Annotated in this window: 28 protein-coding genes and 1 pseudogene (2 of these 29 cut by a window edge); 10 read left to right on the top strand and 19 right to left on the bottom strand. The window is 68.8% G+C overall.

The features are described 5' to 3' along the window. Positions 1 to 28674, top strand: a pseudogene (locus tag ASD42_RS35835) (non-ribosomal peptide synthase/polyketide synthase) (it extends 15095 nt beyond the left edge of the window). A gap of 55 nt (positions 28675 to 28729) precedes the next feature. After that, entirely contained in the window at positions 28730 to 29860 is a 1131-nt protein-coding gene (locus tag ASD42_RS12110) for an ATP-grasp domain-containing protein (protein WP_327152889.1), read from the top strand. Between the two features lie 25 nt (positions 29861 to 29885). Here the strand turns inward: ASD42_RS12110 and ASD42_RS12105 are convergent, their stop codons facing one another. The 3 genes from ASD42_RS12105 to ASD42_RS12095 are packed head-to-tail and all read right to left on the bottom strand — an operon-like array spanning position 29886 to position 33806. After that, positions 29886 to 30521, bottom strand: coding sequence for a response regulator (locus ASD42_RS12105; protein WP_200950403.1), 636 nt, complete (start codon positions 30519 to 30521; stop codon positions 29886 to 29888). Position 30522: 1 nt separating this feature from the next. Further along, entirely contained in the window at positions 30523 to 31668 is a 1146-nt protein-coding gene (locus ASD42_RS12100) for a sensor histidine kinase (RefSeq protein ID WP_056814107.1), read from the bottom strand. 5 nt (positions 31669 to 31673) lie between these two features. Continuing rightward, complete coding sequence (locus ASD42_RS12095) at positions 31674 to 33806, bottom strand: MMPL family transporter (RefSeq protein ID WP_082843557.1); 2133 nt, start codon at positions 33804 to 33806, stop codon at positions 31674 to 31676. A 649-nt stretch (positions 33807 to 34455) separates the two neighbouring features. On the opposite strand from ASD42_RS12095, the gene ASD42_RS34350 reads away from it, so the two are divergent. Further along, entirely contained in the window at positions 34456 to 34620 is a 165-nt protein-coding gene (locus ASD42_RS34350) for a hypothetical protein (protein WP_156677429.1), read from the top strand. A gap of 100 nt (positions 34621 to 34720) precedes the next feature. Here the strand turns inward: ASD42_RS34350 and ASD42_RS12090 are convergent, their stop codons facing one another. Further along, positions 34721 to 35362 (bottom strand): TetR/AcrR family transcriptional regulator C-terminal domain-containing protein, encoded by a 642-nt coding sequence (locus tag ASD42_RS12090; RefSeq protein ID WP_082843556.1) that lies wholly within the window; start codon positions 35360 to 35362, stop codon positions 34721 to 34723. Positions 35363 to 35458: 96 nt separating this feature from the next. Here ASD42_RS12090 and ASD42_RS12085 point away from each other — a divergent pair, with 96 nt between their 5' ends. Then, positions 35459 to 36454: an NAD(P)-dependent alcohol dehydrogenase gene (locus ASD42_RS12085; RefSeq protein WP_235569387.1), complete on the top strand. Its 996-nt coding sequence runs from the start codon at positions 35459 to 35461 to the stop codon at positions 36452 to 36454. Between the two features lie 15 nt (positions 36455 to 36469). On the opposite strand, the gene ASD42_RS12080 is transcribed toward ASD42_RS12085, so the two are convergent. From ASD42_RS12080 to ASD42_RS12065, 4 genes are all read right to left on the bottom strand, one after another. Next, on the bottom strand, positions 36470 to 38581 hold the full coding sequence (locus ASD42_RS12080) for a 5-oxoprolinase/urea amidolyase family protein (RefSeq protein WP_084465423.1): 2112 nt from the start codon (positions 38579 to 38581) through the stop codon (positions 36470 to 36472). Then, the gene (locus tag ASD42_RS12075; RefSeq protein WP_056814104.1) at positions 38578 to 39192 is read right to left on the bottom strand and encodes an urea amidolyase associated protein UAAP2; all 615 of its coding nucleotides are present in this window, start codon (positions 39190 to 39192) and stop codon (positions 38578 to 38580) included. Before ASD42_RS12075 ends, ASD42_RS12080 begins: the two co-directional genes overlap by 4 nt. Continuing rightward, positions 39189 to 39935, bottom strand: coding sequence for a DUF1989 domain-containing protein (locus tag ASD42_RS12070; RefSeq protein WP_056814100.1), 747 nt, complete (start codon positions 39933 to 39935; stop codon positions 39189 to 39191). The genes ASD42_RS12075 and ASD42_RS12070 overlap by 4 nt, the downstream gene beginning before the upstream one ends. A gap of 114 nt (positions 39936 to 40049) precedes the next feature. Next, a complete protein-coding gene (locus ASD42_RS12065; protein WP_056816141.1) occupies positions 40050 to 41588 on the bottom strand; it encodes an amino acid permease in 1539 nt (512 codons plus the stop codon). A 217-nt stretch (positions 41589 to 41805) separates the two neighbouring features. Between ASD42_RS12065 and ASD42_RS12060 the strand changes: the two genes are divergently transcribed. Next, the gene (locus tag ASD42_RS12060; protein WP_056814096.1) at positions 41806 to 42486 is read left to right on the top strand and encodes a TetR/AcrR family transcriptional regulator; all 681 of its coding nucleotides are present in this window, start codon (positions 41806 to 41808) and stop codon (positions 42484 to 42486) included. Positions 42487 to 42507: 21 nt separating this feature from the next. Here the strand turns inward: ASD42_RS12060 and ASD42_RS12055 are convergent, their stop codons facing one another. The 6 genes from ASD42_RS12055 to ASD42_RS12030 form a co-directional block, all read right to left on the bottom strand. Further along, positions 42508 to 43035 carry a hypothetical protein gene (locus ASD42_RS12055; protein WP_056814094.1) on the bottom strand — a complete coding sequence of 176 codons (528 nt, stop codon included), beginning with the start codon at positions 43033 to 43035 and terminating at the stop codon, positions 42508 to 42510. Between the two features lie 95 nt (positions 43036 to 43130). Next, a complete protein-coding gene (locus tag ASD42_RS12050) occupies positions 43131 to 43928 on the bottom strand; it encodes a family 1 encapsulin nanocompartment shell protein (RefSeq protein WP_056814091.1) in 798 nt (265 codons plus the stop codon). Further along, positions 43929 to 44984, bottom strand: a complete 1056-nt coding sequence (locus tag ASD42_RS12045; protein WP_056814088.1) for a Dyp-type peroxidase — start codon at positions 44982 to 44984, stop codon at positions 43929 to 43931. A 77-nt stretch (positions 44985 to 45061) separates the two neighbouring features. Beyond that, the gene (locus ASD42_RS12040; RefSeq protein WP_056814086.1) at positions 45062 to 45388 is read right to left on the bottom strand and encodes a cupin domain-containing protein; all 327 of its coding nucleotides are present in this window, start codon (positions 45386 to 45388) and stop codon (positions 45062 to 45064) included. A gap of 105 nt (positions 45389 to 45493) precedes the next feature. Beyond that, positions 45494 to 45973, bottom strand: a complete 480-nt coding sequence (locus tag ASD42_RS12035) for a dihydrofolate reductase (RefSeq protein WP_056814083.1) — start codon at positions 45971 to 45973, stop codon at positions 45494 to 45496. A 2-nt stretch (positions 45974 to 45975) separates the two neighbouring features. Next, on the bottom strand, positions 45976 to 46779 hold the full coding sequence (locus ASD42_RS12030) for a thymidylate synthase (protein ID WP_056814079.1): 804 nt from the start codon (positions 46777 to 46779) through the stop codon (positions 45976 to 45978). A 58-nt stretch (positions 46780 to 46837) separates the two neighbouring features. On the opposite strand from ASD42_RS12030, the gene cobF reads away from it, so the two are divergent. Both cobF and ASD42_RS12020 read left to right on the top strand, forming a co-directional pair. Further along, positions 46838 to 47578 (top strand): precorrin-6A synthase (deacetylating), encoded by a 741-nt coding sequence (cobF, locus tag ASD42_RS12025; RefSeq protein WP_056814076.1) that lies wholly within the window; start codon positions 46838 to 46840, stop codon positions 47576 to 47578. Between the two features lie 43 nt (positions 47579 to 47621). Then, a complete protein-coding gene (locus tag ASD42_RS12020; RefSeq protein WP_056814064.1) occupies positions 47622 to 48491 on the top strand; it encodes an Fpg/Nei family DNA glycosylase in 870 nt (289 codons plus the stop codon). On the opposite strand, the gene ASD42_RS12015 is transcribed toward ASD42_RS12020, so the two are convergent. The 3 genes from ASD42_RS12015 to pdxR all read right to left on the bottom strand — a co-directional run bounded on the left by ASD42_RS12015 (position 48484) and on the right by pdxR (position 51619). Further along, the gene (locus ASD42_RS12015) at positions 48484 to 49929 is read right to left on the bottom strand and encodes a dihydrolipoyl dehydrogenase family protein (RefSeq protein ID WP_056814061.1); all 1446 of its coding nucleotides are present in this window, start codon (positions 49927 to 49929) and stop codon (positions 48484 to 48486) included. The genes ASD42_RS12020 and ASD42_RS12015 overlap by 8 nt on opposite strands. Then, positions 49926 to 50171 carry a DUF2630 family protein gene (locus ASD42_RS12010; RefSeq protein ID WP_056814059.1) on the bottom strand — a complete coding sequence of 82 codons (246 nt, stop codon included), beginning with the start codon at positions 50169 to 50171 and terminating at the stop codon, positions 49926 to 49928. Before ASD42_RS12010 ends, ASD42_RS12015 begins: the two co-directional genes overlap by 4 nt. A 71-nt stretch (positions 50172 to 50242) precedes the next feature. Then, a complete protein-coding gene (pdxR, locus tag ASD42_RS12005) occupies positions 50243 to 51619 on the bottom strand; it encodes a MocR-like pyridoxine biosynthesis transcription factor PdxR (protein WP_056814056.1) in 1377 nt (458 codons plus the stop codon). 79 nt (positions 51620 to 51698) lie between these two features. Between pdxR and ASD42_RS12000 the strand changes: the two genes are divergently transcribed. Next, positions 51699 to 52391 carry a pyridoxamine 5'-phosphate oxidase family protein gene (locus ASD42_RS12000; protein WP_056814053.1) on the top strand — a complete coding sequence of 231 codons (693 nt, stop codon included), beginning with the start codon at positions 51699 to 51701 and terminating at the stop codon, positions 52389 to 52391. Here ASD42_RS12000 and ASD42_RS11995 read toward each other — a convergent pair. Continuing rightward, positions 52388 to 54490, bottom strand: a complete 2103-nt coding sequence (locus tag ASD42_RS11995) for a bifunctional lysylphosphatidylglycerol flippase/synthetase MprF (protein ID WP_056814051.1) — start codon at positions 54488 to 54490, stop codon at positions 52388 to 52390. The genes ASD42_RS12000 and ASD42_RS11995 overlap by 4 nt on opposite strands. Positions 54491 to 54622: 132 nt before the next feature. Between ASD42_RS11995 and ASD42_RS11990 the strand changes: the two genes are divergently transcribed. Both ASD42_RS11990 and ASD42_RS11985 read left to right on the top strand, forming a co-directional pair. After that, positions 54623 to 55921: an alpha/beta hydrolase gene (locus ASD42_RS11990; RefSeq protein WP_056814049.1), complete on the top strand. Its 1299-nt coding sequence runs from the start codon at positions 54623 to 54625 to the stop codon at positions 55919 to 55921. Positions 55922 to 55964: 43 nt separating this feature from the next. After that, positions 55965 to 56666 carry a TetR/AcrR family transcriptional regulator gene (locus tag ASD42_RS11985; protein ID WP_056814046.1) on the top strand — a complete coding sequence of 234 codons (702 nt, stop codon included), beginning with the start codon at positions 55965 to 55967 and terminating at the stop codon, positions 56664 to 56666. 31 nt (positions 56667 to 56697) lie between these two features. Here ASD42_RS11985 and ASD42_RS11980 read toward each other — a convergent pair whose 3' ends face one another. Then, positions 56698 to 57671: the 3' portion of a hypothetical protein gene (locus ASD42_RS11980; RefSeq protein ID WP_063893589.1), read on the bottom strand. It continues 364 nt past the right edge of the window; the window shows 974 of its 1338 coding nt (coding positions 365–1338); its start codon lies off the right edge, out of view; its stop codon occupies positions 56698 to 56700.

Raw genomic sequence — 57671 nt, 5'->3', positions numbered from 1 at the left:
GGCCGACCGGAACGCCGGACCCGGCCTGGAACCGCTCGCCCTGCGCTACGTCGTGTTCGGTGGCGAGGCCCTCGAGCTGCGTCGTCTGTCTGATTGGGTCGCCCGCCACGGTGACAGCTCGCCGACGCTGGTCAACATGTACGGCATCACCGAGACCACGGTGCACGTGTCGTTCCGTGCCCTGGACGCGAAAACCATTGCCGCCGCAGCGGGTTCGGTCGTCGGCCGGGCGATCGCCGGGCTCGGCGTGTACGTCCTCGACAACCGGTTGCGTCCCGTGCCGGTGGGTGTCGCGGGCGAAATGTATGTCGCCGGACCGCAGTTGGCGCGCGGCTATCTCGGCCGCCCCGACCTGACCGCCACCCGCTTCGTCGCCAACCCCCTCGCAGGGCCGAATCAGGGCGGCTCGCGTCTGTACCGCTCCGGCGACCTCGCCCGCTGGAACCGCTTCGGCGAACTCGAATACCTGGGCCGCGCCGACGATCAGGTGAAGGTCCGCGGTTTCCGTATCGAGCTCGGTGAGATCGAAGCCGCTGTGCTCGCGCAGCCGGGTATCGCTCAGGCCGCGGTGATCGTGCGCGAGGATCAGCCGGGTGACCAGCGGATCGTCGCCTACGTGGTCGCCGAGGGCGACCTGGAACCCGACCTCGAGGTCATTCGCAGCGGTGCGGCCGAACAGCTGCCCGCCTACATGGTTCCCGCGGCGCTCGTGCGCCTCGAGTGGATCCCGCTGACCGTCAACGGCAAGCTGGACCGCCGCGCGCTGCCCGCCCCCGCGGTGCAGGCGCGGGCCTTCCGCGCACCCGTCACACCGGTGCAGGAAACCGTGGCCGCGGTCTTCGCCGATGTCCTCGGCCTGGACCGGGTCGGTGTCGACGACGACTTCTTCGGCCTCGGCGGCAACTCGCTGATCGCCACCCGCGTCGTGGCCCGCATCGGCGCGGCGCTCGGCGCCACGGTGCCGGTGCGCGCCCTGTTCGAAGCCTCCACCGTGGAAGCCCTTGCCGCACGGGTGGAATCGCACACCGGCGGCACCGCCCGCGCCGCGCTTGTCGCCCGTGAGCGTGCCGAAGGCGAATTGGTTCCGCTGTCGTTCGCCCAGCAGCGCATGTGGTTCCTCAACAAGTACGACACCACCTCGGCCGCCTACAACCTGCCCGTGGCGATCCGCCTCACCGGCGAACTCGACACCGAGGCACTGGCGCTCGCGCTCGCCGACCTGGTCCGCAGGCACGAATCGCTGCGCACCCGCTACCCCGAGCACGGCGGCACCCCGGTGCAGCAGATCGTCGCCGCGGAACGGATCTCGCTGGATCTGCGCCCCGTCGCGATCGATCGCGACGAGCTGTTCGAGACGGTCACCGAGTTCGTGTCCACCGGTTTCGATGTGGCCGAACAGGTTCCGATGCGCGCGCGGTTGTTCCGCGTCGCCCGATCGGCCGAAGGTGCTCCCGATGAGCACGTGTTGGTCGTGGTCGTGCACCACATCGCCGCCGACGGTTTCTCCATCGCGCCGCTGACCCGCGACGTGATGCGCGCCTACACCGCCCGTGCCCAGGGCACCGCCCCCGGCTGGGCGCCGCTGCCGGTGCAATACGCCGATTTCGCGATCTGGCAGCGCGCCGTGCTCGGCACCGAGGACGACGCCGAATCGCTGATGTCGCGCCAGGTCGGCTACTGGCAGACCCAGCTCGCCGGCGTCCCCGACGAACTGACCCTGCCGTTCGACCGCGCCCGCCCGGCGATCGCCTCGCACCACGGCGCCACCGTGCACCGTGAGCTCTCGCCCGAGTTGATCGCGAAGCTCGACGAGGTCGCTCGTCGTCAAGGCGCGTCGCTGTTCATGGTCATGCACACCGCCCTCGCGGTGCTGCTGGCCCGGCTGTCCGGCTCCGACGACATCGCCATCGGCACCCCCATCGCGGGCCGTGGCGAGCAGGCCCTCGACGACCTGGTCGGCATGTTCGTCAACACCCTCGTCCTGCGCACCGGCGTCAGCCCGGCGGAATCGTTCACCGATCTGCTCGAACGCGCACGCAAGGCCGACCTCGACGCCTACGGCAATGCCGACGTCCCGTTCGAGCGCCTGGTCGAACTGCTCGCGCCGGAGCGCTCGCAGTCGCGCAACCCGCTGTTCCAGGTGATGCTGGCCTTCCAGAACCTGGATCGCACCACCCTCGAACTGCCGGGGCTCGCTGTCTCGGCGCTCGATCTCGACGAGAGCGTTGCGCGCTTCGACCTGCAGTTCACCCTGTCCGAACTGGGCGAACCAGGCAGCGGCGGGATGGCGCTGGCACTGAACTACGCCACCGAACTGTTCGACGAGAACACCGTCGCCGCCATCGCGGTGCGCTGGCAGCGCGTACTCGAGGCCGTCGCCGCCGATGCCGCGATCACGGTCGGCGCGATCGATGTCCTCGATGCCGCTGAGCGGTCCGATCTGGTGTTCCGCGTCGGTGAACCGCCGGTGGCCGCCCGCACCCTGCGCAACCTCCTGACCGAGGCCGTCGCCCAGAACCCGACCGGCCCCGCCGTGGTGTTCCAAGGGGCCGGCGTTTCCTACGCCGAGCTCGACGAACGCTCGAACCGGCTGGCGCGCTTGCTGATCGCCGAGGGCATCGGCGCCGAAGATCTCGTTGCCGTCGCGGTTCCGCGCTCGGCCGATTCGGTGCTGGCCGCGTGGGCCGTCGCCAAGACCGGCGCTGCCTTCGTGCCGGTCGACCCGACCTACCCGGCCGACCGCATCGCGCACATGGTCACCGACTCCGGCTCGCCGCTCGGCCTCACCGTCGCCTCCGTGCGTGACGGATTGCCGGATTCGGCGCGCTGGCTGGTGCTCGACGAGCTGGATCCGGCCACCGTCGACGGTGGTCCGATCGCGGACGCGGAACTCGTGCGGATGACCACCCCCGAGCAGCCCGCCTACGTCATCTACACCTCCGGCTCCACCGGCGTGCCCAAGGGCGTCGTAGTCACCCACGCCGGTCTGGCGAACTTCGGCGAGGAGCAGGCCGAGCGCTACGCCCTCGACACCGACACTCGCGCACTGCATTTCGCCTCGCCCTCGTTCGACGCCTCGATCCTCGAACTGCTGCTGGCGCTGGCCCGTGGCGGCGCGCTGGTCGTGGTCCCGCCGGGCGTCTACGGCGGCGACGAGCTGTCCGAGCTGATCCGCACCGAGCGGGTCACCCACGCCTTCATCACCCCCGCCGCCCTGGCGACCTTCGACCCCAGCGGTCTCGACTCGCTGCGCGTCCTGGTCGCCGGTGGCGAAGCGGTGCCCGCCGATCTGGTGTCGAAGTGGGCGGTTCCGTTGGCGGACGGCACGACTCGTGCCTTCCACAACGGCTACGGCCCCACCGAGACCACGATCATGACCAATATCAGCGCCGCGCTGGCGCCGGGCGAGCTGGTCACCATCGGTGGCCCCACCCGCGGCATGCGTTCGCTGATCCTGGACGCCCAGCTCCAGCCCGTTCCGGTGGGTGTGGCGGGTGAGCTCTATCTGTCGGGCATCCAGCTGGCCCGCGGGTACCACGCCCGCGCCGGGCTCACCGCCGACCGGTTCATCGCCGACCCGTTCGTTCCGGGGGAGCGGATGTACCGCACCGGTGACGTGGTGCGCTGGACCGCCGATCGCACCGTCGAGTACGTCGGCCGCTCCGACTTCCAGGTCAAGATCCGCGGCTTCCGTATCGAACTGGGCGAGATCGACTCCGCCCTCGCCTCGCACGAGACCGTCGACTTCGCGACCACCGTCGGCCACAAGAGCACCGCGGGCGCTGTCTCGCTGGTCGCGTATGTGGTTGCCGCACCGGGTCATTCGATCGATGTCGCCGCCCTGACCGCGCATGTCGAGGATCGTCTGCCCGCGTACATGGTGCCGTCGTCGATCATGGTGATCGACCACGTGCCGCTGACCCCGGTCGGCAAGCTCGACCGCAAGGCGCTGCCGGAGCCGGTCTTCGCCACCGAGGTCACCTTCCGCGCCGCGCGCAACCCGATCGAGCAGACCATCGCCGAGGTCTTCGCCGAGGTTCTCGGTGTGGAGCGCGTGGGCGTGGACGATTCGTTCTTCGCCCTCGGCGGCGACTCGATCGTCTCCATCCAGCTCGTCTCCCGGGCCAAGGCCCGTGGCGTGCTGTTCTCCCCGCGCAACGTCTTCGAACAGCGCACCGTCGCGGGGCTGGCCTCGGTCGCCGAAACCGCCGATGTCGCCGCGGCTTCCGCGATCACTCTCGCCGAGCTGCCCGGTGGCGGCGTCGGTGAGATGCCGCTGACCCCGGTCGTGCGGTTCATGGCGGAGCGGTCCGGTTCGTTCGACCGGTTCAACCAGACCATGGCTCTCGAGCTGCCGGTCGGCATCGACCGCGCGGGCATCGCCGCCACCGTCGGCGCGGTGATCGACCGCCACGACATGCTGCGCTCGCGCCTGCACCAGGTCGACGGCCGCTGGGTCGTCGACACCGCCCCCGCAGGCACGGTCGACGCCGCCGCGCGCATCGACCACACCGTCTTCGATCCCACCGTCTCCGACGCCGAGCTCGTCGACATCGCCTCTGCCGCACTGGATGCCAGCCTGGATCGCCTCGATCCCGCCGACGGCGTCGTGGTGCGATTCGTGTGGCTCGAGCCCGCCGCGCCGGACGCCAGTGACTCGGCCACGTCCACCCGGTCCGCCGCACGGGCGGGTCGACTGATCGTCGTCGCGCACCACCTGGTGGTCGACGGCGTGTCCTGGCGCATCCTCGTCCCCGACTTCGTCGCCGCGTGGGGTCAGCTCTCGGCCGGTCAACAGCCGGAGCTGGTGGCCCCCGCGACCTCGATGCGGGCCTGGGCGCACGCCCTCGCCGACGAGGCGAAGAGCACCGAACGCGCCGCCGAGCTCGACTTCTGGCGCGCGGTCGTCGACACCCCGGACCCGCTGCTCACCGAGCGGGCGATGAACCCGGCGGTCGACGTCTCCGGCGTGGTCGAGAAGCTGCCGGTCGAGGTCTCCGCCGAGGTCACCAAGGCACTGCTCACCACGGTCCCCGCCCTGTTCCACGGTGGCGTCAACGACGGCTTGCTCACCGCGCTCGCGCTGGCCGCCGCCAAGTGGCGCTCCACCCGCACCGGCCCCGGCGCACTCGGTAACGGCCGCCGCGCCGACTCGACCAGCGACGCACTGCTCGTGCGCCTCGAAGGCCACGGTCGCGAGGAAGAGGTCGCGCCCGGCGCCGACCTGTCTCGCACCGTCGGCTGGTTCACCGCCATCTTCCCGGTCCGCCTCGACCTGGCCGGCATCGACATCGACGCCGCTCTCGCCGGTGGATCGGCGCTCGGCCAGGCCGTCAAGGCGGTCAAGGAACAGCTGCTCTCGGTGCCCGACAAGGGCATCGGCTACGGCCTGCTGCGGTACATGAACGCCGAGACCGCCGCCGAACTGCCCACGCAGCTCCCCGGCCAGATCAGCTTCAACTACCTCGGCCGCGTCGCCGACAGCGATGTCCCCGATGCCCTGCGCGGCTTCGGCTGGATCCCCGCACCCGAGCTGGCAGCGCTCGGCGGCGCCTATGACGCGGACATGCCCGCGATGGCGCCACTGGACGTGAACGCGATCGTCGTCGGCGACAAGCTCAGCGCCAATATCGGCTACCCGAGCACGCTGCTCGCCGAGGCCGAGGTGCGCGAGTTCGCCGACCTGTGGATCACCGCGCTGGAAGCCGTTGCCCGGCACGCCAATTCGGCCGACGCGGGCGGTCACACACCGTCCGACTTCGCCCTCGTGCGCTCCACCCAGCGCGATATCGACACCTGGGAGAAGCGCTACCCCGAGCTCACCCAGGTGTGGCCGCTGGCCGCGCTGCAAGCGGGTCTGTTCTTCCACGCCCGCCTGGCCGCCACCTCGGTCGACGTCTACACCGCCCAGGCGGTTCTCACGCTCACCGGTCGCGTCGACGCCACCCGTCTGCGCGCCGCCGCCCAGGCACTGCTCGACCGCCACGAAACCCTGCGCACCGCGTTCGTCACCGACCACGACGGCAATGCCGTGCAGGTCGTCCTCGACACCACCCGCGTGGCGTGGACCGAACACGATCGCATCGAGACCGGCGAATACGCCGACCTCGTCGAGGCCGACCGCACCGCCCGCTTCGACCTGGCGAACCCGCCGCTGATCCGCTTCACGCTGATCCAGATCGCCGAGCACGAGTGGCGCTTCGTGGTGTCCAACCACCACATCCTTCTCGACGGCTGGTCGACGCCGCTGGTCATGCGTGACCTGCTCGCCCTCTACGCCCTGCACGGCGACGCGAGCGCGCTGCCCGCCGTCCGCTCCTACCGCCACTTCCTGGAATGGGTGGCCCGCCAGGACCACTCGGTCTCGGTCGAAGCCTGGTCGCACGCGCTGCGCGGCGTCACCGAGCCGACCATGCTGGCCCGCCCCGACGCGAGCCGCGAGATCGCCGCGTTGTCCGACGAGTACCTGTTCGACCTCGACGAGCCCACCACGGCGCGGCTCGTGGCGCTGGCCGCCGACCTCGGCGTCACCCCGAACACCGTCCTGCAGGTGGCCTGGTCGATCGTGCTCGGCCGGATGACCGGCCGCGACGACGTGCTCTTCGGCACCACCGTCTCGGGTCGTCCCGCGCAGCTGTCGGGCGTGGAATCCATGGTCGGTCTGTTCATCAACACCGTCCCGGTGCGCGTGCGCTTCGACGCCGCCGAAACGGTGCGCGACGTGCTGACCCGCACCCAGGGCGAGCAGGCCGACCTGCTCGACCACCACTACATCGGCCTCGCCGAGATCCAGTCCGCGGCCGGAATCGGTGGCCTGTTCGACTCGCTGGTGGTCTTCGAGTCCTACCCGGTCGACGCCGAGGGCATCAAGGCACAGGCCGCCGACATCGACGGGATGGCTGTCACCGGCCTCGACGCCGCCGACGCCACCCACTACCCGCTGTCGCTGATCGCCCAGCTCGACACCCAGCTGCGCGTGCGCGCCGGCTACCTGAGCGACCTGTTCGACGCCGCCACCGTGCATCGCATCGCCGAGCGCCTGATCCGGGTGCTCACCGCGATCACCACGGAACCGACGGTCGCCGTGGGCGATATCGAACTGCTCGACGCCGCCGAACGGGAACTCGTCGTGCGTGAGTGGAACGCCACCGCGCACGAGGTGGACCAGCAGGCCACCCTCGTCTCGATGTTCGAGGCCCAGGTCGCTCGTACGCCGCAGGCCACCGCTCTGTCCTTCGAGGGCACGAGTCTGTCCTACGCCGAGTTCGCCCAGCGGGTCTACCGCCTGTCGCGCTGGCTGATCGACCGCGGTGTCGGCCCGGAAACCTATGTGGCACTCGGCATGCGCCGCTCGATCGACCTGGTCGTCGGCATGTACGCGGTGAGCGTGGCCGGTGGCGCCTATGTGCCGCTGGACCCCGATCATCCGGCCGAGCGCACGGAATACATTCTGGCGACGGCGGATCCGGTCTGCGTGCTCACCTCGGGCACCGATCTGGAGATCGACACCGCACAGGTCCGGATCGACCTGCTCGACCTGGACGGCTACGCCGACACCCGCGTCACCGAGGCCCAGCGCATCGTGCCGCTGCGTCCGGAGAACACGGCGTATGTGATCTTCACGTCGGGTTCGACGGGTCGTCCGAAGGGTGTGGCGGTCAGCCATGGTGCGATCGTCAACCGACGGCCTGACCGAAGTGGACGTCGTTCTGCAGAAGACTCCGGCCACGTTCGACGTGTCGGTGTGGGAGTTCTTCTGGCCCTTGCAGATCGGCGCGAAGCTGGTGGTCGCGAAGCCCGACGGCCATCGCGATCCGGCGTACCTCGCGGAGATCATTCGCGTCGAGGGCGTCACCGTCACGCACTTCGTGCCGTCGATGCTCGCGGTGTTCGTCGCCGACGCCGATGTCGCGCGCTGCGAGTCGCTGCGGATGGTGTTCGCCTCCGGTGAGGCGTTGCCGCCCAAGCCCGCGCACCGTCTGCGCGAGCTGACCGGCGCCGCGCTGCACAACCTGTACGGCCCCACCGAGGCCGCGGTCGACGTCACCTTCCACGAGGTCGTCGACACCGATCTGGACACCGTCCCGATCGGCGCCCCGGTCTTCAACACCCAGGTCTACGTCCTCGACGCGCGCCTGCGCCCCGTGCCGGTCGGCGTCGCGGGTGAGCTCTACCTCGCGGGCACCCAGCTGGCCCGCGGCTATGTGGCACGCCCCGACCTGACCGCCGACCGTTTCGTCGCCGACCCGTTCGGTGACGACGGGGAGCGCATGTACCGCACCGGTGACCTCGTGGCCTGGACCGAACGGGGCGAGCTGGAATACCTGGGCCGCACCGACTTCCAGGTGAAGCTGCGTGGTCTGCGCATCGAGCTCGGCGAGATCGAGTCCGCGCTGACCGGTCTCGACGAGGTGGCGCAGTCGGTGGTCGTCGTGCGCGGCGAGCAGCACACCGGCGATCAGCTGGTGGCCTACGTGATCCCGGCGACCGGCCGTACCGTCGACATCGAGGACGCCCGCGAGGAACTGGGCAACAACCTGCCCGCCTACATGGTGCCCGCGGTGATCATCGTCCTCGACGAGTTCCCGCTCAATGCCTCGGGCAAGCTCGACCGCAAGGCGCTGCCCGCGCCGGTGTTCGAGGCCGCGGTGTTCCGCGCCCCGACCACCCCGGTCGAGGAGATCGTCGCCGCGACCTTCGCCGACGTGCTCGGCCTGGACCGGGTCGGTCTCGATGACGACTTCTTCGCACTCGGCGGCAACTCGCTGACCGCCACCCAGGTCGCCGCCCGCCTGTCGGCCGCGCTGGAGACCGATATCGGCGTGCGCGAGCTGTTCGAGGCCTCGACCGTCGCCGGGCTGGCCGCCCGCGCCGAGACGCACTCCGGTGCCGAACGTCGCGCGCCGCTGGTGCCGCAGCAGCGCCCCGAGCGGGTGCCGCTGTCGCTGGCCCAGCAGCGCATGTGGTTCCTCAACCGCTTCGACCCCGAGTCCGCGGTGGACAACATCCCCGCCGCCGTTCAGCTGTCGGGCCTGCTCGACCGTCAGGCGCTGCAGGTGGCTGTGGCCGACGTGCTCGCCCGCCACGAGTCCCTGCGCAGCTACTACCCGGAGGTGTCGGGCGCCGGCTACCAGGTGATCGTCCCGACCGGCAAGGTCATTCCCGACCTGGCGCCGATCGAGACCACCGTCGCCGAACTGCCGCAACGGCTTTCGGAGCTGGTACTCACCGCGTTCGACGTCACCGCCGAGGTGCCGTTCCGCGCCGCCCTGTTCGAGGTGAGCCCCACCGAACACGTGCTCGCCCTTGTCGTGCACCACATCTCGGCCGACGGCTTCTCCATGGGCCCGCTGACCCGCGACGTGATGACCGCCTACAGCGCCCGCGTGGAAGGCGCCGAACCGGCCTGGCGTCCCCTCGAGGTCCAGTACGCCGACTTCGCGCTGTGGCAGCGCGCCGTGCTCGGTGACGAGGACGACGCGAAATCGGTGATCGCCCAGCAGATCTCGTACTGGGGTTCGACCCTGCGCGGCCTGCCCGAGCAGCTCGACCTGCCCGCCGACCGGCCGCGTCCCGCGGTCGCCAGCGGACGCGGCGCCACCCACACCTTCGAGATCGACGCGAAAACCCATGCGGCGCTGACCGAGCTGGCCCGCACCCGCGGTGCGACCCTGTTCATGGTCGCCCACGCCGCGCTGGCCCTGCTGCTCTCGCGCCTGTCCGGCGAGAACGACATCGCCATCGGCACCCCCATCGCGGGCCGTGGTGAGCGTGCCCTCGACGATTTGATCGGCATGTTCGTCAACACCCTGGTGCTGCGCACCGAGGTCGACGGCGACGCGAGCTTCACCGACCTGCTCGGTGCGGTCCGCGCGAGCGACATCGCGGCCTTCGGTCACGCCGACCTGCCGTTCGAGCGGCTCGTCGAGATCATCAACCCCGCCCGCTCGCAGGCCCGTCACCCGCTGTTCCAGGTCATGCTGGCCTTCCAGAACACCGGCCAGACGAGCCTGGAACTACCCGGCCTCACCGTGAGCGGTGTGGAACTGCCGATCGACGTGGCCAAGTTCGACCTGCAGGTCGTGCTCACCGAGAAGCCGGGCGACGCGTCCGGCATCGTCGCCGAGCTGATCTACGCCACCGACCTGTTCGACGCGGCCACCATGGATCGCTTCGGCGCTCGCTTCGCCCGCCTGCTCGCCGAGATCGCGGCGGCTCCGAACCGCGCTGTCGGCGACATCGCCCTGCTCGACTCCGCCGAAACCGCACTGGCCGTGCGTGGTTGGAACGACACCGCGCATGAGCTGCCCGGCGCGGGCACTCTGGTGGACGAGTTCGCCCGCCAGGCGCTGGCCACCCCCGACGCGGTCGCGATGGTCGACCCCGCCACCGGCGAGACCCTGACCTACGCCGAATTCGCCGCTCGCGTGCACCGTTTGGCACATCGCCTGATCGAAGCGGGCGTCGGCCCGGAATCCCTCGTCGCGCTCGGCCTGCGCCGCAGCATCGACCTGGTCGTCGCCGCGTACGCGGTGCAGGAAGCAGGCGGTGGCTACGTGCCGCTCGACCTGGACCAGCCCGCCGACCGCATCGCCTATGTCTTGGAGACGGCGGCTCCGGTCGCCGTCCTCACCACTACCCGCGACGGGTTCGGACTCGACGACGACGCGATCGTGGACACCGCCCCGATGACGCTGGTCATCGACGCGATCGATCTCTCGGCGTACCCGCAGACTCCGGTCAGCGATGCCGAGCGGATCGTTCCGCTGCTCCCGCAGCACCCGGCCTACGTCATCTTCACCTCCGGCTCGACCGGCCGCCCGAAGGGTGTGGCCGTGCCGCACTCGGCCGTGGTGAACCAGATCCGCTGGATCACCGGTGAATACGGCATCGACGCCGACGATGTGGTGCTGTTCAAGACCCCCGCCACCTTCGACGTGTCGGTGTGGGAGCTGTTCGGCCCGCTGAGCACCGGCGGCCGGATCGTCGTGGCGAGCCCCGACGGTCACCGCGATCCGCAGTACCTCGCCGATGTCATTGCCGCGCAACGGGTCACGATGACCTCGTTCGTGCCGTCGATGCTCACCGTCTTCGCGGGCAGCATCGATGCCGCCGCCGTCGCGGGCGGAGCTCTGTCCTCGCTACGCGCACTGCTGATCGCCGGTGAGGCGTTCACCGCCGACGCGGTCGTGGCACTGCGCAAGGTGAGCGACGCGGCCCTGTTCAACCTGTACGGCCCCACCGAGTTCACCGTCCACGCGACGCACGGCCCGGTCGCCGACCAGGTCGACGGCGCCGTCCCGATCGGCTCGCCGGTCTGGAACTCGCGGGCCTACGTGCTGGATTCGCGACTACACCCGGTCGCCGCCGGTGTCGCCGGTGAGCTGTATCTGGCCGGCGCCCAGCTGGCCCGCGGCTACTTCGGCCGTCCCGATCTCACCGCCGACCGCTTCGTCGCCGACCCGTTCGAAACCGGCGGCGAACGGATGTACCGCACCGGTGACCTCGTCCGCCGCGACGAGAACGGCGTGATCACCTACCTCGGCCGCACCGACTTCCAGGTCAAGCTGCGTGGTCTGCGCATCGAGCTCGGCGAGATCGAAGCCGCGCTCACCGCGCACAACACCGTCACGCAGGCCGTGGTGGTCGTGCGTTCGGACGCGCGCACCGGCGACCAGCTCGTCGGCTATGTCGTCCCCGCCGCTGGCGCGACCGTCGACATCGACGCGCTGCGCGCGCATCTGGCCGCCCAGCTGCCGTCCTACATGGTGCCGGCCGCGTTCGTCGTCATCGACGAGATGCCGCTGAGCGCCAACGGCAAGCTCGACCGGCGCGCCCTGCCGGAGCCGGTGTTCGAGGCGCGGGAGTTCCGTGCGCCGCGCACGCCGATCGAGGAGATCGTCGCCGCCACCTTCGCCGAGGTGCTCGGCCTGTCCGGCGACCGCGCGGTCGGCCTGGACGACGACTTCTTCGACCTGGGCGGCAACTCGCTCATCGCCACCCAGGTGGTCGCCCGCCTCGGCGCCGCCCTCGACACCCGCGTCCCCGTGCGCGCGCTGTTCGAAGCGCCGTCGGTGTCCGCGCTGGCCGCCAAGGTCGAGGTCCACGCGGGCAGCGGCAGCCGCCGCGAGCTCGTGGCCGGTGCGCGCCCGGACCAGATCCCGCTCTCGCTCGCCCAGCAGCGCATGTGGTTCCTCAACCGCTTCGACAGCGCGACCGGCGTCAACAACATCCCGCTGGCGGTCCGCCTGACCGGTGACCTCGACATCGACGCCCTGCGTCAGGCCGTCGCCGACGTGGTCGACCGGCACGAGGTGCTGCGCACCGTCTACCCGGAGACCGCGGAGGGTCAGGGCGTCCAGGTCGTCCTGCCCGCCGGGCAGATGCCGATCTCGCTGCACCCGATCACCGTCGGCGAGGACGAGATCCGCGACCGCATCAGCGCACTCGTGCTCGCCGGGTTCGACGTCACCGCCGAGGTCCCGGTGCGGGCCGAACTGCTGCGCGTCGCGGGCTCGATGGACGGTTCGCACCCCGACACCCACGTGCTGGTCTTCGTCGTGCACCACATCTCCGGTGACGGCTGGTCGGTGCGCCCGCTGGCCCGCGACGTGATGATCGCCTACGCCGCCCGCTCGCGCGGTGAGGCACCCGGCTGGGCACCACTGCCCGTGCAGTACGCCGACTTCGCCCTGTGGCAGCGCGAAACCCTCGGTTCCGAAGCAGATTCGGCGTCGATGATCGCGCAGCAGGTGGCCTACTGGTCGCAGAACCTGGCCGGGCTGCCCGACCAGCTGGACCTGCCCGCCGACCGTGCCCGTCCCGCCGTCGCGTCCAACCGCGGTGGGGTACACGAGTTCTCGATCGACCCCGCCCTGTCGGCCGGACTCAACGCGCTGGCCCGCGGACACGGCGCCAGCCTGTTCATGGTCGTGCACGCCGCGTTCGCCGCACTGCTGGCCCGACTGTCGGGCAGCGACGACATCGCCATCGGCACCGCCGTCGCCGGTCGTGGTGAAGCGGTGCTCGACGACGCCATCGGCATGTTCGTCAACACCCTGGTCCTGCGCAGCGCCGTCGACCCGGCCCAGCCGTTCACCGAGCTGCTCGCGCAGACCAGGGAGAACGACCTCGCCGCCTTCGGTCACGCCGACCTGCCGTTCGAACGGCTCGTGGAGATCCTCAACCCGGCCCGTTCGCAGGCCCGCCACCCGCTGTTCCAGGTGATGCTGTCGTTCCAGAACACCGGCGAGGCATCCTTCGAACTGCCCGGCCTCGAGGTCGCGGGCGTGCCGCTGGATGTGGTCACCGCCAAGTTCGATCTGCACCTGAACCTGGCCGATCGCCACCGTGCCGACGGTTCCGCCGACGGCATGACCGCCGAATTCGCCTACGCCACGGATATGTTCGACGCCGACACCGTCGCCGCCCTCGCGCAGCGCCTGGTGCGGATGCTGACCGCGGTCGTGGCCAAGCCCGCCCGCGCGATCGGCGAGGTCGACCTGCTGGCCCCGGCCGAATACCGCCAGGTGGTCACCGACTGGAACGCCACCGAGCACCCGGTCGACCAGGCCGCCACGCTGGTGTCGATGTTCGAGGCACAGGCCGTGACCAGTCCGAACGCGACCGCCGTCACGTTCGAGGGGACGAGTCTGGCCCACCCGTCGCCCGACCACCGCCCCTCATCGAGTCGCGCTGCGACGCTGACATATGGCGAGTTCTCCGCCCAGGTGAACCGCCTTGCCCGTCATCTCATCGCCCAGGGCGTCGGCCCGGACACCATGGTCGCGCTCGGCATGCGCCGCTCGCTCGACCTGGTGATCGGCATGTACGCGGTGAGCGTGGCCGGTGGCGCCTATGTGCCGCTCGACCCCGACCACCCGGCCGAGCGCACCCACTACGTGCTTGAGACCGCGGCCCCGGTATGCGTATTGACCACTGCCCGTGACGAATTCGACGCGGGTTCGACCAGGGCGCTGAACATCGAACGCCTGGATCTCTCGGGTTACTCGGATGCGCCGGTCACCGATGCCGAGCGGATCGCCCCGCTGCGTCCGGAGAACACGGCGTATGTGATCTTCACGTCGGGTTCGACGGGTCGTCCGAAGGGTGTGGCGGTCAGCCATGGTGCGATCGTCAACCGCCGAGACCGATGTCGTCTTGCAGAAGACCCCGGCGACCTTCGACGTGTCGGTGTGGGAGTTCTTCTGGCCCTTGCAGATCGGTGCGAAGCTGGTTGTCGCGAAGCCCGACGGTCACCGCGATCCGGCCTACCTGGCCGAGATCATCGCCACCGAGGGCGTCACCACCGCGCACTTCGTGCCGTCGATGATGTCGGTGTTCGTCGCCGAACTCGCCGAGTCCGCTGCTGTCGCGCTTGCCGACGGACGGCATATCTCGAGCAGCCTGCGCCTGGTGTTCGCCTCGGGCGAGGCGCTGCCCGCGCCGACCGCACAGCGGATGCGCGCCCTCACCGGCGCGGCCCTGCACAACCTGTACGGCCCCACCGAAGCCGCGGTCGACGTCACCTTCCACGAGGTCACCGACGCCGACACCACCTCGGTGCCGATCGGTGCGCCGGTCTTCAACACCCAGGTGTACGTGCTGGATTCGCGTCTGCACCCGACGCCCGTCGGCGTTCCCGGCGAGCTGTACCTGGCCGGTGTCCAGCTGGCACGCGGTTACGTGAACCGTCCCGACCTCACCGCCGACCGCTTCGTCGCCGACCCGTTCGGGACCGACGGCGAGCGTATGTACCGCACGGGTGACCTCGTCGCCTGGACCGCCGACGGCGAGCTGGAGTACCTGGGCCGCACGGACTTCCAGGTGAAGCTGCGTGGTCTGCGCATCGAGCTCGGCGAGATCGAGTCGGCGCTCACAGCGCTGCCCTCGATCGCCCAGTCCGTGGTCGTGGTCCGCTCCGACGACCGCCTCGGCGACCAGTTGGTCGGGTACCTGATCCCGGCGGCCGGCGCGAGCATCGACCTCGACGCCGTGCGCACCGACCTCGGTGGCGCATTGCCGACCTACATGGTCCCCACCGCCTTCGTGATCCTGGATGCCTTCCCGCTCAACGCTTCCGGCAAGCTCGACCGCAAGGCGCTGCCCGCGCCGGTGTTCGAGGCCAAGGTGTTCCGTGCGGCGTCCACCCCGATCGAGGAGATCGTGGCGGGCACCTTCGGCGACGTGCTCGGCGTGACCCGCGTCGGCGCCGACGACGACTTCTTCGAACTCGGCGGCAACTCGCTGCTGGCCACCCAGGTCACCGCCCGCATCGGCGCGGCCCTGGACACCCAGCTCTCGGTGCGCGACCTGTTCGAGGCCTCGACGGTCTCCGCGCTGGCCGCCCGCGCCGAGCACAACGCGGGCTCCGGCCGGACCCGTCCGCGCCTGACCGCGGGGGAGCGGCCCGCCGTCATCCCGCTCTCACCGGCCCAGCAGCGCTACTGGTTCCTCAACCAGTTCGACACCTCCACCTCCGCGGTCGACAACATCCCCCTGGCCGTCCGCCTCACTGGCGAACTCGACGTGCCCGCGCTCGAACAGGCCATCGGCGACGTGTTCGCCCGCCACGAGATGCTGCGCACCACCTACCCGGGCTCGCCCGACGGCCCTCATCAGGTGATCCTGCCGAACTCCCAGATCAGCGCGCAGGTGCACCACATCGAGGTCGACGAGACCGAATTGCTCGGCGCGGTCATCGAATTCGCGATGACGACCTTCGACGTCACCCGCGAGGTGCCGCTGGCGGTCGCGCTGTTCGAACTCACCGAGACCGATCACGTACTCGCGTTCACCGTCCACCACGTCTCCGCCGACGGTTCGTCGATGGGCCCCCTCGCACGCGACATCATGGCCGCGTACGTGGCCCGCGTGCAGGGCGAGGCGCCGCAGTGGGCACCGCTGCCCGTGCAGTACGCCGACTACGCGCTGTGGCAGCGCGAAGTTCTCGGCGACGAGACCGATCCCGAATCCCTGGCGACTAAGCAGGTCGCCTACTGGACCGAAACGCTCGCGGGCCTGCCCGACCAGCTCGAACTGCCCACCGACCGGCCGCGCCCGCCCGCGCAGTCGTTCCAGGGTCAGGCCATTCGCTTCGAGATCGACCCGAGCCGGCACGCGGCCCTGCACGACCTGGCACGGGCGAACAACGCCTCGCTGTTCATGGTCGTGCACGCCGCGCTCGCGGTGCTGCTCGCTCGCCTGTCCGGCACCGACGACATCGCCGTCGGCACCCCGATCGCGGGCCGTGGCGAGCGTGAGCTCGACGACCTGATCGGCATGTTCGTCAACACCCTGGTGTTCCGCACCGCCGTCGACTCCGGCGCCTCCTTCGCCGAACTGCTAGCCGATGTGCGCAACCGCGACCTGGAGGCCTTCGCCAACGCCGACGTGCCGTTCGAGCGCCTGGTCGAGGTGCTCAACCCGGTCCGCTCCACCGCGCGCAACCCGCTGTTCCAGGTGGGCCTGTCGTTCCAGAACCTGGCCGACACCACCTTCGAACTGCCCGGCCTGACCGTCAGCGCCGTCGACTACGACTCGCAGCTGGCCAAGACCGACCTGCACGTCACCCTCTACGACCGCTACACCGACGACGGCGCACCGGCCCAGCTGGTCACCGAATTCGGTTACGCCATCGACCTGTTCGACGAGGCGACGGTCCAGAGCTTCGCCGACCGGTTCCTGCTGGTGCTCGACGCGGTCGCCGCCGACGCCACCGTCGCGGTCGGCGACATCGACCTGCTCACGACGCCGGAATCCGCGCAGATCGTCACGGCGTGGAACGACACCGCGCACGAGGTCGACACCGACGCCACCCTGGTATCGCTGCTCGATGCCAGCGTGACCGCGACTCCGGATGCCATCGCGCTGGTCGTCGACGAGGCCGACGGTCGCCGCGAGCTGGCCCACCCGTCGCCCGACCACCACCCCTCATCGACTCGCTTCGCGACCCTGACCTATGCCGAACTCGATGCCGAGGTGAACCGCCTCGCACGGCACCTGATCTCGCGGGGCATCGGCACCGAGGACCGGGTGGCGCTGGCCATCCGCCGTTCCGCCGAGCTGATCATCGCGATGTACGCGGTGGCCCGCACGGGTGCGGCGTATGTGCCGATCGACCCGGATCAGCCCGCCGAGCGCACCGACTACATCCTGGAAACGGCCGCGCCCGCTGTCGTGCTGACCACGGCGAACGCCGAATTCAGCACGGCGGCAGCCGAAGTGGTGGTCCTCGACGAGCTCGACCTGAGCGCTGTCAGCGACGCCGCGATCACCGGGCGCACCCTGGTTCCGGCGAACACCGCGTACGTGATCTTCACGTCCGGTTCGACCGGCAAGCCCAAGGGTGTGGCGGTCTCGCACGGCGCGATCGTCAACCAGCTGCTCTGGGAGACGGCCGAATTCGGTATCGGCGCCGACGACGCGGTGCTGCTCAAGACCGCCGCCACCTTCGACCTCTCGGTCTGGGAGTTCTGGACCGCCGCCGTCGCGGGTGCCCGCCTGGTGGTCGCCACCGCCGACGGCCACCGTGACCCGGCCTACCTCAACGACCTGATGCGGGCCACCGGCGTCACCACACTGCACGTGGTGCCGTCGATGCTCGACGCCTTGCTCACCGAATCCGGTGCGGCACTCCCGCGTACGTTGCGTCGCGTCCTCGCGATCGGTGAGGCGTTGCCCGCCGCGACCGCGCAGCGTTTCCGCACGGCGAACGCCGCCGCGCTGTTCAACCTGTACGGCCCGACCGAGGCCGCGGTCTCGATCACCAGCCACGCGGTCACCGACGCGGACAAGGTGTCGGTCTCGATCGGTGCGCCGGAGTGGAACAGCCGTGTCTACGTGCTGGATTCGCGCCTGCGCCCGGTTCCGGTCGGTGTGTCCGGTGAGCTGTACCTGGCCGGCGCCCAGCTGGCCCGCGGCTACTACGGCCGCGCCGATCTCACCGCCGACCGCTTCGTCGCCGATCCGTTCTCCGCGCTCGGCGAGCGCATGTACCGCACCGGTGACCTCGTCGCCTGGAACGCCGACGGTGAACTGGACTACCGGGGCCGCACCGACTTCCAGGTGAAGATCCGCGGCTTCCGGATCGAGCTCGGCGAGATCGAGGCAGCGTTGCTGCGCCAGCCGGGCATCACCTCCGCCGCTGTCCTGGCCCACACCGATCCCGTGGTCGGCGACCGCCTGGTCGCCTACATCGTGGCCGACGACGCGGTCGACAAGCTGGCTCTGCGCGCCGCGCTGGCCGCCGAGCTGCCGTCGTACATGGTTCCGACCGTGTTCCTGCAGCTCGACGCGCTGCCGCTCAACGCCAACGGCAAGCTCGACCGCAAGGCTCTCCCGGAGCCCGAGGTCGAGAAGGCCGTGTTCCGCGCGCCGGTGAGCCCGAGCGAACAGCTCGTGGCCGCCACCTTCGCCGAGGTCCTCCGCCTCGACGCCGACAAGCGCTTCGGCCTCGACGACGACTTCTTCGCCTGGGGCGGTAACTCGCTGCTGGCCACGCAGGTCGCCGCACGTCTCGGCGAAGCGCTCGACACCCGGATCCCCGTGCGCCTGCTGTTCGAGGCGTCCACGGTGTCCGCGCTCGCCCACCGGGTCGAGCAGCACGCGGAAACCGGTGACCGCAAGGCACTCACCGCCGGTCCTCGCCCCGAGCACATCCCGCTGTCGCTGGCGCAGCAGCGCATGTGGTTCCTCAACCGCTTCGACACCCAGTCGGCCGCGTACAACGTGCCGGTCGCGGTCCGCCTCACCGGCGAACTCGACACCGACGCGCTGCGCGCCGCGGTCACCGACCTGGTGTCGCGCCACGAGATCCTGCGCACGATCTACCCGCAGACCGAATCCGGTGCGGCACAGGTGATCCTGTCGCCCGCGCAGGCGGCGCCGGAACTGATCGAACGCATCGTCGCCGCCGAGGAGATGGAATCGGCGGTCGCGGAACTGATGTCGACGATGTTCGACGTCACCGTCGAGGTGCCGCTCAAGGTCGCGCTCTTCCGCGTCGAGAACACCGACGAGTTCGTCCTCGCACTGGTCATCCACCACATCTCCGGTGACGGCTCCTCGGTCGCCCCGCTGACCCGCGACCTGATGACGGCCTACGCGGCCCGCTCGATGGGCTCCGAGCCCGGTTGGGCGCCGCTGGCCGTGCAGTACGCGGACTACAGCATCTGGCAGCGTGACCTCCTCGGCAGCGAGGACGACGCCGATTCGATGGCGTCCAAGCAGGTCGCGCACTGGAAGCAGGCCCTCGCCGAGCTGCCCGATCAGCTCGACCTGCCCGCCGACCGTCCGCGCCCCGCGGTGCAGACGTTCGCGGGCAGCAAGGTCGACGTCCAGATCGACGCCGCCACCCACCGCGCGCTGGTCGAACTGGCCCGCGCCGAGGGCGCGACGCTGTTCATGGTCGTGCACACCGCCCTCGCGGTGCTGCTCGCCCGCCTGTCGGGCACCGACGACATCGCCATCGGCACCCCGATGGCCGGTCGTGGCGAAGCCGCGCTCGACGACATGATCGGCATGTTCGTCAACACCCTGGTCTTCCGCACCAAGGTCGAGCGCGGCGAAGCCTTCACCGAGTTGCTGGCCCGCCAGCGCGAGGACGACATCGCGGCGTTCGCCAACGCCGATGTGCCGTTCGAGCGCCTGGTCGAGGTACTCAACCCGGTCCGTTCCACCGCGCGTCACCCGCTGTTCCAGGTGGGCCTGTCGTTCCAGAACCTCAGCCGCGCCACCCTGGAACTGCCCGGCCTCACGGTCTCCGGCCTCGACATCGACTCCAAGTTGTCGCAGTTCGACCTGCACCTGATCGCCACCGACCGCTACGGCGACGCCGGTGAGCCCGAAGGCATCTCGGGTCTGTTCACCTACGCGACCGACCTGTTCGACCACGCCACGGTCGAAGGTTTCGTGGAGCGCTTCGTCCGCCTGCTCGGCGCGATCGTCGCCACCCCGCGCACCGCGGTCGGCGATATCGAGCTGCTGGCCCCGGCCGAACGCACCAGGGTGCTCGACACCCGTAATGCCACCGCCTACCCCGTCGACGCCGAGGCCACCCTGGTCTCGCTGCTCGACGCGTCGGTGGCCGCCGATCCGAAGTCGACCGCACTGGTCACCGACGACGGCGCGCAGCTCACCTACGCCGAACTCGACGCGAAGGTGAATCGCCTCGCGCGGCACCTGATCTCGCTCGGTGTGGGCCCGGAGTCCCGGGTCGCGCTGGCGATGCGCCGCTCGGTGGACCTGATTGTCGCGATGTACGCGGTGGCCAAGTCCGGTGGCGCGTATGTGCCGGTCGACCCCGATCAGGCGGCCGAGCGCACCGACTACATCCTCGAGACGGCGGCACCGGTCTGTGTGCTGACCAACGCCGAGTTCGCCACCGATGTCGCGCCCGTGATCCGTATCGACGAGCTCGACCTGGAATCGATCGGCGCCACCCCGATCTCCGATGCCGAGCGCACCGCACCGCTGCGTCCGGAGAACACCGCGTACGTGATCTTCACGTCCGGCTCTACGGGCCGCCCGAAGGGTGTCGCGGTTCCGCACGCCGCTATCGCCAACCAGCTGCAGTGGAAGCTGATCGAGTTCGGCATGGACGCCGCCGACGCGGTGCTGCTCAAGACCGCCGCCACCTTCGACCTCTCGGTCTGGGAGTTCTGGTCGGCAGCGGCCTGCGGTGGCCGCCTGGTGATCGCCTCGGCCGACGGCCATCGCGACCCGGCCTATCTCAACGAGCTGATGTCGCGCGAATGGGTCACCACCCTGCACGTGGTGCCGTCGATGCTCGACGCGCTGCTCGCCTCGGGGATGCCCGATTCGCTGTGGCGGGTTCTCGCCATCGGTGAGGCGCTGCCGGGCTCGCTGGCCCAGCGCTTCCGCGCCGAGTTCAGCCGCACCGAGCTGTTCAACCTGTACGGCCCGACCGAGGCCGCGGTCTCGATCACCTCGCACCGGGTGAACGCCGCCGACCAGGTGTCGGTCTCCATCGGTTCGCCCGAGTGGAACAGCCAGGTCTACGTCCTCGACGAGCGCCTGCGCCCGGTGCCCGACGGCGTCGCCGGTGAGCTGTACCTGGCCGGCGCGCAGCTGGCCCGTGGCTACTTCGGCCGCGCCGACCTGACCGCCGACCGTTTCGTCGCCAACCCGTTCACCCCCGGTACCCGCATGTACCGCACCGGTGACCTGGTGGCCTGGAACAACCGCGAACTCGACTACCGAGGCCGCACCGACTTCCAGGTGAAGATCCGCGGCTTCCGGATCGAGCTCGGCGAGATCGAGGCCGCGCTGCTCGCGCTGTCCGAGATCGCGCAGGCCGCCGTGATCGCCAAGTCCGATCCGCGCACCGGCGACCGCCTGGTCGCCTACCTGGTCGGCACGGATATCGATGTGGCACAGGTCAAGTCGACGCTGTCGGCGGGTCTGCCGTCCTACATGGTGCCTGCCGCCTTCGTGGTGCTGGACGCGCTGCCGCTCAACGTGAACGGCAAGCTCGACCGCAAGGCACTGCCGGAGCCGGAGTTCGAGGCGCAGGCTTTCCGCGCACCGTCGACCCCGATCGAGGAGATCGTGGCGGGCGTGTTCGCCGATGTGCTCGGCGCCGAGCGCGTCGGCGCCGACGACGACTTCTTCGCCCTCGGCGGTAACTCGCTGCTGGCCACCCAGGTCGCCGCCCGCCTCGGCGCCGCACTGGACAGTCGGGTGCCCGTGCGCCTGCTGTTCGAGGCGTCGACGGTGGCCGGTCTCGCGGTGAAGGTCGAGCAGGGTGCGGGCGCCGGTGGGCGTCGTGCGCTGGTCGCCGGGCCGCGTCCGGACCAGGTGCCGCTGTCGCTCGCACAGCAGCGCATGTGGTTCCTGAACCAGTTCGACACCGCTTCCTCGGTGAACAACATCCCCGTCGCCGTCCGCCTGTCGGGCGCGCTGGATGTCGAGGCGCTGCAACTGGCCGTCGCCGATGTGCTCGCACGGCACGAGACCCTGCGCACGGTGTACCCGTCGACCGACGGCACCCCGCACCAGGTGATCCTGCCGGTCGAGGGCAACGTCCCGGATCTGACGCCGGAACAGGTTGCCCCCGAACAGGTTCGCGACAAGATCGCCGAACTGATCACCACCGGCTTCGACGTGATCGACGAAATTCCGTTGCGCGCCAAGCTGATGCAGGTCGCTGTGTCCGATGGCGATGCGTCCGAGGGCCCTGCGTGGTCACGCTCCGCTACCGCCTCCGGGCCCGCCGGACGCATCGCGGGCGAGGAGTTCGTCCTCGTCTTCGTCGCCCACCACATCAGTGCTGACGGCTGGTCCATGGGCCCGCTGACCCGCGACGTGATGATCGCCTACGCCGCGCGTGCCGCCGGTGAGGCGCCGGGCTGGGCGCCGATGCCGGTGCAGTACGCCGACTTCAGCGTCTGGCAGCGTGCGGTGCTCGGCGCCGAGACCGACGAGACCAGCCTCGTGGCCCAGCAGGCCGACTACTGGAAGCGCGCGCTCGCCGGTGTCCCCGACGAGCTGAACCTGCCCCTGGATCGGCCGCGTCCGAGCACGCAGTCCTTCGCCGGTGGCCGGGTGCTGTTCCCGATCGGCGGCGACATCCACGCCGGACTGTCCGCCATCGCTCGCGAGCAGAACGCGACGCTGTTCATGGTCGTGCACACCGCGCTGGCGGTATTCCTGGCGCGCATGTCGGGCACCGAGGACATCGTCATCGGTACCCCGATCGCGGGCCGTGGCGAGGCCGAACTCGACGACGTGATCGGCATGTTCGTCAACACCCTCGCCCTGCGCACGCAGGTGGGTGGACAGCTGAGCTTCGCGGAACTGCTGACCCAGGCCAAGGAAGCCGACCTGGCCGCCTTCGCCCACGCCGACATCCCGTTCGAGCGTCTGGTGGAACTGCTCAACCCCGAGCGCTCCACCGCGCGGCACCCGCTGTTCCAGGTGGCGCTGTCGTTCGAGAACCTGCCCGACGCCAGTTTCGAGCTGCCGGGTCTGTCGGTCTCGGCCGTCGACTTCGACGTCGACACCGCCAAGTTCGACCTGCTGCTCACCGTGCGTGAAGCGACGGCCGGTGACGACGCGGGCGCTTACGCCGAGTTCTCCTACGCCAGTGCACTGTTCGATCAGTCGACGGTGGAGAAGTTCGCGCAGCGCTTCCAGCGTCTGCTCGCCGAGGTCGTCGCCGACACCACGACGCCGGTCGGCGACCTCGAACTCCTCGACGAGTCCGAGCGCGTCGAACTGCTCTCTCGTACAGGCGGTCCCGCCGCTTCGGTGAGTACCTTGCCGGAGCTCCTCGCACAGGCCGTGGCGGCGAACCCGACCGGTCAGGCCATCGTCGCGCCGGGCGAGTCGGCCTCGCTCACCTACGCCGAACTCGACGCGGCCTCCTCGCGTCTGGCGCGGGTGCTGATCGAACATGGCGCCGCGCCGGAGACGGTCGTCGCCATCGCCATGCAGCGTTCGCTCGACACCACCCTGGCCATCTGGGCCGTCAGCAAGACCGGCGCGGCGTTCCTGCCGGTCGATCCGAAGTACCCGGCCGAGCGCATCGCGCACATGATGTCGGACTCCGGTGCGGCACTGGGCATCACGGTGTCGGCCGAGGTCGACCACCTGCCCGCGCCCGCGCTGGGCGACTGGCTCACTCTCGACGACGCGGCCACCGAGGCCGAGATCGCCGCGCAGTCCGACGCCGAGATCACCGAGGCCGATCGTCGTGGCGCGGTCCGCCCCGACAACACGGCCTACATGATCTACACCTCGGGTTCGACGGGTCTGCCCAAGGGCGTCGTCGTGACCCACGCCGGTGTGCCCAACTTCGCCGCCGCCCAGGTCGCGCAGTTCGGTCTGGCCAAGGACGCTCGGACCCTGGCCTTCGCGTCACCGTCGTTCGACGCCTCGATCCTCGAGTTCCTGCTCGCGGTCGGCTCGGCGGGCACCCTCGTCATCACGCCGGTCGGCGTGGTGGGCGGCGAGGAGCTGGCCGACATCATCGCGAGCGAGCGGCTCACCCACGTGTTCCTCACCCCGCTGGTCGCGGCGTCGATGGAACCCGCGGCACTGGCCGGACTCCAGGCGCTGATCGTCGGTGGCGACAAGGCCCCCGTCGACCTGGTCGCGAACTGGCACAGCGCGGGCACCGACCCGGCACACCACCGGTTCTACAACGCCTACGGTCCGACCGAGGCGACCATCGCCACCAACCTGTCCGATCCGCTGCTGCCGAGCGACACCATGAACATCGGTGGCCCGATCGCGGGCGCGACCGTGCTGGTGCTCGACTCTCGCCTGCGGCCGGTGCCCGAGGGCGTGGCCGGCGAGCTGTACCTCGGCGGCGTCCCGCTGGCTCGGGGCTACCACGCGCGCCACGGCCTCACCGCCGAGCGTTTCGTGGCCAGCCCGTACGCCGCCGGCGAGCGGTTGTACCGCACCGGTGACGTCGTCGCCTGGCGCACGGTGAACGGCAAGCCGGTTGTGGAATACGTGGGCCGCAACGACTTCCAGGTGAAGATCCGCGGATTCCGGATCGAACTGGGCGAGATCGACGCGGTCCTCACCGCGCACGACGACGTCGAGTTCGCCGCCACCATCGGTCGCAAGACCGACGCGGGCGCCACCATCCTGGTGTCCTACGTGCGCGGCAACGTCGACCCGGCCGCCCTGGTCGACTACGCGGCGCAGCACCTGCCCGCACACATGGTGCCCGCCGCCGTGATGGTCCTCGACGAGATCCCGCTGACCCCTGCGGGCAAGCTCGATCGTCGCGCACTGCCCGAGCCCGTTCTCGCCCCGCGCGAGTTCCGCACGCCGACAAGCGAAGTCGAGGCGATCATCGCCGTCGTCTTCGCCGAGGTGCTCGGTGTCGACGCCGTCGGCCTCGACGATTCGTTCTTCGCCCTCGGCGGCGACTCGATTCTGTCCATCCAGCTGGTCTCGCGCGCCAAGGACCGCGGTGTGCTCTTCAAGCCGCGCGACGTGTTCGAAAAGCGCAGCGTGGCAGGGCTTGCCGAGATCGCCGTGCTCGCGGGCGACGCCGAGCAGATCGTCCTAGAGGAACTGCCGGGCGGCGGTGTCGGCGACATCCCGATGCTGCCGATCATGCGCCAGATCCTGGCCGGTGGCTCCACCTACGACCGGTTCTCCCAGTCGATGGTGCTGCGCCTGCCCGAGAACATCACGGCCGAGGTCCTGCACGCCACGATCGGTGCGGTCTTCGACCACCACGACGTGCTGCGTTCGCGGGTGGCTCGCGGCGAGAACGGCTGGGAATTCGAGGCTTTGGCGCCGGGCGAGGTCGACGTGACCACGCTTGTGCGTCGGGTCGAGGTCGCCGGTGACGTCGCCGAGGACCAGCTGTCCAAGCTGGCCAGCGTCGAATACGACGAGGCCATGGGTCGACTCGATCCCGCGAACGCCGCCATGGTGCAGTTCGTCTGGTTCACCTTCGGTGCGCCCGCCGAGGGTCCGCGTCGTCGCGACGTGCTGCTCATCGTCGGCCACCACTTCGTGATCGACGGCGTCTCGTGGCGCATCCTGATCCCGGACCTCGGTATGGCCTGGGGCCAGATCGCGGCGGGTCAGCAGGTCACGCTGCCTGTCAACGGCACCTCGATGCGTCGCTGGGCGCACAGCCTGGTGGAGCAGTCGACGGATCGTCGCGCCGAACTGCCGTTCTGGCGCGAGGTTTCGGCCACCGCCGATCCGCAGCTGGGTGCGCGTGCCTTCGACCCGCAGATCGACACCTTCGCCACCGTCGACCGGGTGCAGGTCACTCTCTCGCCCGAGGTCACCGACGCGGTCCTCACCGCGATCCCCGGCCTCTACCACGGCGGCGTCAACGACGGTCTGCTCACCGCACTCGCACTGGCCGTATCCCGGTGGCGCGGTGACGAATCCGGCACCGCGGCACTGATCAAGCTGGAAGGCCACGGCCGCCAGGAAGAGATCGTCGCCGGTGCCGACCTGTCGCGCACCGTCGGCTGGTTCACCACCGCCTTCCCGATCCGCCTCGACCTGGCGGGCGCCGACCTCGACGACGCGTTCGCCGGTGGCGCCGTGCTCGCCGACGTGATCAAGTCGGTCAAGGAGCAGATGCTGGCGGTGCCCGACAAGGGCATCGGCTACGGCATGCTGAAGTACCTCACCACCGAGGGCGCGGATCTGCCGAGCGTCGGCCAGATCAGCTTCAACTACCTCGGCCGCGCGACCGCCGGTGAGATCCCCGCCGAGCTCGCCGAACTCGGCTGGGTGCCGGTGGCGGATCTGGGTCAGCTCGACGCCGAGATGGACCTCGACATGCCCGCCAACGCGACGCTGGACATCAACGCCATCGTCAACGACGGCGACGAGGGCCCGCAGCTCGGCGCGAATATCGCGTTCCCGAAGGGCCTGCTCACCGCCGACCAGGCCCAGGAGTTCGCCGATCTGTTCGTGGCCGCGCTGACCGCGCTCGCCACCCACGCGCAGCGTGCCGACGCGGGTGGCTTCACCCCGTCCGACATGCAGCTCGTGCGGGTCGGCCAGTCCGATATCGAGCTCTGGGAGCGCGACTACCCCGCGCTGTCGGAAGTGTGGCCGCTCTCGCCGCTGCAGGCAGGCCTGATGTTCCACGCCATGCTCAGCTCGGCGACCGTCGACGTCTACACCGTGCAGGCCGTGCTCGACCTGACCGGCACCCTCGACACCGAGCGTCTGCGCGGCGCGGCCCAGGCCGTGCTCGACCGGTACCCGAACCTGCGGACCGCGTTCGTCACCGATTCGGCCGGTCAGCCGGTGCAGGTGGTGCTGTCCGAGCTCGAGGTGCCGTGGCGCGAGGTGGACCTCACCGACCTGCCCGAAGACGAGCGGATGCCGCGCATGCGGCAGTTGCTGCTCGCCGACCGCGCCGACCAGTTCGACATGGCCACCGCGCCGCTGATCCGCTTCGGTCTGTACACGACCGGGGAGGGCACCGCGCACCTGGCGATCACCGTCCACCACATCCTGGTCGACGGCTGGTCCATGCCGCTGCTCATGCGCGACCTGCTCGTCCTCTACGCGGTGCGCGGTGACCTCACCGCGCTCCCGCGAGTGGCGTCCTACCGCAACTTCCTGTCCTGGCTCTCGGGCTGGGATCGTGAGGTGTCGCTGCAGGTATGGGCCGAAGCGCTGGCCGGGGTCGAAGGCCCCACCCAGCTCGCGCCCGCGCCGCGCACCGAGGAACGCTACGAACTCGACAAGGTCGTCGTCGAGATCGACAACGACCGCACCAGGGCTCTCGGCAAGTTCGCGGGCGAGCTCGGCGTCACCGTGAACACGCTGCTGCAGACCGCGTGGGGCATCGTCGTCGGTCGCCTCACCGGCCGTGACGACGTGGTGTTCGGCGCGACGGTCTCCGGTCGCCCGGCGGAGCTGCCCGGCGTCGAGTCGATGGTCGGCCTGTTCATCAACACCTTGCCCGTGCGCATCCAGATCGACGACCGGATGACCGCGGAGAAGCTGACCCAGCGGGTGCAGTCCGAGCAGGCCGAACTGCTCAGCCACCACTTCGTCGGGATGTCCGACATCCAGCGGGTGGCGGGCATGGGCTCGCAGTTCGACACTCTCGTGGTGTTCGAGTCCTACCCGATGGACAAGGACGCCGTCACCGCGGCGAGCTCGATCGACGGCATGCAGGTCACCGGTGTCGGCCTCGACGACGCCACCCACTACCCGCTCACACTGGTGGTGATGGCCGAGTCGACCATCGAGATCACGATGAAGTACCTGACCAGTACCTTCACCGCCGACGAGGTTCGCACGCTGTCGCAGCGCCTGCTGCGCGTGCTCGACGAGCTGCTCGACAACCCGACCGGCCTGGTCGGCGACATCGACATCCTCGACGCGAGCGAACGAGCGCAGCTACTCGCCGATTCCGGTGTGACAGCCGCTGTTTCGGCTCCGGCGGCTACCGGCGTCGGCGCGCAGACGGTGGCCAAGGTGCTGGCCGAGGTCGTCGAAGCCGACCCGCAGGCCCCGGCCCTGTTGCGCGGCGACAGCGAAATCGCCTACAGCGCACTGGATCGCAAGTCCTCACAGCTGGCTCGCGTGCTCATCGCACGCGGTGCGGGCCCCGGCGACGTGGTCGCGATCTCGCTGCCGCGCAGCGTGGATTCGGTCCTCGCCGCCTGGGCGGTCCAGAAGGCGGGCGCCGCGGCCCTGTTCGCCGGTGAACTTCCCGGCGTCGAGATCGCGGCCGCCGGAGCGACATTCGGCATCAGTGCGACCCCGGTCGCCGGCGTGGCGGGCCAGTGGTTGGTCCTGCCCGACATCGAAGCCGACATCGCCGCGGCCGCGGCCCACCCCGTGTCCTACGCCGACCGAGTCCGTCCGCTCACCGAAGACCACCCCGCCTTCGTGCTGGTCTCCGGCGAGAACATCACGGTCCTCGGCCAGTCCGCAGCGGTAGCCCTCGCCGAGCGCCTCCGCGACGAACACGGCATCGACTACGAGTGCACCACCTACACCACCCATGCCTCCGGCCCGGCCGCCGTCCAGGAATTCCTGGCCTCGTCCACCGCGGGCGCCCTGTCGGTGCTCCCCGACGCCTCGGTCGAAGACGACCTGGCCGAGGGCGAGGTGACGCACTGGTTCGTGGTGGCGGGCGAGGCGACCGACGCGGCCGAGGGTGAAGTGACGGTGATCGTCGCCGAATAGTCCGGCCTGTGACGTGAAGTCCTTCCTGTCGAAATGTGCCTGAAGCAGAACCGGGATATGGTCCGGGTTCTCTACGGGAAACAGGAAGGGAGCGGTTGGTATTACGCTTCGGATTTGGCTGAGCAGTGCGGGGGCGGCGACCGTTCAGGTCATGCGGTTGCTGCGGGAGAACCCCGACGGGGTCGATGTCACAATTTATGCCAGCAATGTGGATCCGAGTGCGGCTGCTCTCTCGGTGTGTGATGTGTCGGCGGTCGAACCTCGGTACGCGAGCAACGAGGAGTACGCGCAGTTCGCGCTCGACTTCTGTCGGATGCACCGCATCGACGTGCTCATCCCGCCGCGCCGCCTCGACGCGCTCGCGGGTCGGGTGGCGGACTTCGCGGCGGTCGGTACCAGTGTGATGTGTTCGCCGTTGTCGGCGGTGACGGCGCTGACCAGCAAGGTGCTCACCTACGAGATCGCCGGTGCCGCGGGCATTCCCGTGCCGCCGTGGCGCGAGGTGAGTGACGCCGACGAGTTCTGCTCGGCCGTCGACGAGTTGTCGCTCACCGGGGAGACGCTGTGCGTCAAGCCGAGCGGTGAGTATTCGGCGTTCGGGTTCCGAATCCTGGACGACCGCCCGCTGACCATGGCGAACCTGCGGGTGGCGCCCCGGCCGGTGGCCTCGGTCGAGGCGATCGCGGGGGCGATGCGGCGGGCGGCGCAGGACGGGGAACCCGTGCTGCCGCTACTCGTGATGCCGTTTCTCGAAGGTCCGGAGATCAGCATCGACTGTCTCTCGGCTCCGGGAGGCGAACTGCTGATGGGGATTCCACGGGCCAAGCAGGGGCGCTTCCGTATGCTGCTCGACGATCCCACCGTGGTCGATATCGCAGGCCGGCTCGTACGGCACTTCGAACTGGCCTTTCTGACGAATGTTCAATTGCGCTATCGCGGTGGCGAACCAGTGCTGCTCGAGGTGAATCCACGACCCTCGGCGGGTCTGTTCCACACGTCCTTCGCCGACGTGAATCTGCCGTGGGCCGCGGTTCGGTTACTGCTGCAAGGTGATTCGGGATTGCGGAAGCCGCCGCGACTGGGCGCCTGTCTCGCCGTTGCGGAAGCGGTCATGGAGGTCGTGCCGCAGTTGGATGGTCACTTGCCCGGTGCGGTGCGTAGGAGTGCGGACCTGGTACCCGGTTGATCGATGGCGGCACAGTGAGTTCGGATCACTCGCCGGTGGTGAACAGTCCGCGTTTCATGGCGACGATGACAGCGTGGGTGCGGTCGTTGACGTCGAGTTTGGCGAAGATGCGGAGTAGATGGGTTTTGACGGTGGCTTCGGCGATGACGAGGCGTCTGCCGATCTCGGGGTTGGACAGGCCGTCGGCGACCGCGCGCAGGACCTCGATCTCCCTGGAGGTCAGGGTGATCGGGTCGGGGCGGCGGATGCGGGCGACCAGACGCTCGGCGACCCGGGGTGCGAGGACGGTCTGGCCACGGGCTGCGGAGTGGATGGCCTCGACGAGTTGATCGCGGGTGGTGTCCTTGAGGAGATAGCCGATGGCACCGGCTTCGATGGCGCGTTCGATATCGACGTCGGTGTCGTAGGTGGTGAGGATCAGCACGCGGGTTCCGGTGCGGCGCACGATTTCTCGGGTGGCCGCCACGCCGTCCAGGACCGGCATCCGCAGATCGAGGATCGCTACGTCCGGGGACAGGGATTCGGCGAGGTCGATGGCTCGAGCGCCGTCGTCCGCCTCGCCGACGATCTGGATGGACGGTTCGGCCTGTAGCAGCGCGACGAGGCCCGAGCGCATCACGACATGATCGTCGGCCAGGATCAGGCGAAGGGGCTCGGTCACGTCAGCTCCGCCCGGTCGGGAGGAGGGCGAAGATCCTGGTGCCCTCGCCGGGTGAGCTGGTGACGGCGAATTCCCCACCCAGCTCGGTGATCCGGTTGCGCATCCCGTTCAGGCCGAAACCGCGGGCCTGCTGCGGCGTGAAACCGATTCCGTCGTCGGTGATTTCGAGTTCCAGACCGGCGTCGGTGGGGGAGAGAACGAGGCCGACGGTGCTCGCCTTCGCGTGCTTGCTCACGTTGGCCAGGGATTCCTGCGTGCAGCGCAGCAGCCCGATTCTCGTGGGTTGGTCGCACACGATGTCGGCGAGGTCGGCGTGCACGATCAGCCCGGTGTCTTCGGCGAATCTATCGAGGACCCGGCGCAGCGTCTGGGCGATTCCACCGCTGTCCGCGGGACTTCCGCCGACCAGAACCCTTGCCTCGGTGAGGTTCTCGCGGGCGGTGCGCTCGATCGACAACAGCTGTTTGGCGGTGGCTGCCGGATCGGCGCCGATGCCGTCGCGGGCGGCCTCGGCCAGCACGACGATGGAGGCGAAGCCCTGGGCGAGGGTGTCGTGGATTTCGCGGGCGATCCGTTCGCGTTCCTCGGCCGCGCCTTGCCGCTGGTGGGCCGCGGCGAGATCCGATTGGGTGCGTTTCAGCTCGGCGCCGAGTATCCGGGTGCGTTCCGCGCCCTGCCTGATCACCTGGTCCACCCACAGCCCGAGCAGGACGCCGCCCGCGTATCCGAGCAGGGTGAAGGTGGCATTGCCAGGGGAGAAGATCGGCCCGGTGAGGTTCCCGACGAGGGCGGCGACCGCCGCCGCGCTGAGGAAGCCGACCGCGCGGCGCGGCGTCGGCGTGTAGATCCAGAACAGCGGAATCGAGACGATGAAGAATGCCGCGCCGCCCTCGAGCAGGATCGCCGTCACGCCGAGGACGGCGACCAGCAGGCAGAGGAAGCTGGTGGGCCCGACCATGCGGTTGCGCGGAAAGGTCGTCAGCGCCACGTAGCTCGCGGCCAGCGCCGTGATCAGGATCCATGTCGAGTACTTCGTCGGATCGGCGCGATCGTGCACCGCGATCACCGGCGGACCGAGGCCGAACAGCACCCAACATCCGGCATACCACCGGCGCAGAATCTGCGTCCGGCTCGGCCTCTGCTCCATTCCGCTCAGCCTACTTTCACCGGCTCGGCGGTGACGGCGGGGCGGGCGGGCCACCAGGTGCGATCACCCAGCAGCAGCAATACCGCGGGCAGGATCACGATCCGGATCACGAACGCGTCGAGCAGGACCGCCGCCGCGAGGGCGAAGCCCATCTGTTTCATCTCCATGATGTGCAGCGGAACGAAGCTGGCGAACACCGTGACCATGACGAACGCGGCGCTGGTCACCGCGCTCGCCGAACCGCCGACACCCTCGAGCACGGCCTGGCGGGTCGGCATGCCGGCGCGTGCGAGCTCGCTGATGCGGCTGAGCACGAAAACCTGGTAGTCCATCGACAGTCCGAACAGGATCACGAACAGCAGCAGCGGGACTCGGGAGCCGATCGAGCCGGTCGAATGGAAATCGAGCAGGCCCTCGGCCCAGGTGTGCTGGAATACCGCGGTCAACAGGCCGAGCGATGCGCCCGCCGAGAGCAGATTCAGCCCGACACCGATCAGTCCGAGGACCACGGAGCGAAATGTCAGGACGGTCAGGACGAACGTCACCAGCAGCAACGTCGCGATGATCAGAGGCAGCTTCTGTTCCTGGTGACGCGGGTAGTCGGCGTAGCGAGCGACATCACCGGTCACCGCGTAGTCCACGCCGGACAGGAGACCGACGGTTGCCGGCAGGTAGTCCGTGCGGAGGCGTTCGAGTGACTGCTGGGCCGCATCGTCGCCGACGTGGTGCAGGACCGGCAGTTCCAGCAGGCTGACCCGGCCGTCGGGGGAGGTGCGCAGTTCGGTCTCGCCCGCGAGGGCGGAATCGGACTCGGCTCGTCGGGCCAGTGCGCGCAGCGCGTCGGTGACGTCGTCGGCGCGCGTCGGCTCGGCCGCCACCACGACCTGGTGCATCGACTTCAGCTGGGGGAAGGCGGTATTGAGTCGATCGAACGTCTGCATGGCGGGGATGGAGCGTGGATGGGTCTCGCGGCCCATGTCGGTGAGTTCGAGGCCGAGCAGCGGTGCGGTGAGCGTGAGCATGGCCAGGACCGAGATGGTCAGTGCGGCTACCGGGCGTGCGGCGGTCAGTCGCAGCAGGGAGCCGGTGAGCCGACCGATGTTCTCTCGCTTCGGTTTCGAAGGCTTGCGTGCCGCACGGCGCTCGGCTCGATCGGTCAGAACTGTCAGCAGGGCGGGCAGCGCGGTGAGCGAGCTGGCCACCGCGACCAGGGTGACGAGAATCGCGGCGGTCGCGATCGAGGAGAAGACCACGTCGTCGGCGAGATACATCGTCGCGCTCGAGACAGCGACGGCGATACCGGAGACCACCACCGCGCGCCCGGAGGTCGCCGCGGCCAGTTCCACCAGCGCCCGTGAACTGAGTGAGCTGCCCGCGCGGGCCCGCTCCTCGCGCGCCCGTTTCAGATAGAACAGGGTGTAGTCGACGCCGACCGCCATCCCGATCAGCAGGATGATGTTGGTGCCGACTCCGTTGTCGGGGAACAGATGTGAGGCGGGCAGCGACAGCCCGATCGCCGCGACGATGGACGATATCGCCAGCAGCAACGGCACCAGAGCCATTGCCGCCGAACGGAACACGACGAGCAGGGTGATCAGGGTGATCGGCAGCGCGATCAACTCGGTTCTCGCCAGATCGCGCCCGCGCAGGGCTTCGACACCGCTGCTGATGGAGGGGCCGCCGGTCTGCTCGATCCGTAGGTCCGGGTATGCCCGCTGTACCTGATCGGTGTGCTCGCGAAGCACGGCCACGTGCTTCTTGGCATCGAGTTCCGCGCCCGCCATGGTCACGTCGACGCGCATCATCGTGCCGTCGAGTGAATGCACCGGCACAGCCACGGATTCGACCTCGGGCAACGTCAGCATTCGATCGGTGACCTCCCGAGCGGCGTTGACGGCGGCGGTTCCCCCGCCGGTGATCAGCACCCGTTCCATCGGCACCTGCTGTAGCCCACCCGAGGTCGCGATCGCCTCACCGCGGCCCGCCTCGCCGATCCAGAAATCCTCGGTGGCTGCGGGTTTCCCGCCGATTCCGGCGCCGATTCCGACGCATAACGCGACGAAGACGAACCAGCCGACTATGGCGCGCCACGGATGGCGTGCGCTGGCAACGGCGATCGATACCGAGCGATTTCGCATGTCGTCAATGCTGCTCGGGAGACCGGTGTCGCAGACAGCATCGACCGGTCGAACTTCGTGTCCACCGATCGGTGGACACCGTGCCGTTGTCAGCGGGAGAGTGGACGGCCAACCCCTGGAGAAATAGATCGAGGACGAAAGGTGAAATCAGCCATGCCGCGCACGCCGAATATTTGTGCGAATTGCATCATATCGCGCAAACTCTGCTCGGCCTCCGTTGAGGACGGCTGCCGATGCGGTTCGGTGTCGAGTGCACGAATGTGCATAACTGGTTGTGGCCCAATGACTATCGACGAACATTCAGGTTCGGCAGCTACCGGATCTTGGGCGCGCATGTGCATAACTGGGACGGTTGGTCCATTTCCCTTGTGGATAAACCCCTGGCCACGTTCCGGAACGGTGAATTCGGTGGTGCGAAGGTCACTAAGTGGTAACACTCGGTTTTCCGGCGTCACGCCGGGAAAACCGTCGACTTTCACAGCATGGGGGCTTTTCGGGGTTGACCGTCGAATGGCGAAAGTGACAGTTCCGCGACACCGCTACGCCCGACGTGATGCTTTCTTGTCTGGAATTAACCCTCTCGGCGGCGAACACTGAGGGGGCGCGCAGCTAAGAACAATCCGAGTTCACCCGAGGGAAGGATTCCCCTATGTCCGTGAAGATGAGCAAGGCAGCCGCCGCGGCCGCCATCGTTCTGGCTCTTGGCGCTGTCGCCGCTCCGGTGGCCTCTGCCGCCGCGCCTGCGCCGCAGGCATCAGAAGTTGGATCAGTGGGGATCTGCTTCCCGGTGGGCAGCGTGGAAATCTGTTTCTGATCGCATCCGGCGTTGATCCATTGGTTTCCCGCCGTCTGTAGCTCGGATAACAAGTCGACAACGGAGCAGGATCCACCGATCGGTGGATCCCGCTCCGTTGTCAGCGGGGAAGCAGTCCGGCGAATCCCTCGAGAAGTAGATCGAGGCCGAAGGTGAAATCAGCCGCGCCGGAGTGTGCTCCGGTGATGACGAGAGCGGCCAGCGCGTGCATGTGGGGATGGGTTTCCGTGGGGATGAGCGGGAGAAATTGTGCTGCGGCCGAGGCGTATTCGGAGGGGTCGAGGGGGAAGTTGATGGCCTGGACGGTGAAGCCGTAGATGTGGCTGTCCATGGCATTCCAGGCGCGATCGGCCTGTTCGTAGGTGAAGCCCGCGGTGATCAAGCAGCCGAGGGTGGCGTCGATGTAGCCGAGCATGGCCGGGCCGACGTTGATGCGGGAGCCGAGCAGGCCGGTGGCCCAGCGGTGGTTCAGCAGGACCTCGTGAGCGGAGGTGGCGCGGTGGCGGAGTTCCGCCCGCCAGTCGCCGCCCGCCCTGGGGACGTAGATCTCCGCGACCACCAGGTCGATGATGCCGTCGTAGAGGTCGTCCTTGTTGGCGACGTGGTTGTACAGCGACATGGCTTCCACGCCGACAGCCTTGGCGAGGTTGCGCATCGACAGGGCGGCCAAGCCCTGCTGGTCGGCGAGCTCGATGGCGGCACGCAGGACTCGTTCCCTGGTGAGTGGGGTGCGCGGCGGCATGGGGCTCCTGACTGCTTCCTTGACCTACTTACGGCGTAAGTGTAGCGTCTCGCAATAGAAACTTACGCTGTAAGTGCGAGGCGAGGGACAGTTCTCATGACCGATGTGGATACGACTTCGATGACCGCCTGGATCGCGCCCCGGTACGGCGGGGGTGAGGTGCTGCGGGCCGAGGTCGTGCCGCGGCCGACGCCAGGGGATCGGGATGTGGTGGTCCGGGTGCGGGCGGCGTCGCTGTGCAGTGGCGACCTGCATCTGCTCAACGGGACGCCGTATCTGCTGCGTCTCGGGTTCGGATTGCGCAGGCCGAAGCATCGGATGATCGGGCAGAACCTGGCGGGCGAGGTGGTCTCCGTCGGCGGCTCGGTGAGCGATCTTCGGGTGGGCGATCGCGTCTTCGGCGAGGTCCCCAGCGGCGCGTTCGCGGAGTACGTCTGTGCCGACGCGGGTGCGTTCGCCGTTGTTCCCGCTGCGTTGGGCATGGAAGAGGCGGCGGCGATGCCTGATTCGGGCATGACGGCATTGCAGGGTCTGCGCGATATCGGCAAGGTCGGACCGGGGCGCCGGGTGCTGATCAATGGCGCGTCCGGTGGGGTCGGGAGTTTCGCGGTGCAGATCGCGAAAGTGCTCGGCGCGCACGTGACGGCGGTGTGCAGCACCCGGCATATCGAGATGGTGCGCGACATCGGCGCGGACATCGTAATCGACTACACCGCTGACGATTTCACTCGTACGGAGGTGCCCTACGACGTGATCTTCGACCTCGCGGGCAACCGCAAACTACGGGAGATCCGCCGAGTGCTGGCCGCTGACGGCGTCTTCATCTCCTCTGCCGCCGCGCCGGGCAACAACTGGTTCGGCCCGATCCGATGGCTGAGTCAGGTGGCGCTCACCGACCTGTTCGCGCGGCAGACCCTGAAGGCTCTGCTCATGCGACCCGCCGCCGCCGACCTGGAATACCTGGCCGGGTTGGCTGTCGACGGAAGCTTGCGACCCGTGATCGAGCGACAGTTCCCGTTGTCCGACACAGCACTGGCCATCGCGGCCTTCGAGCAGGGACATGCCTCGGGAAAGACCGTTCTCGTCGCATGAGCGCCCCGGCTGCCGTCAGTCGGTGAGTTCTCCTGCGGTGCGCCAGGATTGACGCTCCTCGGCGAAAGCACCGGCTTGTAGCGCGCGGAAGTCGGAGATGGAATCGTCGTTGTCTGCCAGGAACTTGCGGTAATCGGCGAGGCGGAAGTCACCGTCCTCGGTGGTGATGTCCACCTTGCCCGCGGCGAAATCCGCGCGCAGGTCGAGCAATTCGTCCGCCTCTACCGGGTGCCAGCGAATGCGGTCGAAATAGCGCAGGAGCCAGGGTGTTTCGGCATCGGTGGCGAAGCGGTCCACGCCGGGTCCGGCGGTGCCGGTGGGGCGGGCTCGGTGGTTCCAGACCTGAGTGGTGCGGCCGACGAATTGGTAGCCGCCGGGCCCTTCCATGCCGTAGATGCACAGGTAGGCGCCGCCGATGCCGACCGCGTTCTCAGGCGTCCAGGTGCGGGCCGGGTTGTATTTGGTGGTGACCAGGCGGTGGCGAGGATCGGTGGGAGTGGCTACAGGGGCGCCCAGGTAGACATCGCCGAGGCCGAGGACCAGGTACTCGGCGTCGAAAACGGTCTTGTAGACGTCGTCGACGGAGGGGAGGCCGTTCATACGGCGGATGAACTCGATGTTCCACGGGCACCACGGGGCGTCGGCGCGGACACCGTGCATGTAGCGGGTGATCGCCTCCCTGGTGGCGGGGTCGTCCCAGGACAACGGGAGATGGACTGTGCGGCTCGGAACCACCAGCTGGTCGGAATTCGGTAGTTGCGCTTCGGCTTCGGCGAGGAGATCGAGTAGGCGGGGAATCGGCAACACGGCCGGATCGACCCTGATCTGGAGGGAACGGATTCCCGGGGTGAGTTCGATGACGCCGCGCAGCCCGATCGCGATGAGGTGCTGGTGCAGGGCATGGACGCGGGCGCGGAGGCCGAGATCCAAAGTGAGCGTCCCGTATTCGACGAGTACGCCGTCATCGCCTTGTCGTCGGTAGGTCACGCCGGTTTCGTCGTCGACTTCGGTACGGCGCAGGATGCCGTCGTCGCCGTCGCGGCCTGCTGAGAGAACGGTGCCGAACGCGGCGCGTCGGCGTGCACCGAGTTCTTGTGCGGGAGCTGCATGTTCGGAGCGGATGGGGACAAAGCGAACCTTGTCGCCCGGGGTGAGTTGGCCGAGTTTCCAACGATCGGCGGCGACTACGGTGACCGGGCACACGAATCCGCCGAGGCTGGGTCCGTCCGGGCCGAGCAGGATCGGGGTGTCGCCGGTGAAGTCGAGGGCGCCGATGGTGTACGCGTTGTCGTGGATGTTCGACGGATGCAGGCCCGCTTCGCCGCCGTCGGTGCGGGCCCACTCGGGCTTCGGGCCGATGAGGCGGACGCCGGTGCGATCGGAGTTGAAATGGACTTCGTAATCGGTGCCGACGATGGTGTCGAAATCGTTGCGGGTGAAGAACTCCGGTGCGCCGTGTGGACCTTCGGTGACGGCGAGTTCCCAGCGGTGGGCGAAGGCGGGCTGGTCGGCCATCGGGACGGCGGGGGCGAGGCGGGTCGACGGTGTGCCCAGCGTGAGCGATTCGTCGGCGCGCAGGGCCGCACCGGTTCCGCCGCCGAACTTGCCGAGGGTGAATGTCGCCGCGCTGCCGAGGAATTCGTCGACCTCGATGCCGCCCGAGATCAGGATGTAGGTCCGCATGCCGGGGCCACGGATAGCGCCGACATCGAGCACGCCGCCCGCCGGTACCTCGACGGTGCGCCACTGCTCGACCGGGATGCCGTCCACCCGGACATCGGCGACCGCGCCGGTGACACACACCCACGTGGGGGCCGAGAACCGCAATGCGGGCCCACCCAGCGTGCACTCCAGCCCGGCCGCGCCTTCGGGGTTGCCGAGCACTCGGTTGCCGAGGCGGAACGACAGGTCGTCCATCGGGCCCGATGGTGGAACGCCGATGTGCCAGTATCCGATTCGACCCGGCCAGTCCTGGATGGTGGTCTGCATCCCGGGCCGCACGACATCGATCTGCCGCTGCGTAGGGGAAGACGCAACCGTGCCGACGACCGCTGTGGACGTGGTATACGAAGCCGTAGCGAAGGCGGCGGAAGGGGCGTCGTCGACGCGGGTGTCGGTGAGGCTCATCGGGTCACCACCATGCGCACCGGGGTGGGGTCGAAACCGTTGCAGGGGTTGTTGATCTGGGGGCAGTTGGAGACCAGGACCAGGGTGTCGATCTCGGCGCGGAGGGTGAGCTTCTTACCCGGGGCGGAGAGTCCGTCGACGATGCCGAGGGTGCCGTCGGATTCGACGGGGACGTTCATGAACCAGTTGATATTGGAGACCAGGTCGCGCTTGCCGAGGCCCCATTCGAGGGCGGCGGTGAGGAAGTTCTCCACGCAGGCGTGCTGGTGGCGGGTGTGGTGTCCGTAGCGGAGGGTGTTGGATTCCTGGGAGCAGGCGCCCGCGATGGTGTCGTGGTTGCCGACCTCGTCGGCGACCACCGTCATCAGGGGTGTGCCGCCTTCGGTGCGCAGGACGCTGCCGGTGGTGAGGAAGATATTGCGCTGGGCGGCGACGGTGGCCTGGGCGCTGTAGCGGTCGGTGCGGTCGGCGGCGGAATAGAGCAGGCAGTCGACGGCTTGGTTGCCGTGCAGGTCGATGATGTCGAGGTGGTCGCCCGCGCGGACGATGGCCGACCACGGCGCCTGGGCGGGAACGGTTTCGTCGAGGACGACGGTGCGGGTGATGGTCATGCCGGAACCTCCGTGTTCAGTGCGGCCGTCCAGGCGGCTTCGGTGTTCTCCACGGCCCGTCGGTATTCGGGGTCGTCGTTGGTGGCGCGGTCGGCGGGCGCGGACCAGGCGAGGAGGTCGAGGTCGCCGGTGGGGCGGTCGTCGAGGGGGTGGGGGGCGTTGGCCACCAGGAGAGTCACCGGTAGATGGACGATCAGGTCGATGGTGGCGCCCGCCTCGCCGTTGCCGGTCGACTCGATCGCGCCGTCCGGTGCTACCCGAGCGCCGCGGAACAGCGCGATGGAGGGGCCGATGTCGCGGGGTTCGAGGCCCTGTTTGGCGGCGGCGAGATGGAGTTGGTGGCGGCCGTCGGTGGTGGGGCCGCACAGGGTGTCGTGGTGGCCGGAGGTGTCGGTGAGCACGGTCGCCAGGACTCTGCCCTGGTCGGAAAGCAGGGGATGGCCCGCGCTCAGGTACACCTGCCAGGGGACCTTCACGGTGTCGGCGACATTCAGCCGTTCCCACGGTGATTCGGCGCGCAGCAGGAACAGGTGGGCGCAGGTGGTGCCGGCGGGGTCGGTGAGGCGCACTCGGGTGCCGCGGCCGAGGACGACGTTCGCGTAGCTGCCCGAGGGGATGCGTTGTGCGACAACGACCGTGGCGGGATCGATGCCGTGCGGTGTCTCGGGACGCGCCGGGGTTGCTGCCGCAGCCTGGGCGCGCGCGTGGGCGCGGGCGCCGTCGGTGGATTGGGTACTCGTCATCGGTTACTCCTCGGCGAGTGGGTTGACGAACGGGGACGATGGGCGAGCTCGTGGTGCGAGCAGGGTGGTTTCGCGCGGCGGATGCGTACTCGCCGCACCCGCCGCGAAACCGGATCACGCTGTCGCGGGAGCCATTTCGGCCTCGGGCTCGGCGTCTTTCGTGGTCGCGACCACGAAGCGGTAGACGACCGCGCCGACAGTGAGGATGACGGCCACCGACAGTGGGCCTGCCCAGAGCTGCCACCAGCTGCCGCCCGCGGGGGTGTAGACCTCGGGGCGGGGCCAGGCCAGATTGATGACCATGGCGATGCCCCAGACGACGGCGAGCGCGTTGATCGGGATGCCCCAGCGGCCGAGGTGGAACAGGGTTTTATCGTCGGGGGCGGGCAAGCCCTGAATGCGCCGGAACAGCAGCGGCACGGTGACCAGCAGGTAGGCCAGGTACAGGCTGACGATGCAGACGCTGGCCAGGGTGGCGAAGATCGCGGGGTTGCCCAGGTTCAGGACCAGCAGGCCGATACCGAGAGCGCCGATCGCGACGGCGGGCCAGACGGGGGTGCCGAAGCGGGGGTGCACGGTCGAGAGGGCCTTGGCGAAGGGCAGCTTGCCGTCGCGGGCCATCGAGAACATCAGGCGTGAGCCCGCGGTCTGGATCGCGAGGGTGCAGACGATCACCGCGACCGCGACGCAGCCGAGCAGCACCGAGCCTGCCGGGCTGTTCAGCTTCGAGGTGATGACGTAAGCCAGCCCGCCGGTGGACAATTCGCCGTCGGTCAGACTCGGCGCCGCCATCAGCGCGCCCAACAGCATGAGCCCACCGCCCAGCGCCGAGACGGCCAGGGCGAGCAGGATGGTGCGTGGCGCGACCTTGCGCGGGTTCTTGGTCTCCTCGGAAAGCTCACCGGCGGAATCGAATCCGACCATCACGTAGGCGGCCATCAGACCCGAGACCAGGAACGCCGCCCAGTACGGACCGGGGGAGGCCTGGTCGGTCTGGAACACCACATCGGGGCCGCGCTCGGTATTGACGAAGAACAGCGCGATGATCGCCAGCACGCCGACGATCTCGACGGTGACGCCGATCGAATTGATCTTCGACATCAGGTCGATGCCGATCACGTTGATAGTGGTGGTGACGACGAGCAGCACGCTGCCGAGCAGGACGGCGTTCATCGCGCCGTCGCGGGAGGTGAGCGCGGTGTCGGTGCCGATGAGCTGGAACCCGCTCCAGATCGAGGGCAGGACCACCTGGAGTGCGATAGCGGCCGCGGCGGCGGTGACGACCTGGGCGATCACCATCATCCAACCGGCGAACCAGCCGATCACCCCGCCCGCCAGGCGACGCGACCACTGATAGATACAGCCGGAGATCGGGTACCGGGCGGCGAGCTCGGCGAAGTTCAGCGCGACCAGGAACTGGCCCGCGAACACGAGCGGCCACGTCCAGAAGAAGGCGGCGCCGCCGAACGAATAGCCGAAGCCGAAGAACTGGAAGATCGTGGTGAGGATGGAGACGAACGAGAAACCTGCCGCGAAGGACGCGTAGCGCCCCAGTTTGCGGTGCAGGACCGGTTGATATCCGAAAGCTGCCAGATCGGCGCTGTCGCGGACGAGTTCGGCTGGAGCGGCGGGAGATTCGAGGGTCGTGGCCATGTCGGTGTCCTTCAGCGGTGCGGCCAATATCTATCAGTCGATAGTTTTGCGCGCCTGATCGCTCGAACGGTGTCGTGCGTGTATCGACTGCGCGGCCCGCGGTAACTTCTGTGTTGCCTGAGTTTCTGTCAAATGACAGAAATTCGACCGTCCGGCATCCTCGCTGGTGAGCTGCCCGCTGCGGTGCAGGTCGTCACCCGATGACAGAATCTCCGGTGTGGCGAATCTCGGTCCCGGGCGTCCCCGGCTGGAACAGCGGCGCAGACAGGGAACTACGCCGCGCGCGGAGATCCTCGACGCGGCGGCGGAGCTCTTCACGACCAAGGGGTATGCCAACACCTCGACGCGGGCGGTGGCCGACGCGGTCGGTATCCGCCAGGCGTCGCTCTATCACCACTTCGCGGCCAAGGACGACATCCTCGACGCGCTGCTGGCGGAAACCGTGGCGGGGCCGGTCGAGCTGGCGCAGCGGATGATGACCGAACCGGACGACGCGGTGACTCAGCTCTACGCGCTGGCACTGTTCGATGTGCGCCAATTACGCACGGCGCGCTGGAATCTGGGGGCGCTGTATCTGCTGCCCGAGTTGCGGACCGAACGTTTCGTCGCGTTCCGGCGTCGTCGCGACGAGCTACGCGGGCACTACGAGCGCCTCGCGGCCGAATCGTCGACGGCTGCCGGTGAAACCGGCGAGGCGCGGATTCTGCCGTTTCGGCTGGTCGAGACGGTGATCGCGATCAGATATGACGAGGGAGCCGCGGGCGTGGACGCCGAGCGCGTCATCCCGGACGGTGTTGTGCGGATCGTGGGGCACCGCGGTGATATCGGTGCGGTGCGTACCGCGGCGAACGCACTGCTCACCCGGCTCGACGAGCTCGGCGGCAGCCCATCTGCTTGATGGCCGCCGCCGGATAGCCGGTCAGCGACTGGTCGGTGGGGCGATCTGCCAGTGCTGGTTGAGCGCACCGGCGATCTCGGGCAGCACGGTGATCGGGATGCGCTTGGCACGCAGCATCTCCCTGATCTCGCTCACCTGTTCGCGCTTGCGCATGTCGTAGGCGCCGGTGACGGGCCGGATCACCGGCGGGATCGACAGCAGTACGAGCTCGTCGGCCGACTCGCCGTCGAGGTCCAACGCCAGTGCCCAACGCGCGTGCTCGTCGAGGGTGAAGCGGCCCGCGACGACGCGGTCCCACAGCACCGTCGACGAGCGGAACGGGGTCCGCGTGTAGATCGCGTGCTCGTGCAGTTCGATCACGTCACGGACGAACAGCCCGACGCCCACCGCGAACCCGCCGACTGCCCCGACCAGCAAGCCGGTGACCACCCGGTTCACCCCGAACATCGCCAGGAACAACCCGACGACGCCCGTGGTGACCAGGACTCCGATCAAGCAATAGAACAGGCTCCGCCTGGTGGACACCACACCGGCACGCACGACCGACATGCGGACCTCCCTCTCCAGCTCGCCGGGCCCGATGCTCGCGCCGATCGGCGAATCACGATTCGTGGCTCACCCTAGCGGTGCGCACCGCCGCCGGTTCACGAGCCGAGCGACACCGCCGCCTCCGAGGTCTCGACGACGAAGGCGAAGGTCTCCTGGAAGTACAGCTGCACGGTCTCGGCGTCGTGACTGAGGTAGCCGATCGACAGGTCCTGACCGAGCGCGAGCTCGAAGTCGCCGCCGCGGGTGGTGAGCGCGAAACCGCCGGAAATCGCCGGCGCCCAGATGATCTCGCCGTCGATCAGCCGCTCGATGTGGGTCCGGATCGGGTGACCGTGATCGGAGGTCTCGCTGACCTGGGTGTACAGCTCGGCGCTGAGCACCACCGAGTACGGGCCCTGCACGCCGGCCAGACGCAGGCCGGTTAGGGCATGCGAGACGGCATCGGGAATGTCGACGACATTGCTCGGGAGGGCGACGGGGGGGTTCGAGGAGGCCTCGCGGATACCGGTGATGGCCGCCGCGGCGTAGCTCTCGAAGATCGCCCGGTCTTCGGCGAAGGCGATTTTCTGCGCGGCGTCCTTGAGATTGTCGAAATCGGCGTCATCCGCTCCGCGCGCGATGTCGTCGAGTTCGGCGCGCTGCAGGGTGAACGGCACCCGCAGCTCGATCACCGGTTGGATTACGCGCTGACGGGCCTGCACGCCGTCGTCCGGCGAGTCGATCGCGGTGACCCGGCCGAGGTTGCGGGCCGAGAAGTCGAAACCGTGCGGTCCCGACACATCGACCACCCGGCGGCCCGCGATATTGCGCTTGAACGTGCGGGTGGCCTCCTCCTCGATCTGCGACCAGGCTTCGCCGGTGATCGGCGCCAGTTCGCGATGCAGGTTGTTCATTCAGATACTCCTTTTCATCGTGCCGATTGCGAGGGAGCCGTCAGAGCGAGCTTCAGCCGTCGCATTCGCGCGTTCGACGGGGTCGATTTCCGGCAGGGTCGCCGGCTCGATCTCGGTGCCTGCCGCGTCGGGTGCGTCGGGCAGGTCATCGAGGAAATCCACGGTGGGAGTGAAGAAGAGTGTGCCGGTGACGGCGAAGGAGAAGTCGAGGATGCGGTCGTAGGCAGCCTCGCCGGTACCGAGGAACATCCGCTCGAGCATGCGTTCGGTGACACTCGGGGTGGCGGCGTAGCCCACGTAGTAGGTGCCGAACTCGCCGGTGCCGATGGTGCCGAACGGCATGTTGGCGCGCACGATCTGGCGTTCGGTGCCGTCGGGGTCGGTGATGGTGTTCACCGCGACATGGGAGTCGGCGGGTTTCACGTCGTCGGGCAGTTCGTAGTCGGCGAGCTTGGTCCGCCCGATCACCCGCTCCTGTTCCTCGATCGACAGCGCGTTCCACTGGTCGAGCGGGTGGGTGTACTTCTGCACGATCACGTAGCTACCGCCGGTGAACTCGGGGTCCTCGTCGCCGATCAGCGCTGCCGAGACCGCGCCTCGGCCCTCCGGGTTCTCGGTGCCGTCGACGAAGCCGAGTAGATCGCGCTGTTCGAAATAGCGGAAGCCGACGGTCTCGTCGACGATGGTCGCCGCGCCTTGGAGGCGGGCGCCGATCACCATGGCGAGTTCGAAGCACGGGCCCTGGGTCTCGCCCCTGATGTGGAAGAACAGGTCGCCCGGGGTGGCCGGTGCGCTGTGGATCGGACCGTCGTAGCCGGGAAACTCGTGCAGCTCAGCGGGTTTCGGGCCGACGAAGAGCCGGTCCCAGGCCGCGGAGCCGATCGAGGTGACGCAGGTCAGTCCTTCGCCGGGTACTCGGAATCCGATCGAACGGCGCAATCCGGAGATGTCTGCCAAGAGGTCACGGACCGCGGATTCGCCACCGGAGTCGATGGTGGCGACAAGGAAAATCGCGGACGGCGTGAGTGGATCGAGGATCGGCTGTGGCTCACCCATGGCGTCCACAGTACGGCTCCGAACCGACAGGTTTGATCAACACCTCGAGGTGTTGATCAATTCGGGCGATCGACCTGCTATTTCGCGACGGTCAGCAAAAATGTGACGTCGTCGACGGCTTTGACGCTGTGGCGGGCGCGCGGCACCACGAGCAGATCGCCCGCCGAACCCTTCCACTCGTCGGTGCCCGCGATCAGCACCAGCGTGCCGGAGAGCACCTGGATGGTGGCGTCACCCGCGTTGTCGTGTTCGGCCAGGCTCTGGCCCTCGGCCAGCGCGACGACCGTCTGGCGCAGCACATGGGTATGGCCGCCGATGAGGGTTTGCGAACTCCGGCCGCTCGTCGAGGTGGCCGCCAGCTTGAGCTGTTGACGGGCCACCGCGGTCAGCGATTTCTTGTCCATTGGATCGGGCCTTTCGCAGGCTTCTCGCGGGCTGGTCTTCGAAGGAGTATGCCCGACAGTGCCCACGCGTTCGGGCGTTTTGCCGTGACCGTTAGCTGGGTGTTGTCAGTTGCGGGTGTAGCGGCGAATGCGGTAGCGCAGACCGGATTTCGAGGTCAGCCACGGCGTGTCGTCCGCCTGCCATTCCGGGCCGATGACCGGGGCGAAGGCGTCGCCCGCCACGGTGGTGTCGACCTCGGTGACCAGCAGCGTCGTCGCGAGCGGCAGCGCGGCGCGGTAGATCTCGCCGCCACCGGCCACCCAGGTGTCGGTCTCGTCGGTCATGGTCAGCGCGTCGGGCACCGAGGCAGCGCGTTCGGCGCCTTCTGTAGCCCAATCAGTCTGGCGGGTGACTACGATATTGCGGCGGCCCGACAGCGGACGAAAACTCGCCGGGAGCGAATCCCACGTCCGTCTACCCATGATCACCGGATGACCCATGGTGGTGTCGCGGAAATTGGCCATGTCCTCGGGCACGCGCCACGGAATCGTGTTGTCGACGCCGATCACGCCGTTGTTCGCCTGCGCCCAGATCAGGCCGATCATCTTCACACCGCCACCGGCGCCTTGATGCCGGGGTGATGTTTGTAGTCGGACACCTCGATGTCTTCGTAGGCGTAATCGAACAGGCTCGTCGCCGGGCGCAGGTGCAGCGTCGGGAACGGGTAGGGCTCACGGGTGAGCTGCTCGCGGACCTGGTCGACATGGTTGTCGTAGATGTGCACGTCGCCGCCGGTCCAGATGAACTCGCCCGGCTCGAGCTCGGTCTGCTGGGCGACCATCAGGGTGAGCAGGGCGTAGCTGGCGATATTGAACGGCACGCCGAGGAACAGGTCGGCGCTGCGCTGGTACAGCTGGCAGGACAGTTTGCCGTCGGCGACGTAGAACTGGAAGAACGCGTGGCAGGGGGCGAGGGCCATCTTGTCCAGGTCGGCCACGTTCCAGGCCGAGACGATCATCCGGCGCGAATCGGGGTCGGTGCGCAGGGTGTGCAGTACCTGGGCGATCTGGTCGATGTGGGTGCCGTCCGGGGTCGGCCACGAGCGCCACTGCACGCCGTAGACGGGACCGAGCTCACCCTTGGCGTCGGCCCATTCGTCCCAGATGGTGACGCCGTGTTCGCGCAGCCAGGAGACATTGGAATCGCCGCGTAGGAACCACAGCAGTTCGTAGGCGATGGACTTCATGTGGACCCGCTTGGTGGTGATCAGCGGGAAGGATTCGGCCAGGTCGTAGCGCAGTTGGTGACCGAAGATGCTGCGGGTTCCGGTACCGGTGCGATCGGCCTTGGGCGTGCCTTGCTCCAGAACGAGCCGGAGCAGATCCTCGTACTGCGTATCAGGGGTGGCCACGTCTTGCGATTCTACGGGGGTGGGCTCGGCGGATCGGCACCTGGCAAGCTCTTCGGCTATGCGCAAGCTCTACGTGATCGGCATCGGTGCGGGAGACCCCGACCAGGTGACGGTGCAGGCGGTCAAGGCCATGCGGAAGGCCGAGGCCTTCTTCGTGATCGGCAAGGGCGCCGAGAAACAGGAACTCGTCGACGTACGCACCACGATCTTGGCCGAGCACGTGGACACGCCGCATCGGATCATCGAGATCGCCGACCCGCCGCGCGAGCGCACCCCCGCGGACTACGCCGGCGTCGTCGTGGACTGGCACGAACGGCGCTCCGAACTCCTCGAAGCCGCGTTCGACCAGGTGGACGGCATCGGCGCGATCCTCGTGTGGGGCGATCCGGCGCTCTACGACAGCACCCTGCGGATGGTCGAGCACGTGTTGGCGCGGGGCCGCGCCGACTTCGACTACGAGGTGATCCCGGGCGTCACCAGCGTCGCCGCGCTGGCCGCCCGTCACCGTATGGTGCTGCATCGGATCGGCGAACCCGTCCATGTCACGACCGGGCGCCGACTGCGCGAAGAAGGGCTCGGTCCCGGATCGACCGTGGTGATGCTCGACGGCGAATGCTCGTTCACCGAGGTTCGCGGCGACGATATCCAGATCTGGTGGGGTGCCTACCTCGGCATGCCCGACGAAACGCTGATCGAGGGAAATCTGCGCGAGGTCGAACGCGATATCGTGGCCCGCCGCACCGAACTGCGCGCGGAAAAAGGCTGGATCATGGACGTTTATCTGCTCCGCGCCGGCTGACGGATCCCGCGCCGATCCGCGAGAGATCGCTAAACTGGCAACCGTGCCCGAGCTGCCGGAAATAGAGGCGTTGGCGCAGTTCCTTCGGGATCATGCCGTCGGCGCTGTGGTCGGCCGTGTGGACGTGGCGGCCCTTAGCGCGGTGAAGACCTTCGCTCCGCCGGTGACCGCGTTGTCCGGCCGCGATGTCACCGGCGCCGGGCGGTGGGGGAAATTCCTCGGAATGGATTGTGGCGGACTCTGGTTGATCACCCATCTGTCGCGCGGCGGGTGGTTGCGCTGGATCGATGAGCCGAATCCGTTGCCGCCGAAGCCGGGTGGAAAGAGTCCGCTGGCGCTGCGCGTGCATTTCTTCACGCCAGAGGGCGCCACGCCCGCGATCGACTTGACCGAGGCGGGCACCAAGAAACGACTGGCGGTGTATGTCGTCGAGAATCCGGAGCTGGTGCCGGGCATCGCGCGGCTCGGGCCGGACGCGCTGGGGCTGACCGAGGACGAATTCGCCGCGCTGCTGAAAAGCACCTCGCAGCGGATCAAGACCGCGATCGTGGATCAGACCCTGATCGCCGGGATCGGCAACGCCTATTCCGACGAGATCCTGCACACCGCGAAGATCTCCCCGTTCGCGAACACCAAAACGATGCCGGCGGAAAAGGTTGCGCAGTTGTACACCGCGATGCGCACAGTGCTGCTCGACGCGGTCGACCGTTCGGTGGGTCAGGACGCGGCCCGGTTGAAGGGCGAGAAGCGTTCGGGCATGCGGGTTCACGCGAGAACCGGACAGCAGTGCCCCGTGTGCGGGGACACCGTGCGCGAGGTGTCCTACGCGGAGCGCTCGTTCCAGTACTGCGCCACCTGCCAGACCGGCGGCAAGGTGCTCGCCGACCGGCGGATGTCGCGACTGCTCAAATAGTCTTCTCGCGCCAGGCTTCCAGCAGTCGGAGCCAGAATTCGCTCACGGCGGGGAAGGCGGGCACCGCGTTCCACAGCGTGTCCAGCGGCACCTGTCCGACCACCGCGATGGTGGCCGCGTGCAACTGCTCGCCCATGTCGGGGCCGACGAAGGTGGCGCCGAGAATGCGATCGGCCGCGGTGTCGACAACGAGCTTGGCGCGGCCGTGGAAGTCGTCACGCGAGAGCGCGGAACCCGCGACGGCGATATCGAGCTCGACCGTGTCCACCGCGAATCCGGCGGTGCGCGCCTCGTGTTCGGTGAGGCCGACGGACGCGAGTTCCGGTGCGGTGTAGACGACTTGGGGTACCTGCTGGTGGTCGGCGCTCGCGGTGAACCGAGTGCCGTTCAGTGCCCTGCCCTCGGCGCGGGCGGCGATCACGTCACCGCACACTCTGGCCTGGTACTTGCCCATATGTGTCAGTGCCACACGGTGATTCACGTCGCCGACGGCGTAGAGCCATTCGCCGGGAACCTCGCGCGCGGTGAGCTGATCGTCGACCGCGATGTATCCCGAGGGCAGGCCGACGGTATCGAGGCCGAGATTCGAGGTGGCGGGGGTGCGGCCGGTGGCGGCGACGAGTTCGTCGACCTCGAGTTCGCCGTCGTCGAGCACCACGGTGACCGGACCACCGTGGATGTGGCCGACGCCGGTCTCTTCGGGATCACGACGCGAGACCAGCAGCGGTTCGGTATGGAACCGCACCGTGACGACACCGGTCTCGCGCAAGCCCCGCAGGACCAGCTCCGAGGCGAACGGCTCGCTGCGTGGCAGCAGGCGGTCGCCCCGGACCAGCAGGGTCACCTCCTCGGCGCCGAGTTCGGCCAGCCAGGTCGCCGTTTCGCAGGCGACGACACCGCCGCCGATGATGGCGACCCGGCGCGGGACGACGGTCAGATTGGTGGCGTCACGGGAGGTCCACGGCAGGGCCTCGCGCACGCCCTGGATGTCCGGAATGGTGGCGGTGGTGCCGGTCGCGATGACCACCGCGTGCCGGGCGCGCAAGACCTTGACGCCGTCGTCGGTATCGACCTCGACGAGTCGTTCGCCGATCAGTCGACCCGCGCCGCGGACGGGATCGATGCCTGCCGATTTCGCCCACTCGACCTGGGAGCTGTCGTCGTGGTTGTGCACGAAGCTGTCGCGGCGGGCGAGCACGTCGGCCACCTGCGGGCCGCTCGCGCTCACCCCCGGCATCGACTCGCCGAGGCCGAGTACGGCGCCGGGCCGCAGCAGCGCCTTGCTGGGGATGCACGCCCAGTAGCTGCACTCGCCGCCGTACAGCTCCCGCTCGACGAGGGCGGCGGTGCGGTCGCTGCCCGCGATGGCGTAGGCGGCGGCGTTCTCACCCGCCGGTCCCGCGCCGATGACGATGACGTCGTATTCGGCCTCGGTCACTGCAGGTAGCCCTCGACCTCACGGGGGGAACGCAGCCCGGTGTCTTCGGGAGATTCACCGGAGCCGGTGCGAGCACGTCTCTGCCGCAACAGATCCCAAGCCTGATCGAGCATCACTTCCAGCTCGGCCAGCTGCTTGCGTTCGGCTATCGGGTCGATCTCGCCCGCGGTGGCCTTGGCTCGCAGCGCGTGCTCGTCGTCGACCAGCTGCTTGATCCGCGCCAGAATGTCCTGATCGGTCATGTGCTCACCTCTTCGATAGTCGCCAGGGGTAGTGCCGGTTCCTGGTCCATGCTACGACCGCGAAGGGTCGGCTATCGGCGCGATGCCTCGGCGAGGCAGTCGGCCGCGACGGGCATGGCGCGGGCGAGGTCGGCGCTGGTGAGGGCGGTGTAGCCGATGGCGACGCCGAAGTGGTGCGGTTCGGCGAGGTGGTGGCGAGCCAGGCCGTCGAGCAGGACACCGCGTGCGCGGGCGGCGACGACGGCGTGGCGTTCGGCGCCGGGGCCGGGGAGTTCGACGACTACGTGTGAGCCCGCGTCGTCACCGATGACGGGTAGGCCGTGGCGGGCGAGTTCGTCGACGACCATGGCGCGTCGGGGCGGCACGACCCGGCGCAGTCGGCGCAGGTGCCGGGACAGGTCGCCGTGGCGGGCGAATTCGCTGAGGATCCGTTGCCCGGCCGGGCTCGGGGAACTGCCGATCTCGGCGCGATGGGCGAGTACGGCGTCGGTGATGTCGGGACGGGCGACGAGCCAGCCGACGCCGAGGGTGGTGGCGATGATCTTGCTTGTGGTGCCGAGATGTACCACGACATCGGGTGCCAATGAAGCCAACAGCGGCAGCGGAGCTGTGTCGTAACGCAATTCGCCGTCGTAGTCGTCTTCGATGATGAAAGTTCCGGTTCTTCTCGCGAATTCGATGAGCTCGACCCGGCGGGCCGCGGGCATCATCGCGCCGAGCGGGAACTGGTGTGCCGGTGTGCAATACACCGCGCGGACACCGTCCGGGATCAGGTCGACACGCAAACCGTCGGCGTCCACGGGCACCGGGACAGCCTCGATGCCCGCGGCTCGGAGCGCGCCGACGGCACGCAGATAGCCGGGATCCTCGATGGCGACCCGATCGCCGGGCCGAAGCAGCGCGGTGGCCAGCTCGCCCACCGCCGCGCTGGTACCCGCGGTGGCCATGACCACCGATCCGGCCCCGGCGGCCAGCCCGCGATGGCGCAGGAGATGATCGGCGACCGCCGCGAGGAAGTCCGGTTCGCCCGCGCGATTCTTGCGGGCCTCGGGCGCCTGATCGCCTGCCGCGCGCCAGGCGCGGCGCCACGCGGCGGAGTCGACCGCTTCGGCACACGGTGCGCCGGGACCGAGATCGAGCAGGCCCGCGTCGGGATCGGCGCCGTGGTCGGTCTCGGTGCTCGGCGGTGCGGTGGCCGGGGCGGTGCTCAAGTAGGTGCCGGAGCCGTGTCTGCCGGTCAGCCAGCCTTCCGCGTGCAACTGGTCGTAGGCGCCCGCCACTACGGCCCGGCTCACCCCGAGTCGCTGTGCCAGCGCGCGCGAAGACGGCAAGCGGTCGCCGACGCGCAACACCCGGTCGGTCGCCGCGGCGCGCAGGGCATCGGCCACCTGCACCGAGAGCGGCTCGGGGGCGGTTCGGTCGAGGGGAATCGGAAGGTCGTCGAGCATCGTTCACCTCGAATTGGCCTGTTGGAATTCGGTTGAATTGGACCTACACATGGTCCACTTCTTCGGCGAAGCTCATCTTATGAGCACGCACGACGTCCACCGCAACCCCCTGTCGCCGACCCCGCGCACCACGCTGACCCGCGCCAAGGAACGCGGCGTCACCGATCGCGCCGTACTCGACGATGTGCTCGACGCGGGTCTCATCTGCCACCTCGGTGTGCTGCTCGGCGGGTCGACGGTCGTGCTGCCCACCATCTACGGCCGCATCGGCGACACCCTCTACCTGCACGGATCCACCGGAGCCGGCAATATGCGCGCCGCGATCGACACAGATATCTCCCTCACTGTGACCCACGTCGACGGGCTGGTGTACGCCCGCTCGGCCATGCACTTCTCGATGAACTACCGCAGCGCGGTGATCCGGGGCAGGGCAGTGCTGGTCACCGACGAGGTCGAGCGCGACAACGCCCTGCGGGTGATCGTCGAGCAGGCCGCGCCGGGTGCCTGGGACCGGGTGCGGCCGCCCAACCGCAAGGAGCTGGCGGCGACGATGGTACTGGCGCTCGACCTCACCGAGGCATCGGTGAAGGTGCGTACGGGCGGGCCGAACGACGACGAGGGCGACATCGCGGCCGGTGGCGTGTGGGCCGGTGTGCTGCCGCTGCGACAGGTCTGGGGCGAGCCGATCCCGGCCGACAACCTCGAATCGGGCATCGACGTGCCCGCCGATGTCGCGGACCGGGTGACATCGATCGACGTGCCGGTTCTCTAGTTCCCCGCCGCGCCGAGCGCCATCAGATCCTTGGCCGAGACCTCGGGGAGGTAAGCCTTAGTCAGCGCGATGCCGATTCGGGGCAGGTCCGCCTCATCGCGGTAGCACAGGTACACCGGCTCGTGGCGGGGCTGGAACTTGGCTTTGAACGAATGCAGTGACCGGAAGCCGTAATACGGTTCCATCGCGGCGCCGAGCCCTTCGAGCAGACGATCGATCGGTTCGGCGCCCTCGGTGCTCGCGCTGCGCGCCAGCGGAGCCCCCGACAGCGAAACGATCTCGGCGCCTTCTTCTTTGAACTCCTGGCACGCCGAGGCGATGAGGAATTCCACGACCGGCCGGAAGCCGTCGGGGCGCCTGCGCATCACATCAAGGGTCCAACCGCGGATCTCGTCGCCGGGGCCGTAGACGGGTAGCCAGGAGGTGACGCCGTGCACGCTGCCCTGGGTGTCGATCGCGAGCCCCACCCGCACGTCCGGGTCCATGGCTTCCTCCACTCCGCCGAGTGTGAATCCCATTTCCGGCAGGCCCTTCTCACCCACCCATTCCTCGGAGATCGCGCGTACCTGGGCGATTATCGCGAACGGCTGATCGCCGAGTTCGACGAGACGGAATTCGATGCCCTCCTTGGTCGCCCGGTTGATCGCCGACCGGATGTCTTGCCAGGCTTTGCCTTTGAACTCGAGCTCGGGCAGGTCGACGATGGTGTCCTCGGCGATCTGCACACTGCGCCACCCGAGCTCGCCCGCGATATCCGCGACGGCCTCGGTGGTGGAGAACAGACACGGAACCAGGCCGTGGGTTTCGCACGTGTCGGTGAAGGCGGCGATGGTGTCCGGCAGGAGTTCTTCGGGACCGATCGGGTCGGTGAGCGCGATGACAGTGCCCGCGTGGCGTTGGTAGGCGACGCACCGTTCACCGTCGTCGGCGAACCAGTATTTGTTTTCCGGCCAGGTTGTCATCCACGACATGGTGCTGCCGCCGTAGCGGGCGAGCAGGGCGCGCACCGCGTCGCCGGGATCGGCGCCGGTGAGCGCACCGTCGGAGATCCTGCGCCGGACCGGCACCCGGAACGCGCCGCGGCCGCCGTAGAGCAGGGCCACCTCACCCGCCCACAGCAGGGCGGTCCCGACGGTCACCGCGCCGGTGGTCTCGTAGTCGGTGCCGATGGAAACGCCGAGCAGCACCAGGGTGAGCACCACGTGCAGCAGGCCGTAGCCGAGGGCGACCCACCACGCCCAGTGTCTGCCCTTGCGTAGCTGATCGGCGACCAACCCGATCACCACGACCGTGACGATCGTGCTCCACAGCGAACCGCGTTCGCCCTCGGTGGGGCCGAGCAGGCTGTTGGCGGGGAAGAAATACACCGCCACCGAGGCCGCGGCGATCACCATCAGTCCGGCGAAGGCCAGCATGCGCACCTCGCGTCGGGTGCGTGGCCAGAAGCCGTGTTCGGTTCGGCTGAAGAGCTTTTCGCCCGCGGGCAGCCACACGGCGACCGCGATGAGATGCATGAGATCGGCGAAGGTCGATTCGAACAGGAAGGTGATCGCCACGTGTGCCATCAGCAAGGCGCGCACCCGCAGACGCCACGGCGAGCGCAGGGTCGCCGAGACCGCGGCCACCGCCGAGATCGCCGCCGTGGTGAACCCGACATCGCGCACCTCGGAAAGTCGGTCGGCCCACCCGAGATGGGTATGTGCCAGCAGCCCGACCGTCACCGACGCGCCGAGGACCCCGATCAACTGGCCCGACAGGCAGACCAGGGCGGTGCGCACGGTGCCGAGCCGCCACTCCGCCCAGCCGATCGCGGCCGCTGAAAAGATTGCCATGCAGAGGTATTGGACGGGGGTGAGCCCGAAGAACCAGCCCGACAGCGGCGTCCACCACTTGCCCTCGGTGAGCGCGAGCCAGCCGTAGGCGATATCGGGGTACCAGGAACGCTGGTCGAGCCTGCGCCAGAGGCCGCCGGTGGCGAGGCCGAGAATCATGACCGCGACGAGGAAGCCGAGAGTGAACGGCACCCGGCGGATCACGGTGTGCGCCAAGGCGACGCCGCGCGAAGGAGCTGGTTCGGTGGCAACCGCGTCGTAGTTCATGGAACCACCCTTTGCTGCGAGTGCGCCGCACCGGCGCGGTGACGTCTTCTGTGTACCGTATGTCATCGCGGTCGTACGGGGACCGCGATGTGCGCGCTAGGGCGGTCGAGGTGGCATCTGTGGAGGTCAGCGATGACGCGAATCACCGATCTGTCGTTGCTCACCGGATGGCTGCCGGTGGTGCTGACGGTGCTCGGCGCCGTGGGTGCGGTGTGGTTGCTGTTTCCTCGCGTACGGCGGTACGTCACGACGACCATGCCGATCGTGGTGCTGTCCGCCGTGGTGCTCACCGTGGCGCTGTACCTGTTCGTCGAAGAGGTGTGGCAGCCGTTTCCCGATCCGATCGCCGTCTCGGTGTACGTGCTGATCGGGATCGCGGTGGCCGCGGTGCTGCTGGTGGTGCCACGGATTCTGGTGCGCCGGAATGTGGCGACCGTGGTGGTGACCGTGCTCGCGGCCGGTGTCGTGCTGGTCGCGGTGGGAGTCCGGATCAACCTGGTGTACGCGTCGTATCCGACGGTGGGCGCGGCGCTCGGGGTGGAAGAGATCGATCGGGTCGAGGCCGGTGAGCTGACCCGGCGCGAGCGGGTGATCAGCGCGCGTCCGCTCGAGCCCGCGTGGCGAGCACCCGATGGATTGCCCGACGGCGGGCGGATGCTGACCGCGACCGTACCGCCGACGGCGTCCGGATTCACCGCTCGCGAGGCTCAGATCTATTTGCCGCCCGCCTATTTCGCGGACCCGCGGCCGCTGCTGCCGGTCCTGGTGTTGCTCGCCGGTGAGCCGGGCGCGCCGCAGGACTGGTTCGTCGGTGGGCAGTTGGCCGAGACCATGGATTCCTTCGCCCGTGCGCACAACGGCCTCGCGCCGGTGGTCGTGGTGGCCGACGGGACCGGCTCCCAGCTGGCCAACCCGCTGTGTCTGGACTCCGCGCTCGGCAAGGTCGCCACCTATCTGGCCGTCGACGTGCCCGCATGGACAAAGGCGAATCTGCAGATCGATCCGGATCCGCGCTCCTGGGCGGTGGGTGGACTGTCCTATGGCGGCACGTGCGCACTGCAACTGGCCACCAACTATCCCGGCGTCTATCCCACCTTCCTCGACATCTCCGGTCAGGACGAGCCCACGCTGGGCGACCGACAGCGCACCGTGGACGCCGCGTTCGGCGGGGATACCGCGGCGCTGCTACGAGTCAATCCGCTCGATCTGCTCCGATTGCGGACCTATCCGGATTCCGCCGGTGCGTTCGTGGTCGGCGCCGATGACGAGATGTATCGGCCGCAGGTGGAGCGGATGTATCAGGCGGCGAAAGACGCGGGGATGGACGTGCATTTGCGGATTCTGCCCGGCGGCCACAACTTCGCGCTGTGGGCGTCCGCGCTGCGCGATCAGCTGCCGTGGTTGGCCACCCGGCTGGGCCTCACGCCCTGATCAGTGCCGGATTCCGCGGGGGTCGCCGGAGTACAGTCGACGCATGTCCGAGGCGAAAACCCCAGGTACGGACGCCGGTGACGCAGCAGGGGTGCTCACCGGGAAACACATTTCCGACGCCGCGCTCGCCATTCTCGACGCGGGCGGCAGGCAGGCTCTGTCCGTCGGGGCGGTGGCGCGGCGGCTCGGGGTCGACGCGGCCGCGGTGCGTGCTCACGTGGGCAGCTCGGACGGGCTCGAACGCGTCGTGATCGAACGCGTGCTGTCGTCGGTGGCGCTCGGGCCGCTCACCGACGACGGCGTGGAGTGGACCGCGGCGGTGGTCCAGTTCGCGCTCAGTGTGCGCGGTCGGCTGTTCGATCACCCCGCGGTGCCGGAGTTGATCATGTCGGGCCCCATGGACAGCCCGTCGGCGGACGGGCCCGCGGCACGAGAAATGGCCGAGTCGCTGTTCGTCTGCCTCGCTCGCGGTGGACTACCGGCGCCCATCCGCGCGCACGGGGTCTACGCGGTGATCGTGTACGTGCTCGGCTCGATCGCCCTCGACGTGGCCGAAACCGACGGAAAGCCGCCGCTGCCAGGGGAATCCGAGCGGATCGCGGCCCGCCGCGCGGCTCTCCACGACCTGGATCCGACCCGGTGGCCGCGCACCGCGGCGCACCTCGAGGAGATCGCCGCCTGGTCCTCCGTCGATCAGTTCGTCTGGGGGCTTCGCGTACTGCTCGTCGGGATGACGGCGGCCTGACGCGGAAACTCCCGGGGTCGCGGCCGCTTGCCTACCGGGGGAGGGGACGCACTCCTGTTGTCGCACAAGATTTGTCGATGGCTTCGGACAGAGAATCGGCGTCGGCGTCGAGGCTGACCAGGGCGAGTGTGTAGGTGTTGCCGAGGTGGGAGAGGTAGCCCGCGAGTCGGGTGCGGGGGAAAGTGGTGATGTCGGGGTGGATCGCGCGCGCGGCTACTCGGGTGCAGTTGTGCGGCCCGACTTTTCGCACGGCTTCGGGGAGGGCGCCGATGTTGGAGCACAGGATGTCTCGCTCGCCCGCGCCCTTGCTGAGGGTGTGGGCCCAGCGGTCGGGGAGTACCTGGAGGATCTCCTCGGGAAGGCTCGCGGGGCTCGACATTCGGCGCTGATAGGCGGCTTTGGCCTTGTCGCGGATTGTCGCGGGGGAGTCGGTGCGGTGGATCGCGATCTCGGTCATCGCGAGGTCGTTGTCGACGCGTGGTTCGTCGCGGGTGTCCACGGGGAGGCTCGCGATGATCGTCGGATCCGGAAATCCGGTGTGCCACAGGATGTTCGCGATCAGGTGGATGAACAGGCTGTTCGCGGTTCCGTCGGCCGTGGCCGCGGTGGTGTCCCAGTGGTCCGCGTCGAAGGTGAGCAGGGTGCTGTGGATTGCGCGATCGATCGACGTGTCGGGGGTGCTGGTTGCGGGTGGCCGCGGGATGCCTCGGCGCAGCGCACGTGCGGTGCCGCTGATGATGGTGGTCCATTGGGTGCGCGCGTCAGCCCAGTCCGAAGACGTTGCGCGGGTGCTTTTCCCGCCGCTGTTCAGGTCCTGCTCGGCGGCCGGTGATGCGCGAGTGGGCTCCTCGGCTCCGAGGGAGTCGAGGGCGACGGTGAGGGCGTGGATCAGGCCACGGGCATCGGCGAGTGCGTGTGAACACGTCACGGCCGCCACGGTTCCGCCGTCGTCCAGGCGCGCGGCCGACAGACGCCATCCCGGGGTGTACTCCGGGTCGAGGTCGG

Origin of the sequence: Nocardia sp. Root136, from assembly GCF_001427185.1 — a bacterium.
Lineage (GTDB): Bacteria > Actinomycetota > Actinomycetes > Mycobacteriales > Mycobacteriaceae > Nocardia > Nocardia salmonicida.
Note: the sequence above shows the minus strand (reverse complement) of the source record. Positions and strands in the feature narration are given on the sequence as shown.

Coding starts and splice junctions, on each gene's coding strand:
- ASD42_RS12065 (WP_056816141.1), bottom strand. CDS start 41,588: ATGGCCACGACCCTCGAATCTCCCGCCGCTCCAGCCGAACTCGTCCGC.
- ASD42_RS11985 (WP_056814046.1), top strand. CDS start 55,965: ATGTCCGAGGCGAAAACCCCAGGTACGGACGCCGGTGACGCAGCAGGG.
- ASD42_RS12045 (WP_056814088.1), bottom strand. CDS start 44,984: ATGGGTGAGCCACAGCCGATCCTCGATCCACTCACGCCGTCCGCGATT.
- ASD42_RS12050 (WP_056814091.1), bottom strand. CDS start 43,928: ATGAACAACCTGCATCGCGAACTGGCGCCGATCACCGGCGAAGCCTGG.
- ASD42_RS12000 (WP_056814053.1), top strand. CDS start 51,699: ATGAGCACGCACGACGTCCACCGCAACCCCCTGTCGCCGACCCCGCGC.
- ASD42_RS12055 (WP_056814094.1), bottom strand. CDS start 43,035: ATGTCGGTCGTGCGTGCCGGTGTGGTGTCCACCAGGCGGAGCCTGTTC.
- ASD42_RS34350 (WP_156677429.1), top strand. CDS start 34,456: ATGTCCGTGAAGATGAGCAAGGCAGCCGCCGCGGCCGCCATCGTTCTG.
- ASD42_RS11995 (WP_056814051.1), bottom strand. CDS start 54,490: ATGAACTACGACGCGGTTGCCACCGAACCAGCTCCTTCGCGCGGCGTC.
- ASD42_RS12040 (WP_056814086.1), bottom strand. CDS start 45,388: ATGGACAAGAAATCGCTGACCGCGGTGGCCCGTCAACAGCTCAAGCTG.
- ASD42_RS12070 (WP_056814100.1), bottom strand. CDS start 39,935: ATGACGAGTACCCAATCCACCGACGGCGCCCGCGCCCACGCGCGCGCC.
- ASD42_RS12100 (WP_056814107.1), bottom strand. CDS start 31,668: ATGGAGCAGAGGCCGAGCCGGACGCAGATTCTGCGCCGGTGGTATGCC.
- ASD42_RS11990 (WP_056814049.1), top strand. CDS start 54,623: ATGACGCGAATCACCGATCTGTCGTTGCTCACCGGATGGCTGCCGGTG.
- ASD42_RS12095 (WP_082843557.1), bottom strand. CDS start 33,806: ATGCGAAATCGCTCGGTATCGATCGCCGTTGCCAGCGCACGCCATCCG.
- ASD42_RS12010 (WP_056814059.1), bottom strand. CDS start 50,171: ATGACCGATCAGGACATTCTGGCGCGGATCAAGCAGCTGGTCGACGAC.
- ASD42_RS12085 (WP_235569387.1), top strand. CDS start 35,459: ATGACCGATGTGGATACGACTTCGATGACCGCCTGGATCGCGCCCCGG.
- pdxR (WP_056814056.1), bottom strand. CDS start 51,619: ATGCTCGACGACCTTCCGATTCCCCTCGACCGAACCGCCCCCGAGCCG.
- ASD42_RS12090 (WP_082843556.1), bottom strand. CDS start 35,362: ATGCCGCCGCGCACCCCACTCACCAGGGAACGAGTCCTGCGTGCCGCC.
- cobF (WP_056814076.1), top strand. CDS start 46,838: ATGCGCAAGCTCTACGTGATCGGCATCGGTGCGGGAGACCCCGACCAG.
- ASD42_RS12075 (WP_056814104.1), bottom strand. CDS start 39,192: ATGACCATCACCCGCACCGTCGTCCTCGACGAAACCGTTCCCGCCCAG.
- ASD42_RS12080 (WP_084465423.1), bottom strand. CDS start 38,581: ATGAGCCTCACCGACACCCGCGTCGACGACGCCCCTTCCGCCGCCTTC.
- ASD42_RS12035 (WP_056814083.1), bottom strand. CDS start 45,973: ATGATCGGCCTGATCTGGGCGCAGGCGAACAACGGCGTGATCGGCGTC.